Below are 57,671 nucleotides of genomic sequence, written 5' to 3' on the forward strand. Positions count from 1 at the left end.
CCGGCCGAGCTCCAGTTGCTCTTCGCCCGCGATAACCACCTGAATAGTCTGCCCGAGACACTCCCGCCCGAGCTCCAGAGACTCCACGTCAGCGGCAACAGGCTGACGAGCCTGCCCGAGACCCTCCCGGCCGAGCTCCAGGTGCTCGAGGCACGCGACAACCGGTTGATCGGCTTGCCGGAGACCCTGCTAACCCAGCTAGGTTCTGGGTGCATGGTCTATGTGGATGACAATCCGCTGCCCGAGCAGGTGCGGACGAATTTGGCGGGAGCTCTGAATGCCCCGAACTATGCTGGCCCGCGGGTCTTCTTCTCGATGGGCGGGGGAACGGCGGTGGATCAGGAACGGCCACTAGCCGAGGCGGTAGCGGACTGGTTGAAGGGCGAGCCGGAGGCGATCGCCGCCTGGCAGAACTTTGCCGACGAGGCGGGTGCCCCGGCATACGCGCTCTTCCTCGACAAGCTGCAGAAGACTGTGAATTATGACAATCCCGAGTTCCGACAGGCGGTGGCCGAGGATCTGCGGCAGGCAGCGATCAGGCCGCCATTGCGCGAGCAGTTTTTTCAGCTGGCTTTCGGGGCGAGCGAGACCTGCCAGGATCGCATCACCCTGACCTGGAACGGCATGCAGACCGCACGTCTGAAGGCTGATGTCGAGGATGGCACCTATGACGATCGGCTCGGTGAACTCATCCAGCAAGCGCGGGTCCTGTTCCGCCTGAATGCGCTCGATTCGATCGCCCGTCAGAAGGTCAACTCGCTCCGGTTCGTCGACGAGATCGAGGTCTATCTCGCCTATCAGGTCAAGCTACGTGATCGGCTGGACCTGCAGCTCATCGCGCCGGACATGCGGTTCTATGAAGTCTCCTACGTCACTGAGCACGATCTCACCGCAGCCGAGACGCAGGTGCGGAATCAAGAGGAGGCGGGGTTCGCCGACTATCTGGCGACTCACTGGCAACCTTGGGAGACGGTGGTGAGCCGGATCGCCCCCGAAGCCCATGCACAGATGCAGGTCCGGCTCAGGGAGGCGATGGACGAGGAGTTTCCGAGACGCCTTGAGCAACGGCTCGCAGATCATCACCTAACCGGAGACAGCGAGGCCGAGGTGCAGCTCGGAGCCCAGATCCGCGAGGAGATCGCCCGCGAGATTAAGGGCGCACTGATGCGCCAGGTGCTTGGGGACCGCGGGCTTGAACTGTGAAGCGGCCATGCAATTGCGAGGGGCGTCGATCTTGTTTCCACCCGCCCCTCGCTACGTCATGTTGTTAGCTGTCCCAAATATCAAAGGCGGTGTCCCAAGCGCCGCCGCCAGGCACTTGCTGGCTCAAGCTCGAGGTCAAACTCTTGATGGAGCTGAGCGGCTTTCCGACGTTGAAAGTCTCGTGCGGATAGCTCTTGATGCCAGGAGTGTTAGGCTTGTTCGACCACACGTCCCACTGAGTGGCGGCTGGGCCGGGGCATCCAAAATGCTCGCATGAAGATCGGCACAGAGGTTAGCTATCGCGGGCGTATTTGTTTTGGAACAGAATGTATTTTTCGAAGCTCTTGAAGATTGCTGATTTTTCTTTTGCAACGCGACTGAAATCAGCTTTGATCGCGCCGCTACCCCGCTCCTGGTCGGTCAATTTTTCCGAGACAATCAAATGAACTTCTCGAAGATGTCCGCAAATGTAAACGTCTGCATTCTCCGCCTTCAGCTGAAAATCCCAGTGCATGATGTATCGCTGTCATCTTTGCGTCGCAAGTTCTGAAAGCCATTCGGTTGACCAAACCGGGGTCTCAAATAGGCGGAAAAATCAACGGGCTTCAATTTGGCGCGGACTGCGAGGGTTTCGCGTATGCGTTCATTGGAACTTCTTGCTAGCGGACAAGAGCTCGGCCATCTCAGCTCGGGTGCTGGCGCGCCACGTTTCCGCTTTTCAGGCCGCCATGAATATCCTCTTAGGTCGCTGATGTGTTCAGGCTTCGTCAATCAATGAATAGCTCGTACTACGCCCGCCGGCCGCGTCTTTCGCCAAAACGCCCCTGGCGACGAGATCATCGATGTCCCGCAGGGCCGTATCCTGCGATGATTTGGTAAGCTGTGCCCATTTCGAAGATGTGAGCTTGCCTTCAAAGCCCTCGAACAAACGCTCAATCATCGCCCGCTGTCGGTCGTTAAATTTCTGGTTCGCTTGCTTCTTCCAGAAGTGGGCTTTCCGTAGAACCGAGGCGAGGATGGTGTCGGCGCGATCAAAGGCCCGGTCAAGGCAGTCCAGAAACCACTCCAGCCAAACCGTGATGTCGAGATCGCCTTTCTGCGTGGCGTCGAGGATATCGTAATAGGCGTTCCGCTCCTGCCGGATCTGCGCTGACATGCTGTAGAAGCGCTGTGAACTGTTCTCTGACCGCGCCAGCGCCATGTCGGAAATCGCGCGGGCGATACGACCATTGCCGTCTTCGAACGGATGGATGGTAACGAACCACAGATGCGCCATGGCAGCCTTGATAACTGGATCGATGTCCTGGGTACCGTTGAACCAGCCGATGAAGGCTTTCATCTCGTCAGGAAGCAAACCAGCTTTGGGAGCTTCATAGTGAACGCGCTCGAGTCCGATTGGCCCCGAGACAACCTGCATCGGCCCCGTATCCTCCGTGCGCCAGTTCCCGACGGCGATCTTCGTCATGCCGCTGCGGCCCGTCGGAAACAAGGCGGCATGCCAGCCAAAGAGACGGTCAGAGGTGAGGGGAGCGTCATATCTGCCGGTGGCGTCCAGCATCATCTCAACGATGCCCTCGACGGGCGTCAAGGCGCCGATATCGACACCCAGGCGGCGCGCAAGCGATGATCGCACCTGATCGCGGCTCAGAACCTCGCCCTCGATCTCGCTCGACTTGGTGACCTCCTCGGTAAGGGCCTCAAGATTGGCTTCGGCTCGCAGCCGAACGCCGAGCTCTTCCATGCAACCGGTGAGACGACCCTGCCGGTTACGGACAGCTCCCAGCTTCTGGGCCAGCTTTGAGCTATTCCAGGTAAATTTCGGCCAGTCTTTCAGCTCGTGGATATAAGTCGCCATTCACCGCACTCATGCGGAGAATATGCGCCTTATTCCTGGCAATCGTAATAATATTCTACGCACAAGGTGCGGAGAATAAGGATAATATTCTCAGCAATATCAATAAAATTAATGGCTTGCGCGTGAACCTGTAAGATGATCCCTGGCAAGCAAACGCTGAAATGGAACGATTTTATTCCACATTAGTGGATGGAGGTCTTATCAGGCAGTCTTAGGTTGAGTCGGTCATTGCCGTCGTCACCGAGGCGCCGCAATAAAATCCACGGGATTTTCATGAACGATGAAACCTCGCGAGCGGGTTCGGGCTGTCCTGGACAAGCGTAATGCCACCAAGCTTCGGCGTGGTCCAAGAGACTTTCCCTTCTCAGGGCTTATGAATTGCGGACACTGCGGCTGTGCCTTCGTCGGTGAGCTCCACAAGGGGGCGCCCGCGAAATTCCCCGAACTGATGGGCCGGCCGCATTTTTCGGAGAAGGTCCATCAGTGAATCGTTGCGGGGCTTCATCAGCAGTCCGGCCTTGTCTTGAAGGGTAGGGGTGGGCCAAGCGTATGCGCCTTCTTAACTAAGCTCTCGCTCAATTGACGTTGCCTGAGGGCTGAGCGGGTATCGGAGAGTCTTGGGCATCAAAGTATTCTTCGATCTCACTAACCGCTCTCTGCTCCCATTCGTCGGCCTGCGTCAGCAATGAGACTCGCTGGAGTGGGCGAAATGCTGCGGCTTGACGGCACAGCGAAGCTATTGCGCGGTAGCGACGCACGTTTTCCAGAATTGCCGATCCTGTCATGTTTGATTTGCCCATTCAGCTTACAGCGCGAACATGAGGCGGATCGATTTTCGATTGGTTAGCGGCCGGCCCTGAAAGCATCCATGGTTGGCAAATCCTTGCGATTTCTGACCCCTCAACGCAGGACGTCAGATTTCCTAGCCGTTCAAGACAATCCACGTGAGATAAAAGCGCGGTTTTCCTTGGCGGGAGTTCAGATGAAGCTCTCCGTGATGAAAAATGCGGGCAGGGGGCGGCGGACTGAGTTTGCCCATCGGCGACAAGCAAGGTCAGTACATCGGAAAATTCCCTTCGCCCCATCTTGTCGGATTGTCGGAAAACGAGTTCGCCGTTCTGGCGCTGTCCGAAATCTTTGGAATGGACGTGCCGGAACGCGAGCTTGTCGAAAAATCCGATTTCGAAGGAATTCCCGAAGAATTCAACACATTGTCGACCGGCAAGGTCTTGCTGGTGAAGTGTTTCGACCGTGGACCCAAAGGTACCCGAATTCACATTCGAAGATTTCGCTCAGGATCTTTGGCCGGCAGCCACTCGCGGCGACAATTAGGACCCTGAGCTTAGGTCAGGTGTTTCCGCATGACTGACGCGGAAGCCGAGACGGCCTTCGCTATCCGTGGGCCGATATCGGGCGGCGAAGGTAAGGTTGCTGAGGTGGGCGGCGGCGGCTGAAATACTCCTCAGCCTGATTGTGCAAGCGCTGTCGAGGCTGTACGCCTCCTGATGATTGATCCGGCGCATGTCGGAGCGTTCATGCAGGCCATCCCAATAGGTGGCTCGCTATTTCGGCGACGTGAAGCCCGCCAACCTCAAGAGGATCGCGTTGACCGCCGCTTTAACCGTAACCAGAACGGCAAGGGCGAGGTCGCCATCCGCGAGCGCGGCGGCAATTCGGTCCCGTCCGTGTTCGGTTCCGAGAGGCGGGCCGCCGCTTTCATCAAGGCCGGGATCGCCAAAAGCACGGTCGTCAACGCCGACGAAGGGCGCCGGGCTGAGATCAATAGGCGTCGCGATGGTCCTCGATAAAGCAGAAGCTCACGTCCGGCTTCCGGCAAAAATCGCAATCAACCTCTTATGTCTCGCTCCATGCGCGGCCGTTCGTTCTCCTGGCGCAGCAGAGCGCCATTTCTGCCGTCACTTTCGGAATGAAAGCAGGTGGTCGGGGGATGTTGGTCGTGGAGACGATTGCGTCGAGAGGGACTGCCTGCGCAGCCGGGATGCCTGCCGAGGGCAGTCGCAGACCTCATCGTGACTGCGTGACCAGCTCGAGCTGGAGCGCGGCCAGAACGCTGATGTCGTGGCGGTGTTCGACGGCCTCGCCCGCAGCCTGCGCGGCCTGTACCAAGGTTGTCTCTTTGCGTTCGGTCATCAGTTTGTCGGCTTCGATTTGGGCCAGCTGCTTTTCACGCTCATCCGCGGGGAGCGCGGCGGCATCGTCGCTGTTCGTCTCGATCAGTTCGTTCACCTTTTCGGTCAGAGTGTCACGAAGGGCCCAACAAAGCAGCCCAATCACATCGGGAACCTGCCCAGATGCGGTGCCCACAACCCGCGTGTTCGCATCCGGGACGACAGCAATCAGATTGTGTTCTTGGAGGGTGTAAGGCCATGCGATCTCGCTCGCGTTGTCATCAATCATGGCCGATATAGATGGCGCCCCACGATCCGCCAGTCGTGCGATCAGCGCCGCGGCGTCTCGCTTCTTCGCCTCACTGGGAAATGGCGCACTGCGGATCTGGTGGGCGTGGGCTTCGAGCTCGCGGATGCGCAGGCGCAGACGCTCGAGCGCGTCAATGATCCGCTCGCCTCGCTCTAGAATATCCGACAGCGCGATTGGAGAGACGGAGGCAAGGCGCGCGGGCGACGGCAGGCCACCGGGAGACAGAAAGGCCCGGCAGCGGGATGCCAGGACCCCGCAGTTCCGCATGCGGGCAGCAGCGGTCGCCTCTCGAGCGATGAGGCGGCGCAACTTTTCGGTCAGCTCGCTGGCTTGCTTGTCGAGGTCACGGACTTGCTTGTCCTCCTTGTCCGCGCCGGGACGATGGGCGCTGCGAGTCAATATCAGCTGTTGGCGGTGGCTCTCGACGCGATGAAGCTCGGCACGAGTTGCGCGCATCTGCTCCTCAACCGGCAACCACGTTGAACGCGCATCCGCTGCACGATCCACGATCGCCTCAAAACGATGCCGAGCGCCCTCATCGGGCAGCAGGTCGGCGGCATCATTATGCAAGAAACTCTGGAAACCTACGTGATCATTCACTTATCGTCTCTCGCCGTTCCTTATCAGATGTCCCATTTTCGGGGCAATGACTCGCCGTGCATATTTCTATCCCACTTTCCTCCTCCCGATTGTCATCGCTGTGACGTCGATTTACAGATCGAACCAACGTCAAGGAATTTGCGCTCGTTGAACACGATGACGTAATTGCGGTCGGCTCTCGGGAGGAGGGTGCTCTCGCTATTGTCAAGCTCTGTCAATCAAACGACGCCAATTGACCGCCGCCGCCGACGAAACGTGCTGCTGCCCGGCTTGGCAAGAAACACCTTGCGCTGGGGCCTGAAGCGAGTTGATCTCCGATGGATGTACAATCGGCTTGATCTCGGCGAGGGCCCGATCTGGCGGCGGGCTCGGCAACGATGGGGCCATGTTGCTATGGTCTAGGTGGAGGAGGCAGCCCCGGTTAGGAATCGGTTGGTCGTCACCTCCCGATGGCATCATTCCACACCAGTCGTTCAGCAAGCTCTTTGACCGACGAGGATAAGCGCAGCCTCGGGCTTGGCTGTCCTGCGGAGGTAACGGGATTAAGTCCAGGGGCAGGTTCATCGCGAATCCTCACCGATGTTTGAACAATGCAAGGCAAGCCAGCCACGGCTCGGTGACCAAGTTCTGGCCGCTGCTCAATGTGATGCATAGCAATGACAGCCTGCGCCTAGGGCGGAGGTGGTCGGCTTCACCAGCGGGCACCATAAACCTTCGTATCGTTCCATGCCCCCTTTAGATGCCCGGCGTTTCCCTACGTTCAATTGAGCCGCCGATACGATGGTCTTATTTTCAGGATGCGCGGTAGCGCCCCGCTATCGCTGCCCTCCTTGGGCGTTCCTCCCTAGACTTGGGTCGCTTGCGGCAACGTGGGCGGCCCTTCTTTTGTAAGCGGTAAGAAGACGCCATCAGGCGGTTGGTTCCACCGCATGAGCGCGTCCCGCTGCTCTGCGAGTCATAAGCGATACGCTGAAGCGTTGCAGCTAACCAAGCGAAGGATCGACATTCTTCATCTTCATTGTCCGCAGCAGTGTTGTGGGCTCGCCCTGGCTCGTCGCCGCCGAAGTCTATGTCGGATTTTTTTGGCTACGGCATTGAAGCCTGGCCCCAATGTCGTGCCGCTGGTGCTGCTCTTGGTGCGGCTGTTGGGGCAGAAGCCAGTTGACCGATGTGGCAACTGTGCCAGAGCTTGTCCGTTCTGGCATCTCTGGTGGATGTGTCACTGGAGTCGGACCTTTCAAAAGTAAGCGGCAAGCTGAGCCCGTCAGTCGGCGCGGCTCAATGGCATGACTGCAGGCCAGCTCACAGCTCGTGGGCATTCACTTCGAGGTCACCGCCCAGTTGTTGAAATTGAAGTTCATTCCTCCTGGTGAAGAAGTAATCTCGACACCGTATTGGACACTACCAACCTTTATGTCGCCAAAGTAGCCCTTCGACTTGATCCACTCTAGGACGCTTTTGATGTCCACCGTGCCGTTGTTGGTCTTCGAGGTGCGGAGCAATGAGATGACCTTGTGACCGTTGAAGCCTTCAAACACGTTCCAGGTCGCTCCACCTATGTTGACATTGCTGTAGACCGGGATCGCGGCCCCCGAAGGGGCGTAATGATACGAGATTGGCTTAACGTTGCCGCCACCGTCGGGATTTCCGGTGTAGTTTGTCCAGAGCATGATTTCGTGCTCGTTTGAGGTGTCCCAAATATCGTAGGCGGTGTCCCAAGCGCCGCCGGCAGGCACTTGCTGGTTGAAGCTCGAGGTCAAACTCTTGATAGAGCTGAGCGGCTTTCCGACGTTGAAAGTCTCGTGCGGATAGCTCTTGATGCCAGGAGTGTTAGGCTGGTTCGACCACACGTCCCACTGATTGGCGGCGCTCACTGAAATCGTTTGAGGCCCAGCGCCCGCCCCCCATACGTCGTTGTTCCAAGAGTGGATACCGAGTGAAAAGCTTCCGTATGGAGCGCTCGACCTCCAAATCGGAGCTTTCGCCGACCCTGGCGCGGCAACTGATGATGGCCTGGCTTCATTCATGACCTGCGTAAATCGGTCCTGATCCGCCTGTATTTGGATCTTTCCCGTTGGGGACCCTGGCGAACCTGCACCACTTATCCGATTGATCTCCAAAGCGTCTCCTATCTGTTTTGAGAACAAAGTCTGCTGCAGGCCCGCCGAGCACGTACCCCCAAGGGTTCGTGGCCGGTTCAGTCGCAGGCGGCGTCGGTAGCTAGAGACTGGGCTCGAATGCTAGGACGGTTGGCTTTCGAGAAGCTGACGAGCTCGAGACGAAAAAGTGAACTCCGCCCCGGTTTTCCGTCTCGGATGAGAACGCTCCATTTGGATGGCCAGCCTCGTTCGAACATACTCGGAGCGAACGTCCGACAAGGAGTGGGAGCACGCATTTCATGTGCCGAAGCCTGCAAATTTGGTGGCTGCTTCCAATTTCAATAACCGGCGACACCCTTATCGTTCATCGGTCTTCATTCGGCTGAAAAGGACCAATCGAGGTGGGGTAGCTACCGGCGCAGATGTAGCGGTCAGCCGAAGGTGGAAAGAGCGCGATGCAGAAGCAACGTTCGAATCGGAATGCGATGAGAAGTCGTCGGGCCGCACGGGAAAGTCTTGAGTTAGCTGCTCCTTTTCGGCAATCAGCCGAACTCGTTCGGAGAAAAGAGCGAAGAACGGCTAACCCTCGGCATGCCTCCCAGAAGCGCAATCTATCCGCTCCACTCTCGTAGCCGAGCTGGCTAATCATGATTGGCTCGCCGCCGACGATCAGGCTGAGATAGCCGCTTCGCCGAACGAAATGAACCCGCGGGGGGGCAAACAGATTGAACATATCGTCTATAGAAGCGAGTGTTCGGCCGTGAACCTACGATACGTGACGCCGCAATTGTGGTGGGGCCAGATCACACATAAAAGCAGAAGCCCTCGCTCCGTTCACGCGCTCGATGATCTGGCTAAAATCTGGTGCCTCGAACAGGTTATCGGTGTCGCTCCGACGAAGGCCGCCATGCAGGCTGTAATGGAGAGTGAAGACATAGGCGTATGCCGTGCACGCGCTTTCGTTGAAGTGCTTTGCATTGCCACCGCCACCCTCGTCCGCTACCAATGCGTTCGTGATCACATTTACAGTGAGGGTGCAGAGCGCAGTCCAGATCAAGCCCGCTGGCGTGCCGCTCCCGCGGTTCCGCCATGGCGCAAGCTGCGGTCAGTTTGCACGATTCGCCCTTCGCGTTCCCGACACCACGAAATTCCGCACGGCCTGAAGGGGATGGCGATCAAGTACAACAACGAAAGAGATCCAGCCCTGCGCAGCGGCTTTGCTGAGCGGCAGACCTGACGCCCGCCGCGAGCGCCAACTTGGGTCAGCCGTTCGCATGGCGACGAGATGTCGCTTGGTTCCAGCACCTCTGCATTGATCCGGTGCAGGAACGCCATCGGCGGCCTCGGTGTCTACCAGGCTACATGCTAATTTGCGGAAACATGGCGATCTGCCCGGATCGCCATGTTTCTGCTCATTGGGAAAATGTTTGACCGTCGGCCGAGGGCGATGGCCGTTGCCCGCCGGCAGGATGGCGTGCCAACGCGGATCGCCGTGCCCCTGCGTCATGTTCGGCCGACAAGGACAACCGCGAGGATCAGGTGGGCTGATCGGTGATATGCATGATTGAGAAATAATTGTCCGGGTGATGCAGAACATCGTCGGCATTCACATGTGAGAGCGTGATCGAATTGCCCTCTCCGAGATCAACGACCGTGGTATCAGGGCCAGCCGCCTTGATGTGACTGGCAAGATCGGCAAGCGTATGAATGCCGGTGTGATTGATCCCGTCCTCAATATTCAGTTTATCTCCCGCCGTGAAGTCCATCACGAAATCCTTGCCGTTCCCACTCGTGAACATGAAGTTGTCGTTGCCCTGATTGCCGAACAGAACATCGTTGCCCTGACCGCCGTACAGAAAATCGTCGCCTGCACCACCATGGATTGTGTCGGCTCCCTGATTGCCTTCCAGCTCATCATCGCCCCCACCGCCGGAGATCAAATCGTTCCCGCCTAGACCCTGAATAAAGTCGCTATCAGCAGTCCCAACGATGTGATCGTTGGTGTTCGTACCGCGGAATGCCATGTCATATTCCTTCGTCGTGTTTGCCAGGGGAGCCGTCGCGGAATGATCAGGCTCGCGCTGATGGACATACACGTCGGATCTGACGGAAACCTGACTTGGCTATGCCGTTGCAACACGTCATGCAATGGCGAGCTATTGTGCAAGTGGTTTCGATAGCCTAGCGGCTCACACTTCTAATGCCGCATGATCAAATTTGTACGCGAAGTAGCGAGGTCGGTCCAGGCAGGTGTACAGGACAATACCGGTCGTATCTGGGTACGCGGCGAAGGCTTGATCACGTAGACCGGCACTATTGGCAAACAGGCAAGTTCGTGCTTGGGCGCTGTTCTCTCCACGTGGCAGACTGGACTTTTGCGAGGATGGCTTCTGTTGGCGGTCCAGCGTACCAATGCATTCTAGCGGCGGCACCGGAAGTGCTGCAATTCCAGACCATCAAAGATCGAGAAGTTCTGGTGCTTTGATTGTTTGTTTTTGTAATGCCGTTCGCCATGCGGCGCACGCTTCCATGAGTCGCACCTGGCAGTGAGGGGGCGCGTCAGCTTCTCGACAGCTAAATCGGCTAGACTGGAAACGTAGAAGTATTTTGTCCCTGCAAAGCGACGTCAAACTGACGGATTGGGATGGTCCGACCTGAAGACAAAACCGTTGGATGGTCCGAACGTCTCGCGGACGCACTACGCTACGGATCGCTAGCGAACCGAATCCCATACAGGAAGCCGGCGGAAGGATGAGTGGGGAGGATCCGGAAGGAACATTTGTCCTGCCGATCTCGAAAGAGATGATGTCGGCCCGGCCCTTGGCGCGCGGGGGGCGCGTCTGCACGGTGTAATAGTCGGCCTGGCCCGAGCTCGTGGTGAACGACTTCTCGGCGTTGACGCGATAGTACGTCGCCGTCGCGTGCGGCTTTGGGCACATTGTACCACCAGTGCCCGCCGGTGGCGCATTCGCTGGTGGAGTAAAGTCCCGAGGAGGCCGCCACTGCTCTCGGCGGATAGCGGTTCGGCGATCCGGCTCGGCCCCGGCATCACATCTACACCTGTGGGCCATCCAGTTCGAGGCAAGAGACACAGAACACGTACCCTCTTGTTATGGCTCCGATCGGCCGGATGCACTAGTTCCAGCCCGAAGTTGGTGAGAAAAAGAGTGAATTCGCGACCACACCTAAGGCCGCCAGTACTAGCGAACTCAACAGTGGTTTGGACGCGGCGGCGGCCTGCTGTATTCGCTCCTGGCGATCGATCAACCTTTTTATCCTTCGCCCACGCACCGAGGCCCGGCGGGGCGATAGGCCTCCGCGACGAGCCAATCGATTAATGAGCCGTCGATCATCTCGTTGATGCGCGATGTTGTCGCCGCTGTTCCTTTCTCTGGCGCGCGCTCTGGGAGCGAAGGGGCTAAGGCTTACACGAGTAACTGTCTCGACTGGATCAAGCGGTTCTCGCTCATCGTCCCGGCGTTTGACGTTCCCGGCCAGGCCATCGTTGACGGCGAAGTAGCGGTCGTCCATGAGGGGCGGACTAATTTCAGCGAATTGCAGGCCGAGCTCGGCCGGGGCAGCCAGGATCGTTTGCTCGGCTACGCCTTCGACCTCCTGTGGCTGAACGCCTAGGACTTGCGGACGACGCCGCAGATCGAGCGCAAGGCCATGTTGCAGGGGCTATTCGACACCTGCCAGCTCGAACCGCCGGTTTCTTTTCAGTGAGATGTCGAGGGTGATGGACAGAAGCTGTTCGAACACGCGGCGAAGCTTAATACGCGGGCATTATCTCGAAGAAGATGGACGCGCCGTACCGCTCCGACCGCAACGAAGCCTGGCTGAAGGTGAAGACCGCCCGGGGAGTTTCCGGTTATCGGATTTATCAAAGACCCCACGAGCGTCGCCGCGCCGAATCTCGGAAAACAGGAGGGCAAAGAACTGGTCCACGTGGGCAAAGTCGGGACCGGTTGAAATCGGACAACGTCGAGCAAGATCCGCAAGGCGCTGGACAGTGTAATTAGTCCAAAAAGTAAATTGAGTAAGCCGCTCAAGAACCCAAAGCCACCTGGGGTGAGCCTGTTGTTACAGGCGGAAATCGAATGCCGCAGAATGACCTCCAAAGTCTTCTTCGCGCGAGTTCGCTCAAAGGATTATCGCGGTCGTAACCTAGGTTGTGGAAACGATCATTATAACTTCATACGCTCATCGCAAAGGTGAGCCTCAACGCTCCCGAGAAAATACGGAGCGCGTTATGAAGAAAACCAGAAATAGAGCGAAGCAAACCACATCGCTGCAGGACCGGCTCAATGCGTTTGCCGACGATATCTTCCACAAGGCAGCGCGGCTTCCGCCAGGCGTCGAGCGCGACCAGCTGCTGAAGCGTGCGCGCACGGCGGAGATCGCAGCTGACATCGATCAATGGGTATCGTCTTCGGGTTTGCAGTCGCCAACATAGGGCTTGGAGACTTCTCCTCCTCCAAGTTCTGTAAGGGCCCTCGTATCCGGCGGGGGCCCTTCGTTTTGGGAACGATCTGCAGTGTTTTAGGACCATGGCACACGCCCTTGTAGAAAATGCAGGCGGTTGGGCACTTCGCACTGGCCGGCGTCGACATCTGTCTGCCTCCCATGTGTATCAGATGGCAGATCTGAAAATCGACCCGATCGACCGGAGGATCAACAAAAGCGCAGATGTGCTGTTGGACAAGCTCCATGCGAAGCTGAGCGGGGGCCTTGTCAGCGAACCAGGTTGAGCGTGTCGCATATCGCGCGTGACCTCACGTATATCTCGAAGGCGTACGTCAATGATGAAGGCCCTGCGTAGGGGGGCCTTCGAATTTAGGCGTATACCCGCCAGTCCGTATTGAGCCATCAGGGCGTCAATTGGAATGTTCCACTCCTTGCTAAGGGTGCGGATTATTTCCAGCATTAGAGGTCGAATTCGGTTCAGTATATTAGACGCGCGATTGCGCCCGGCAGGATTGCCGAGTGCGGCTTGAGATTTGCCCATAGAATCGCAAAATGGAGGAGGTCCACCGGATCGCCGTGTGCGGTGGAGAAATGCCCGTCCTCCGATTCCTCAATGAGCGAGGAAAGCACTTTGAAATGATGGCCGTCGGGGCGTGCCAGGAGTGGGCACTGCCTCGAAAGAATGGGTTACTCTGCCTGAAGATGCTGGGGTATCTGCGGCATCCTCCGGCAGAGCGAACCGGGAGAAAGCATGCCCCTCGCGCAACACGAGGCCTCGGTCGCATGTCCCCCCGAAGTGAAACCGAGATCTGACGGCCCGCTCGTCGCAACGACGCCGATTCAAACGGCGTCGATGACGCCGGCACGGAGCCTTCATCCGGGTCTGAACTTGCTGAAAAACGCTTGCGCAATCGATGACCTCTCGGCGGCACCTGATGTTGCCACGGATGGTCCATGAGTGGAAAGAAACAAGACGGGCCCAAGTCGCAAAGCAAACAAAGCGGACCCAACGAATACGAATCGCGGACTGTTACTGTGGCACGAAGAATGCAGGGCCTCGCAATGCACAGGGCGCCCTCACGTGGGCACGGCCACGATCGCAAGTTGAGGCCATGGCTGGCCACTGAAGTTGGTGATCCCTGGGACTTAGGCGGGAGAGGGCGCCTATTGGTGTAGATCCCGGCGGCCTGTATCACGCCGCCGAAGAGCCAATAGCGGGGCGCGCTAGGAGGGACATGAAGGGCCCTAGGCAAATGAACGCAGAGAATAACTTCGCGGCGCGGCTCATTGACGCCGGACGCCTCGCAGCAATAGCACGTACATGCGGCCTGAAAGCTGACGTCTCATATTATGTCAATGAGGCGCTCAAGGAGCTTTGGCGAAGCAGGTCTCCTGAAGAGGCAAAAAAGATTGCAGCGCGGTGGGTCTTGTGGGACGCAGATGGAAGGCCATGGCCGCGCATGCCCCCGCTGGAAAACGTGGTCTCGTTCCACCGCACCGCTGCGACGCCGGTCGTGAAGCCGCCGGCGACGCCATTACAGGTAATCCGGGATTGGTTCGAAAAGCAGGATGAAGAGATACGACGCGAAATCGCTGGCATGGCGATGCTTTTGATCTTGGAATTTCGCGGTCCTCCCGAAAATGGCCGCCAAGAGCGGTGTGGATATCTCCGGCGGTGGCTGAGCCAAGCGGAACTACCAAACCATACGGTCATTGGCCGCGCTTTGACGTTCCGCACGTGTTTTGAGTATTTCGCGGAGAGCAGGTTCACCGAGTCGGGTTGGACGCGGTCCGAAAGAGCCGCTTTTAAAATTCTTGAAGATGCCAAGCGCGACCCGAACTCCGAAACTGCGCACCTGGCTCCGATTGCCAAAAAAATGCTTGATGCTTTGCCCGCTCGAAAAAGCCGCTGGATCGAGGTGAGGAAGTCCTGGAAACAACTTGCCGGTGCCAGCCTCACACCGCGAGCCCTCAGGGTTTGGAGCGCCTTGCACATGGAGTGGGGGAGGCGGGACTCCAGTCGGGAAGTGTAGCGGTACAGCCGAACGACTTTAGCGAGGCTCCAATGGCGGTCCGTGGGTCGGCGGAAGTTTATCAATCGAGAAGTACGATGTCGGTACTACTACTGCGGTCAATCTCGGGCGTGGCGCGTTCCGGTCGGATTCACCCAAGATGAAATCGGGCGTATCTCTATGCGTTGCACGCGACGCTAAGGGATCGGCTATCTCAGCAGCGGGCTGCATCGTGGCGGGGGAAGGCTCGTTGGACGACCTTGATTGGACGAAAAGGTCTTGGGATTCGGCCAGAGCCTACGCCGAGAGCAAGCTGCACGTCGTCGCGCTTGCGTCCGCGCTGGCGCGACGCTGGCCAAGCGTCCTAAGCAACGCGGTCGATCCAGGCTGGGCGCGCACGAAGATGGGTGGCGCGGGCGCCCCGGTAGATGTCGAACGGGTCAGAAGACGCAAGCCTGGCTGGCCGTGAGCGACGATCCAGCCGCGCTAGTTAGCGGTCCGGCAGCAGGAGCCGGCCAATGAGGCGACTGATCCGAGCTTCCAGGACGAACTCATCGATGGGTTGGTCAAGCTGACCGGAGTAAAACTACCGGCGTAGGTAACCAGCGTGGATCTGCTCTGGGGCAAAACCGCCCGCGGCGGCGGCGTATTGCCTGCACTGAAAAAAATATGAAAAAATTCCTTGATTTTGGCGTGTCGCCGGCGCCGTCGGGGGACTTTGCTCTACAGCCGTTTGGCTGGGCGGCGGGAGCCGTGGAAGTCCACGCGGACGCTGGTCGCAGGTTGCTTTAGGTATTGAGGAACCAAGCTTGGCCTTGAAGATATGTTTGAGGATCATTTTCTTGTTAAATGATATGTAAACAGATCAAAGTATTGACAACGGAGGCGACAAATGATACCTTCTCGTATCTTATAAAAGAAAAAGACACGTAAACGGATCATGCAGCGGAACTCGGAAGCAACCCAACAACTAGGACGCCTCCTCCGGGATGCAAGAAAGCAAGCGGGCCTGACTCAAGAGCAGGTGGCCGAACGCGCAGGCATTTCCCGGCCACGTTACCGCGATATTGAGCAGGGCAACGCCGCTGCGCGGGCGACCACGCTGATTAACGTGGCGCGCGCTCTTGGCATGGAGCTAATGCTGATCCCACAAGCCATGGTACCCGGCGTCAACGCACTCCTTCGGCCGTCCGAAGACGAGGACCGACCAGCGTTCACCACCGATATGGATGATGATGATGAGCACCCGGGTCCGCGCCGCTAATACCGTCCAGTCGCTGGACGTGTTCCTTCAAGACCTCAAGGTCGGAACGGTCGTGCGTACACCAGGCGATTTCAACGCCTTCAGTCTTGACCCGGCCTATCGAGCAATGGCGCGGCCTCCGATATTGAGCCTTTCGCTCCGCTCCGCCGATGGTGGCCTTCGCAAGGATCCGAAGCCGGCAGCCCATATGCTGCCCGCGTTCTTCGCGAACATGTTGCCCGAAGACAAGCTTCGCGAGGCGATGGAAAAGCACCACGCGGGAGCAGTGAGGCAAGGAAACGATTTCGACCTCCTGGCGGCGCTTGGCGAAGACCTGCCAGGTGCAGTGCGCGTCGTGCCGAGCGACGGCAGCACCACGATGGCCGCTCAAGACAATCCAAGTGAGATCAAAGCGCGGTTTTCCTTGGCGGGAGTTCAGATGAAGCTCTCCGTGATGAAAAACACGGGCAAGGGCGGCGGACTGACTTTGCCTATCGGCGACGAGCAAGGTCAGTACATCGCAAAATTCCCCTCGACCAATCTTGTCGGATTGTCGGAAAACGAATTCGCCATTTTGGCGCTGTCCGAAATCCTCGGAATGGATGTACCGGAATGCGAGCTTGTCGAAAAATCCGATTTCGAGGGAATTCCCGAAGAATTCAACACATTGTCGACCGGCAAGGTCTTGCTGGTGAAGCGTTTCGACCGTGGACCCAAAGGTACCCGAATTCACATCGAAGACTTCGCTCAGATCTTTGGTCGGCAGCCATCCAAGAAATACGATGACGCATCATACCACGACATCGCCTCCGCGCTGAACGTGGCGGTTTCGACCGACGCCGCGCTCGAATTCGTTCGCCGACTGGCACTTGCCGCGCTCGTCGGCAACGGCGACATGCACTTGAAGAACTGGTCCACAATATATCCAGGTGATGGTTGCACTCCTGCCATCGCCCCCGTGTACGACGTCCTATCAACCACCGCTTATTTTCCGAAGGACGATATGGCGCTCTCTTTGGGAGGAGAGAAATCCTTCAAAGCGCTTACTCCGGACCGCTGGCGAAAGTTCGCCAATCGCGCGCGGCTACCCGAACCGGCGGTCATCTCGGCTGTCGAGGAGATCGTATCGTTGGTGAACGACCATTGGTGGCAGCTCCCAGAGCGGGAAGTCGTTCCGGCCGCTGTTCTTAGTAAGATCGATGCCAAAATCGAGGAGATGAGCCCGGTTCTAGATCCCGGCCACGTTCCGAGGCCTTCCCTGGCTAACCCCTGAGCATGGTGCTGCCCATCTAGATCCGGGGTCGCGCTGATTGCGCTTCTGAACGCTCCACGTACTTTGCGTAGGCCCGGCGGATTCGGTTGTCGTCGTCTTCGCCGGTGTGGATCTTTTGACTTCGTTCCCCAAAGGCGGCGACTGCGATCGCCGTATCGAAGACGCTTTCCAGGGTGTCGCCATCACAAAAGGGAATAGCGACTGCCCCGAGATACTCGTCCCGCTTCCGCTTCTCGAGCCCCCACATCTCGTATTTCAGCGAAACCAGCACATGGATGACGTCGTCTTCGACTGCAGTCGGCTCAATCGCATAGAAGCGGTGGTCGCTTCCACAAACAAGATCAAACTGAATTGGCTTGGCGATCTTCTTCACAAAGTAGGCTGCGATATCGGTGGCTCTCATCGTCGGCACTCCTGCTGCCGAAGAGTCTATGACCGCATCCTGCAAGACGCGAGCGAGGAAAATACGTCGGCGACAAGAAACGTGGTCAAAACTAAGGCCCTGAAAAGGTGGGCGCGGAGACCGGTGGCGCCTCGCGCGATCGTTAAAATTGAAGGTGTCGCGGTGAGAATTGACGCCGGTACATCTCGTCGAAGATAATCCGTCGCTTTTCGAGACGATTGATGCCTGAAGCTTTCAAGGATTCGTTGACGAAGAATCGACGGTTGCCCCGTCGGGATCGCCGTCGGCGGCCCCGGCTTAATCTTCTGGAAGCCTAAGCAAGAGCAGAAACGGCACAAAGCGAGGGGGGCGACGGATGCCGAGATTGGCTGATCAAAAGTTTGCGGCGCTGGTCAGGCAGGTGATGCCATCCAGGGTCGGAGAGCGGAACGTGCAGGTCGTCGACGATCACAAAGAAGCTTGTGTAATGTTCAACCGTAACGTTCCGCGCGTTCATCGAGACTGGCTAAGCGCCGTCTACGACACCGGATTGCATTTCTGTTCTTGAATATCATCCGCTGAGCTTGAAGAGGGTGCCGTGCCAAATTCTTTGAGGACCGGCCTCGCTTACCGTCGCAGATGTTTGGCAGGCTTTCACGGTCAAAAAAGGCTACAAAGGCCGCCTATCCGAGAAACAAGGCTTTCTGGCGCGAACCGCTAAGGGCGGCGGGTTGGCGTTCGCCAGCAATGCCGCCGCGGCGGAGATGGACGTTCTTCGCGCAGCCAGACGCGGTTTACGAACGGGCCCGTCAGGCGCGGGCTCGAGCTCAACGGGACGAGGACTATCAAGGTCTGCTGAGCAACCGCCTTGCTCTCTGGAAGTACGACGGCGCATTCCGTGTCCGTTGCGGGACTACGAACGGTGGCTGCCGAAGCAGACGCAAGCTTTACGGTGAAGACGGTGTCCCGCTTTTGGTGATCGAGCATGAGGCCTTTGATCTCGTTCCCTCATTGAACGACCGGGATCTTGCGGATCTGGTCTACCAATTGGACCGCGACGTCTCGCGCGCGCAGACCGAGGCAGACGACCGGTCAATAGACCAGGCATTGGAGCGGCTGGCCGAGTTGGATGCAGCTCGAGAGTAGGCGCCGGAAATGCCAGCGACGCGACGATGATCATCATCGTTGGCATGTACGAATGGGACCAACCGCTGAGCCGGCGCCGATCATCGGCGCCGCATGATCAGCATGGTGCTGCTGCTGGTCGGCATGTCGATGATGATCGCCCCGGCATCGGCTTCGGCATCGTCACTGGCACCATCATCTCCAGCGCTACCAGCAGCAGCACCACCAGCGGCAATACCATCCTCGCATCCCGATCGGCGCCGTCGGATTAGCCGACGGGCCCAGCGGCCGCTGACCATAGTTGCTATCACAACGAAATCGCGCACCGTACTCACGGTGAAAGCAGCGCAGCGTTAATGTTTGGATTCGAGATTTTCTGCCGATTTGAGGCGATCTGGCAATGACTTACAAAATCGAGTCGTTTTTAGGGCCCGGAATCGAGGCGCTCTTATAGCCCAAGCGAGTCGTTCTTAAAGTGGATTTCTTGCCCTGTCGGAACGTCAGTCATACGCCTATATCTTTAATCTCAATCACTCCGCGCAAGGCGGCATTCGTCGGAGCGACACTCGTATTCGCTCATCTTTAGAGAAAAAATCGGGCACGCAAATAGGCGCTCGCAGGTCTTGGCGGCCGGTTTGAGGCGTGGCGCGAGATCGCTCCACTCACTGCGAAGGTGATCTAGGACTTCCTGGCCGCCCCCGCTTAGACTCTCGAGCGCCGCGATCAGGCGCAAGCGGACTGTCGCCGCAAAAGGATTCTCCGTCTGGATCTCAGCAAATGTCTCGGGGTTGCCGCTCAACATGCGCCCGACTCCCGCCAGGAGAAGGTGATAGGGAGGCGGACCGACCTCAAGCGGAAATTCAGTGTTCTCGTCGCGAAGGATGCTTGCAAGCGAAAGGAGCAGCGCATGCGCAGCCAGCTGACGCTGCGCAAGAAGTCGGTCGTGAGCTTCAGCATCGAGCGCGACAAGGCTCGCATTCGTGCGTCGTAAAAGCTCCAGAAAGGCTTCGAGCCTCGGACCTGATCGATACGTGACCACCGCGACCGGACGATTTGCCCAACCGAGCTCCGGGCTGAACAGTGGATTGAGGCCAAGATACTCTACCTCGCGAGGTAAGTTGACCGCCCAGGAGGCAGGCCTCGTCTTGACCGAGAGCGTCTCGATCAACAATGCGTCGCCTTTGAGCCGCCGACAGGCGGATCTGAACGCGCCTCCTGCTACCGTGAACGGCAAGGCAAGAACGACAATATCGGACTTCGCAAGAGCGGATTCAGCCTCCAGCGTCAGGTGGATCGCATCGCTCACGATCAGGTTTTCATCTATTCTAGCCACCGGCCCATGGTCCACAAAGCGTATTGTTCCGCCGGACGTTACGAGAAGTTCGGCTAGCTTCAGCCCGACGCGTCCGGCGCCAATGATCGTCACTTGTGAACCTTGTGTCATCTGTTCCCGCCTGATCGTTATTTAAGTATTTGCGTTGCGTCACCGTTCTCGCGCGCTCAGCCATCAATTGTGGACCGCTCACTCGCAAGATCAATCACAATGCATGCCACGCCTGAACTTTCGCGGCCGTTCTGGCGAACAGTCCTCCTAGAGGGAACAGAAAACAATAAATCCGGAATCGGCATGAATTATATCAGAGCCGCTCGCTACGCCGTCGGTGCGCGGGTCGTGCAAGGGTGGACCGCCTCGAACGGAGTTTCGCACGCGAATCGAAGACGCCCCCTCGCAGCATAAGTTGCATCTGTCGCTCAAGTGACAGTGGGAGGATGCGATGGCACGTCAACCACGGCGCGAATCGAACGAAGAACAATGCGATCCAGAATGTTTCACGACGCACGCTGGTTCAGGGACTGGCGGTTTCCGCCGCCAGCCGTCATAAGCGTGATCTCTTGCGGAACGCTCATTCTTCATTGCGTGAACTTGCAAGAGCTCGGCCTTTTTTGGGTCTTATAAATGTCATCTTGCGTTGGCCTGTGAGGCGAGCTGCGGCTGTTGGTCAGCGCTCAGCTCAGGACAACGAAGCGGCGACGATGCTCGCCGCAAAGAGACCGAGGTTAATGACAAAGCATTTTCGTGAATGGACGTTGATATCCATCGTTGCCACCATGGTTGTCTGCCCCAGCGCAAAAGCGCAAGATCGCCGCATTGTCGCCGAACCCGCTGCACCTCATACGGTCTGCGACCGCCCGGTGCCGTCTGGCAGCAATGATACGGCCAGGCTACAGGATGCCATCGACCATTGCCCCGCCGGTGCTGCGGTTTATCTCGGGCGTGGCGAGTTCAGGTCGGATCCACTCGAGATGAAATCAGGTGTAACCTTGTGGATTGGACGCGGTGCAACGCTTTTGGCTATCCCGGAACCAGCTGCGTACGACAAGGGCCGCGGACAGTGCGGCCGCATCGCAGGTAAGGGCGACGGTTGCCGGCCGTTCATCAGCTTCTCCAAAACGCGCGGCGGCGGCATTTATGGCGACGGCATCATCGATGGCCAGGGCGGTGCGCCGATGGTCGGCAGCGCCGAAACCTGGTGGCAGCTGGCCCGCCGCGCGCAGGCCGAGGGCGGTAGTCAGAACGCTCCGCGTTTGATCCAGATCGATCATGCGCAGGACATCACGCTTTCTGGTGTCACCTTGCGCAATGCACCCAATTTCCATGTCGCGATGAACCGGGTCGAAGGTGCCACGGTCTGGGGTCTGACGATCGATACACCGGCCGATGCCCGCAATACCGACGGCATCGACCCAGGCGCCAGCCAGGATGTGACCATCACCCACAGCTTCATCCGCACTGGAGATGATAACGTAGCGATCAAAGCCGGCGATAATGGTTCAACTCGCCATATTTCCATCACCGATAATTATTTCGGGTGGGGACATGGGATGTCGATCGGCAGCGAGGTGAACTCCGGCGCCAGCGACATACTCGTGAGCAACCTGACCTTGGACGGCACGACGTCTGGCCTGCGCATCAAGAGCGATGTCAGCCGAGGCGGCCTGGTCGAACGCGTGACTTATGAGAATGTGTGTCTGCGTGGCAACCGATGGCCGGTCGCATTCGATACAAAGTACGATCCCCATGCCCAAGGCAGTAGGATTCCAGTCTATCGCCAGATCGTTCTACGCCATGTGCGCGGCGACAATGGTGCGCTACTGATGCGCGGGGTTGACGAGGCCCATGCGCTTGACGTGACGCTAGAGGATGTTCGATTTGCCGATTCCGCGACTTGGCAGCTCGAACATGCGAATGTGACAGCCGATCATTCTGACGTGTCTCCGCCGCTGCCCGGGCAAGTGAGGAAACCGGTGTCGCGCGATTGGGAGGGATGCGCCAGGGCAGTCCGCGACGGTAACCAGTAAGCACAACAACTCGGTGCCGAACCTTCAGACCGGTCGCGTCTGCCTGATACGGTTTTGATTCGCTGGCCTTGCGAATGGGGACCGGCGTTACCGCGATCGGACGTTTCGCCTATGGGTGCGTAAGTTCCGGTTCGGCAGGAAACGTTGTTTGACACTAGGCTGCCAGGTCGCGGGGGCACATTCCACCGATTGCATCAAGCGTGCAGCGAATCCGATAACAGGTGAGATCACATGCGGATTTTCGCGGTATTTGCTGCGGTTCTGGCCGGATGTTTCGGCATCTCGGCAGCCCGTGCTCAACCCCTTTTGGTCTCGCATGCCGAGAGGGCAGCTTATCACTCCGTGCAGGCCGCCATCGACGCATTACCGGCCCAAGGTGGGGATATTCAGATCGCGCCGGGCATCTATCGCGAGAAGATCAAAGTCTTCAAATCCGGTGTTCATATCAAAGGCTCCGGCAGGATGCCGGGTGATACGGTCATTGTGTACGGCGACGGCGCGATCAACGTCGGAGGAACCATCCGTTCTGCGACGCTGGACGCCTCAGGCGATGACTTCCGGCTCGACAACCTGACGATCCAAAACGATTACGCGCTCAATTCGGCCAATCCAGCTTCGCAGGCCGTCGCACTGTCCGTTACTGGAGACAGGGACATCATCAGCCGCGTCCGCCTGCTCGGCGCCCAGGACACATTGTTCGCCGGTAAGGGGCAGAACGGTCGAATGTCGCGACAATACTTCTCGGATTGCTATATCGAGGGACACGTCGATTTCATATTCGGCAATGCCAAGGCTTATTTCCGACACTGTGAGTTGCACGGTATCGCCAATCAGGCGGTCGTCTATACCGCGCAGAGCAAGGCAGCGCCGGACGAGGACAGTGCCTATGTGTTCGATCATTGCAGACTGACTGCCGACTCCGCCGCGCGGGATGTTGCGCTTGGCCGGCCCTGGCGCCCCTATGCAACGGTGGTGTTCCTATCGACGAAGTTGGATGCACCGGTGGTCGCGGAAGGCTGGCGCGAATGGACTCCGGGCACGACCAATACGCTGAGGACGGCCTACTATGCTGAATACAAATCCACCGGTGTCGGGGCCAATCCCGCAGGCCGCGAGCCTTATTCGCACCAATTGACCGATCGCGAAGCCGCGAAATGGTCGCTGAAAGCGTTCTTCGCAGGTGCCACAGATTGGCTATCCGCCGGACCTTCCAGATCGGAATAGAGGAAGGCTTACGGGCTGTCTTCTCATTTTTAAGCGGCTCTCGGGCCAATAGGGGGACGAGATCGTTCTTGCGCTGGGGCGTCCCGTCGACAGCAACTGAAATTGGGGGAGGGCCCGGCCGTCGCGCCACACCGGCTTCTTGCTGCCCCTTCAGAGGAGATCATCGCAAGCGGCGTTGCCCGCTGTGAATTCTTGTTCTTTGTCCGCTTTTCGAAAGCTAGGTCCCATAAAACCCCTGAATCTGACCTCGCTTCACAGCTGCGGCTTAGCGGCCGTGCAAGCGTGTGGATTGCGCAGGGCCTATACATCACAAGGAGAGCAGGATGGATCCAGTCGACCCATTCTTCGATTCAGGCGCTTGGATGGAGGCCTACGCCGCCCGACAGGGGCGAGCGGGGCAGCAAGGGGGCAGCGCAAGCCAGCAAGGCGATTTTGAGCGGCGGATGGAAGATTTGCAGCTCGATTCGCCTGATGAGAGTTCCGCAAAGTCGAGTTCGCCGGACCAGACTCCCGCAGGAGCGGGACGGGCAGTTCGACGGGACGAGCTCGGCGGTTCGATGCGGGTGCCGCCACGCTCAGATTTCAGGGACAGCGCGCGGGGCGATGCGCGGCGGAGCTTAGACATTCCCCGCTTTCAGCTTGATGCTCCGGCCCAAGTGCCGCGGTCCGGTTTGCGCGATGATCTGTTCAGCAGCGCGCGCTACAGCTTGCCGGACGCGGAGCCTGGGGTTCAGGTCAGGGGCGCTAAAAGCCGCGGACTGTGGTCGCGCTTCAAGTCGCGGGTCGGCAAAGCCTTTGGAGGGAGTAGCAAGTCCTCGCGGGAGACCGCGCAGCCGGATGCTTCCTCGACGAGTTTTCGCGTCGATTACGCCAGACAGCCGGGCCGGACGCGCGGGGTCGATCAGGAGGACGAGGCGCTCATCAAAGAGTTTAGACAAAGAGCAGTCCGCAACCGCACCGACGGCACCCCAGCCCGCAATCTCACCGACGGCACCATCAGAAATGCGGCAGCCGACCTGCGCATTTTGAGCGCGCGCCTCAATGACAACGATAGGCCCTCAATTGCGGATCGCATTCGCCTCGAGATGGAAAATGCGCAACTGGAAGATCCAGAGGTGGAAAACCGCCAACTGGAAGCTGAGCTCGACCAAGATGTCGACACTTATGCAGCGGACCGCGCAAGGCGTATCAAAGCAGCCTTGAAAAAGCTCCGTGAGGTCTGGGCCGGAAACACCTTGTCAGCCGATCTCCGTCGCCTGGCTCCCCATTCCGCGGACGCGACCCTCATCGGCATGTGGGCCGCGGCGGAAAAGGCGACACGCAGGGTTGAGCCGGAGACGATCGACAGGCAGGCTCGCCGGATGTCGAGGCTCAGTGAATGGCTGCGAACGCACGATAAGCCAGCCATCGCCGGCCGGCTCTTCACCTCCGGGCTGGATCAGGATGTCGCGGAGTATAGGCAAGAAACCGAAGGCAGCAAAATCAAAGCTGATTTGCTAAGGCTTGGCCGCTACCAGCAAATCCTCGAGGCGAACAGGGCTCTCGGCTTGCACCCTGCCGAGGATGCGGGGCAGCCTGTCGCCGAAGGCGTCCGACGGGCGCACTCGCCGCAGAAGGTCCCGGCAACGCCAGCCACGCCGAGTGCGGGAGCGTGGGGTTGGCTTGGTGAGCAGGTCCACGGACCCAGCTCGTCACTGCCAGTGCCGCATCACGGTTGGCAGGCCACCTCGTCGCAGCAACTGCCTACAACGTCGGCCAGCCCGAGCGCCGGGACTTGGGATCGGTCCAGCGAGCAGATCCTCCCACCCGCCGCACCTGTGCAAGCGCCCTATTGGATCCCGCAGCCCGATCTGCCGCACGGGCTTCCTGCGACTCCAGCCAGCCTAAGCCAAGGAGCCTGGGATTGGTTCGGGCAACAGATGCAAGAACCCGCCTCACCATCGTCGGTGAGGCCTCCCTCATCAAACATCTACAGCGGTCTGGATCCCTTGGTTGATTTGGAGCCGTCCACTTTGCACGACTTGCACGACGAAGCACGCGCCGCGCCGGTACCTGAATTTCGCAGAGCGCCGTCATTCGCTGGACCGTCCGGGGCCGCCCAGGAACTGCGGGATATTGGGGCCGTCGTTGGCTCTGACTGGCGCCACGGCTCTCAAGCGGCCTCGGACGTGTTGGTCGATGTCCTCGGCAACATCGATCTGCTGCCAAACCAGTTCGGGCCAAGCCAGTTTATGATCAATGGCGAGCGCTACTCGGCCACATTGGGACCGGGAGGACGCACGGATGTCCGCCTGATCCATCATCCGCGCCCGAGCTACCTTGATGAAGCTGCGCCATCCCGGCCGATTCATCTTCCACCGCAGATCGTCCAAGCCGAGCAACCCCGTGAGGGCCTACGGGACCTTGGGTATCTGATCCGCGGCGGATGGGAGCACCGCGAGCGGTTCCTTCCGCCTTACCTCGTCCGCGTCCTGCAGGGGGAACGCATCATGCCGGAGGCTGGGCGTCCAACCTATTTCCAGATCCGCGGCGTGCCCTACAGGGGCGAGTTGGATGAAAGGGAGGGGCGCCAGCGCGTTCGCATCTATCCTGAACGTGGCTGAAGAGCGCAGGCGGACGGCAATCTCAGGCGCTCGGCGGGGCAGCTCGCGAGGCGTTCTACAGCCCGGCCCTTGACAGCCGATGTATCCATTCGAAGTAGTGACACGGGCACCGCCTGAGCCGCCCAGCCTCCGTCGATCATCATGCCTTAGAAGCCGTTGTTCAGTAAGCGCAACTGTTCGAACCACTTCGGCCGCCCACAGTCCGGAGTGCGGACGACGCAGGCGTCTGGTGGAAGTGGGAACGCCCGCCAATAGCGTCGGTTTACTGACGCTGGCTACTCGTGATGGCAAGGTCGAATACTTTCGGAAGGAGGCCCAGCTGCGCACTTAGGCCTTCATGCTCGAGTTGGGTATTGCCGCTATTCAAAATTCTCGTAGTGCGTTGCAAACACTTTTTCCGGACGGGACACCCAGCAAGGTGACTGCTCGATCTGGCAGCCGATCGAAGTGAGGTAGCAGCACTTCAAATCGGTAAACCGTCGTATAGCTCGTTCCCCCTTTCTTTATAACGATCGCCCACATCCATATAATTGAATATTGGCGCCCAGCCAGCTATCGGAGCGTAGAGTTGCGATGGCAATTGCCTCCACGATCGACGGTCGGATCGATTTCCATGGAGCAAAAGCTGCAGCAGTTGCCTTTCATACTAAGTGGTTGGCGGCCGGATCCCGATGTTCGGCTGCTCAGCCTATCTCTCTCTTGGACCGGGCATCCCGTGCTCCGGTATAACGCGGCATCTCATGAAACTTGACCCAAAGAACAGTCGTCATGATGTGGTGTCTTCTCGGACGCCGCCAGGCCGCGGCCGACCTTCGCACGCCTGGTTCGCCAGCACCCGATATTCCAGCTGACCTGAACGGCTAGCTTCAAAGCGGCGTTCCGGAGAGTGGACCTACGACATCCGGCAGGGCTGTCTTTGATGCCGGCTCGAAACTCCAAATTGAAGAGCATGATGGACCGACGACCTGATGATGCAGCTTCCGGCCAGTACTTGGTCGCGGCAGCTACCCAACGTCAGACGGATCTCCAGCCCGTTGGATGAAGGGATGTCGAGATGATTGATACATTGCAAAATGTAACTGGGTCGACTCTGCCTGGTACGCCAGAGGAAAACGATCGCGATCTAGCTTTGGATTTCGACAAAGGAGTACTCATCATTTTGGTGATCGTCGGTCACCTGATCCAATATATCCTCTACCGAGATGAAGGATACTGGGATTCGCCATTCTTCAAATGGATCTACATGTTTCACATGCCTCTCTTCATGGCAATAAGCGGATATCTTTCTTGCCGAGCGCTGTTGCGAAAGTCGTTGATGCAAGCCGTCGGTGATCGGGCGATGCAGCTCTTGGTGCCCATGCTGTTTTGGTGCGCTCTCCTGGAGACAGCAAAGTTAGCCGTGCTTCCCCGCGCCCCTGACGCATCAGGCAACATTTTACAGCTTCTAAACGATGTCGCCGGCACATACTGGTTCATCTGGGCCGCGTTCGTTTGTTTTCTTTTCGTCAAAATTCTTTCGATCTTCGATCGTTGGTCGCCTTGGATCCTATTCTTATCGGTCATCCTGGTCGCACTTGCACCTCTGACATTCTCCATATTTCCTCTCATAAAGTACACTTACCCGTTTTTCTGCTTGGGATTCTCATTTGCGCAGTCAAGAGACTGGTGGACGAGCATAACGCGCGCTTACAAGCCGCTCTTGATCATGTCTGCCTCAATAGCCGCACTGGTGTGCTTTCTGGCCTGGCGCAAAGACACTTACGTCTACAAAAATCTCGTCCTGGTCAAAGATATGCAGTCGGCAAAAGACGTGCTTCTGATGCTTTTTGGCTCAGCAGCGGCCTCAGCGATCATGAGTGAGCTCTTCCGGCAATGCTGGAGAGTTGGCCGCTCAAATCGAGTGGTCCGCTTTATCGCCGTGGAAATAGGACAGAGCACGCTGGTGCTGTACCTGATTCAGGGCATGGCATTTCGTTTCATGGATTCGATACAGTACGCAGAGCCTTCGGATCTCACATCCAAGTTGGCTGTGGCGGGAATTCTAGGGGCTGCGATTGTTCTGGTCGCGCTAATGGTGCGCCGAACCGTGCGCGACATTCCCTATCTGTCTCAGCTCATTCTTGGTACTTCACCCCCGCGCCCTCTGTCCAGCGGGGCAGCCTGCGGATAAGTAGCTGTACCCGAAATCCGGTCAGGAGGCTCTTAGATCATGGGATAGCAGGCCTCCTGGTTCGTCTCCTCACAGCGTCTCGCCGGCGCGCTGGCCGAACTTTGCGCGCAATGTTTTCGAACCGAGAGTTTGGTAGCAGAATTGGTGGCATCCTTACTGATCTAGAAAAATATCAGCGTAGACACCAACAGATTGAGGGCGTGCTCCGTTCGGGGCATGTGTGTGATGCTTGTCGGGTTATGAATGTAGGACAGTCCGAGGCTTCCATATATCCCCGGAGCGATATGCGCGGTATATGTTCCCGTGATTGCTGTGGTATCGTGATGCGCAAGCTGCCCTTTGGCCAAAGCAGCATCCACTGCAAACCTGCTCCAGGTCGTGTTGTTGGCAACCAGAGCAATCAAATCACTGGGCCGGCTGTCAAATAGTCCCTTTGCATAAAGACGAAGCTCGTAATACTGGCTGATCCTGTTTAGGTCAGGCGGAGCTCCCATGATGGAGAACCCGCCATAGATGCCGCGAGATGGTATCCCCTCAACATCACTCTGCCAGAGCTGCCTGTCAGCAGCGATGTAATGAAAGTTATTCCCGCTCTCCCTTTGTAGATCCGGATCTGCCAAATTCTTGTAGCGGCTGCTGTTCAAGCCGATGCCGGCCCGCAGCCAGGTGTCGGGTACGCCGGGAGCGGCCTTGCTTTTGTAGCCAAGTTCGTCAATGAACAGAATGCCGGCATTGGCTGTGCTCCAATTCAAACCGGAGGGATTTTCGGTTATCTGCGCATAGGGACCATCTGGACTGATTGACCGCTGCACGGAGACTTTGTTGTACAAGTGATCATCGAAATTGTACTTCAGGTTGGCGGCCGGCGTTGGCGCGGCGTTGGTGCTCATCCCTGCTTGGAAAAGAGCAAACATGTTTGATCCTGAAATTCCTCCAAACAATGTGCCGGTGAACTCATTCGCATTTCTGAGATAGCCAAATTTGAGTTCGAATTTCCTGTCGAGGAAAGTTTGATAGTAGGCGAATGTATTTAATCCTACTCGATCTGGTCCAGGTCGCTTCCATGTCCAGTATTGCTGCTCGGCTCCAACGACAATCTGTCCATCGGGAATGCCAAACCGGCTGAGATCATAGGTGACGATCACGAAGTTCGCCGTAGCAAATGTCGGATTCTGCCCCATATAGAGCTGGTTAGCGATGCTGCTTCTGGCCGCATTCGGCAGCTGGTTGTTTGCAAAGGTATTGTGCGTCCAGCCGATATAGCCAATGCCGACGTCTGCCAGCGCGGATCTAACTCCATTCTTGTTTTGATCAATCGTATCAGCAGGACCGGGTATGTTGAGCCAGATCCCTTTTTCTCGGAAAGCATCAAAGCGTGCGAAGGGGGCGATCGTATTTCGCGCTTTGGTCTGGGCAATCCGACCGGCGCTGCCGCGCTTTATGAGAGGCAGGTTAAGAGCTGATGCCAGCGCCGAGGCATGAAGTCGAATTGGTTGATTGACCACGCCGATCCGGAGCGTTTTAGCCATATCGGGCAGCGTTGCCGCTCTTCTCTTGGTGGCTTGGTCCGCAACATTGCTCTTGGGGACAGGATCGTCAGCTGTTTGTGCCGAAACGGGGGGGCCGACCAAACAAGTCGCGAGCGAAAGTGCGACGGCAAGTCGCCGTTGCGGCTCGCTTGATCGCAAACTGCAGGCAAATGCTGCGATAGCCGAAGATGTCCGAGGCGTCGTCGCTGCAACAAAGCAATCACGCACAGTCTACTTCGCATCCTTGTTTTGCGAGCCATGAATGGATTGAAAGTCGGCCTCTCTGGTCCAGAACGGACCTTCCGAGCCGTGGTGTCTGAGGACAAGAGGGACGACGCCTCATGGGCAGGAAGTCTATCCCAGCCAGATTCACTAGACCTGGCGACTTGGTCGCCCGTAAGTGCGAGCACGATCTGGTCTGCGCCTTGCGTATGCATCAGGCCGGACTTGCCGAGAGTGAGCCGCGCTTGCTGGCTGAGCGAGAGCCGTTGGCCGCGAGCGCGCGGCGCCGCAGCTGTCCTCGCCACCAAAACAATTCGAACTTCGACTTTGATCCACTATGGGGTGGAGGATTGCAGCCTTGCCGAGCATCTTGCTCGAAGTGCCTTTCTCGACGAAGCGGCAGCCACCGGAATGCAATGCCAGCCAAAGCGGAACCGTGGCTTCGTGAGGCTGTCTTGGTATCGTGGTCCGCCAAGGACGAAGCGATCGTTGACGGTCGCGATTTCCACAGAGCTTTGGAATTTGTTCGTGCAGCGATCGCGTCTCAACGTCCACGATGGTGGCCCAGAACAGCGGGGGAAGCAGGTTTCGAGCTGCTTTAGCGGCTGTGGGCGAGCAGTTGCTAATTCCGCCCGCTGCATTGGCACGGACAAATCTGCGGTGCATTCCGAGTGCCTAGCTATGATCCTGTAACGTTCGTGGGCCACGCTTGCCATGTGTCCGTCGTCTCGATCAACCTGCCAGGATTGGTAGTTGGCCATGCTAAACACTTGCCGCTCCAATGGCATGGTGGCTCGAGCGTCAGCTGTGGCGCCTTTTTCGTAGCGCCTGGCCGCGAAGTTGCCAGCCTCGGCAGCACGGAAAGCCGAGAGTCCGACTTTGAAGGAAATAGCGGCCGGTTCGCATCGGGCGTCGGCAGGGTACAAAATCTGCAACGTTACCCTGAATGATGCGAAAATGCTGCACCATGGCCGAGGAAGATGAGAACTAGTGCTACCGCCAGCCTCCCTATAATGCAGGAGTTCCCCGTAGGGTGTTCGCTTTGCCTTGGTCAAGACGGGCCGCTTCATTGGAGCCAAGGGAGCAAATGGTCGGCGAGTTGAAGAATGTTGTTGGGGCGGCCGCAGCTCGCTGGGATGCGTGAGCATCGCGAGCTCTCACGTCAACCAAGAAGTCTATCGAAACGGGGAAGTCGGGCAAGGAACGATGGAGATGGTTGATCAGGCGGCCGCTTCAGACTTGCGGCCGCTCTTATACGGTTCGTCAGGGCGAATTCGCTGCGGTTTGGCGTTTCTCGTCCTCGTCAGCTTGTGTGCGGCAGCAGCTCATTTTGGCGGCAGCCTCGCAGGGTTTGTCGAGACGCCGGCAGCCGGGCCCGCAGATGCGGCGGTGGGCCTGTCAGCGCAGGACAGGATATCCCTAACCGAGATACGTTGGGCGCAGGAGAAGATGAGCGAGGATATCGCAGAGCTCAACCGGTACGTCGATGCTCAGCGGAAGGACCTCAAAGGGATCTTAGATCAGATCACAGTGCTGGCTTCGCGGATTGATTCCTTGCAGAATCCAGCAGCTGTCCCTTCTGCTACCTCCGCTATTTCTTCGTCGCCCCCACAAGCTGCTTCGAGCCCGGCCAAGAAGCGCGCCGAGAAGCGCGTAGAGCGGTCCAAACCACAAGGCTCCGTTTCCGTCGCAGGTGCGCCAGTGATCGCAGGACAGAAGAGGGGCAGGCCTTGACATGTTAAGGCTGTTACAGGCGTGGCCGAGTCCTTTAGCCGCACTCACCGAGGTCGGCCGTAGGTTTCGCAAAGTGGCTTGTTGCGATACATAGCCGAAGCCTACGAATACAGCGTCGTCACCAAGGTCACGCTCGCCGAGGTGATCCGCATCAATGCGGCCGACAGCATTCCGGCGCTTGTTTCGATCATTCGTCCGCAAGCAGCGTTAATGCATCGAAACCGTGCTCGGATCCGTGGCTTAGTAGGGTGTGCGGTCGAGATGAGCGTCGAATGCGGCAGCGACGGCGCGCACGACAAAACGGTGCTCGTGCTTGACGCGGACGAAGCCGTCCTGGATCTCCACTATGCCGTCCTCGGTGAGCATTTCCAAGCGGTCGGCTGAATCGAGAAACCCAATCGGATCAACTCCATGGGCAGCACAGAGTGCCGGCACGTCGGCCTGCAGATCGCACATCAGGCGCTCGATAATTGCAGCCCGCAGCCGATCTTCCTTAGTGAGACAGCAGCCTTTCGATGTTGCCAGACGGCCAGCTCTGATATGCCGGCTATAAGTAGCGGTTTCGGCCGCGTTCTGGACGTACCCGTCACCGAGACGGCCGATGGCTGACGGACCAAGGCCGATCACGGTCTTGCAGGTATCAGCCGAATAACCCAGCGAGTTGCGGCGCAGCCGTCCAGCTTCTTGTGCCAGCGTGAGCTCGTCGTCCGGCAAGGCGAAATGGTCGAGCCCGATTTGCCGGTAGCCGGCAGACACCAGCGTGTCCGCCATGGCCGCAGCTTGCTCGACGCGGGCAACATTGTCCGGCAGTGCCGTCTCATCGATCTGGCGCTGACGTTTCATATAGGAGGGCACATGGGCATAACCGAAAACCGCAAGCCGGTCGGGTCGCATGGCCACTGCCGTCCTTGCCGAGTTCACACAGGACTGCACCGTCTGGTGCGGCAGTCCAAAGAGCAGGTCAAAGTTGATGCGGCTTATTCCCTGCTGGCGAAGACTTTCGACAGCAGAAGCCGTCTGCGTTTCGCTCTGAAGGCGGTTGACCGCCCTTTGAACCTTGGGATCGAAGCTTTGCACACCAATGCTCGCGCGGCTGACCCCGGCTGCCCTTAAGCTTTGCGCCATCTCGGTCGTGAACGCGCGCGGGTCGATCTCGATGGCGACGCTAGCGGACGTGCTGAAGGCAAAATAGCGGCGTAATAGCTCCATCAGAGCTAGGAAATCGACCGCCGCAATGCTGGTCGGCGTTCCGCCGCCGAAATGCACATCGTCGACGGGCAAGGCGCGCGGCAGTTGCTCTGCAACTAAACGAATCTCCTCCCGCAGCGACGTCAAGTAATTGCGAATCGGCCGTTCGCTGCGAGTGAGGCTTGTGGGAAAGCCGCAGTACCAGCAGATCGACCGGCAGAACGGAATGTGGAGATAGAGCGATACGGGTTCGTCGGGCGGCAGCCGGTTCAACCAAGTCTGACAAGCCCTGGCGCCGATTGTCGTGGAGAAATCCGGTACAGTTGGGTAGATGGTGTACCAAGGCAGGCGAGCATCGCAATATTTTTTCAGGAGTGCGGTCTGCAAGGCTTGGCTTCCCATGCTCATACAGCCGCGAAGCTGGCCGATGCGCCCTTCTGTGTCTTTGAGTTATGTCAACTGGTCCGAACTCAGTCGAAATCGGAATTCCGTTCTCGGATGTGATCCACCATCTCGACCCATAACCGCAAGGCAAGCGACATCCCATGCAGGTCCGGGTGGAGTGGCTTCTCGTCGCTCACCTTCCTTCGCTATAGGCGGCATCTCTCGGATACATGCCATGAGCAGGACGCGTCCGGCTGGAGATACCATGGATAAGAAGTTGCTCATTAGATGAGGCGCGACAAGCGCGAGATCATACAACCTGACACTACGTGAGATTCAAGGCCCTTGGAGCTGCGCAGAAGGCATTTTAGACGCCACGCCTAAAAAAATGGACGGGCCTCATTTCCGCCACGCTGCTTGTCTCATTGCCGCAAGCATCGTCACGGATGTACTGATGATGTTGGGGCGGACCCGGCGCACTTCCAACCCCGGCAAAGTGCGTCGGGGCGCCTTGGCTCGGCGACGTCCCATCGCCGAATACAAGCAGCTCACCATTCACAACCAAGTGTCCGGTTTTGCTAATCCCGGATGCGAGGCCGACCAGCTTCTCACACGCAGTGACTATGTGAGGAGGCGCTTCTGTTCCGCTTTAGCGTTTCATGTCGTTTGTTTTGCGCTTGCCTTTGCAGTTATCAATCTTCGCGGGGATTGTGCAGTTCAGGTCTTCATTGGTCGCGCTTCAGCTGCACAATCATGCGCAAACCAATTGGATGCCGGCAACGAATAGAACCGCCACGAGAATGAACCTGACAGTTGTCTGGCTCATCCATTTCAGGCCGATCATCGTGCCTGCAACGGCACCACCCAGCGCGGCGACCGCGTAAAGCCAGAAATACGAAGACGGAAATTGGCCAGCGAGAAGAGCTCCAATGAAGCCAATTGTGGAATTAGCCAGAATAAAAGGGGGAGATAGCGCGGCGGTCTGCTTCGGCGACGCCCAATTCAGGGCGATGAGCGTCGGGGCGAGGAACACTCCGCCGCCGACGCCGGTCAGGCCGGAAACCAGGCCAATGGCCGCTCCAATGCTCACCGTTCCCCAAAGCGGATTTTCGTGAATGCGATCGGCGGCGCCTCCGCGCCGCACGATTATCACGGCGCCTGCCAATAAAAGGACGACCCCGGTCAGTGTCTTATAAATGTCTTCTCCGAGCACCATAAGGCCGCCGGCAAACGCCGCCGGCATCGATGAAAGCAGAAGCGGACGCAGCATTATCCAGTCAACGGCTTTGTTGCGGTTGAAGACCCATGTAGAGTAAGTCGCGACAACAATGTTGAGACCAAGCGCCGTCGGACGCATCTCTGTCGATGGCAGAGCAGCAAAAGCCATTAGCGCCAGAAATGCAGTACCACCCGCCTGGCCAACGCTCGTATAGAGCAGTGAGATGATCGCCAGGACCAGAGAAAACATACTTCACCGGTTTGGGCGATGATCTTCGCCTTGGTTGCGAGCCGCATCAAGGATGCCCTCCCGAGGCAGGTGCAATTGTCTTTCCCGCGGGGTTGTTGCTTTGAATTCCGAGTTTAGTCAGAATGTGCGGCCGGACCGATAGTCAATCGAAATCGCACGACGATTGCCATGTGTCGATCGTCTCCATCAACTGTCAAGGTGGGTAGTTGACTGGACTGCAAGACTCTTGCAGGTGGATGGACAACGCATGTCGGGTAGGCAGTACTCCCGACCTCGCCTGACGTAAACGGTTGCATTCCGAGCCGTTACACATGCAAGGTCGGTTGCCGGTGATCGGACCCGCGTTTGTCGTCAATCTTTGATCGGCCAGCCTCCGTGCTTTCAGGCCAGAAGTTCGCTGCGCCTGGGACATCGACGCGTTGGAGGAGCGCCGTCGCGAGAACCGCATTCTTTTTTTGATCTGGATCAATCGGTGCCGCGGCTCGCGCAAATGGTGCTGTCGCGTTTCCTCCCGATGTCACGGTTGCTTCAATACGCCATGTACTGGAACCGCCTGTTTGCCAAGCCCTTGCTTCCACGAGTGATTGTGCAAACACAAAAACTGGTATGACACTTGCTGGTCCGATCCAAGTCCTCTCCCTTCTGGAGATGCCCATGCAACGTGTCCTCTGCGTCAAGGAGCTCTCGCGACATCGCGTGTCTTTCGCTGCATCGTTGACGCCACTTCAATTCGCCCCTTCGATTTATTCGCGTCGAACCTGCACGCCCCTCAGAGACCACGCATTAATGCTAGGTCGTTACCTCTTGGGGTTTCTGCTGCATGTTGCTTATCGATCGCGTCCTCGACGCCGCGGAGGGGCTCAGGATCGGCTAAGGGCTGGCGATGCGAATTCGCAAGAGGGGGAAGAAAAATGACACCCCTAACACCTTCGCCGGCAAGCAGAGCATCAATGGTGACATCACGCAGTTGGAAGCCGGCGCCCGCGAGCGGGTCGGCGTGCCCTAGCTCATCTCGTTCGGGAAGCTCAATGCCTATAGTCTGCTCCTGCTCGGCCTTGACATGCAGCGAAGCCTCATTCGCGCCGGACCTGGGTTTCGCACGATCCAATCTGACCTATGCTGACGCCGCAACCGGTCGTGCTTGGTTCGTATCGCCGGCTGAACCGTTAGGACAGTCGGATTTCATCAATTCCGCGAGCCCCGCATGTGCGTCAGAGATCGAGAGCGCGGACCAATCAAAGTGGCCGCCCCTGCGGCGACTCCTAGATTGCCAGCACGTCACTGGCGAGCCGGGTAGATCACATTGAATGAGCATCGGCGCTACGGTTGCGGCGCGTTGTTCGGCTTCAGACACAGGATAGCAGCGGCGCCTCGGCTGTTTGACGGAGACGATCACGCCGCCGCAGTGGGCGGCAGGGCCCCGAATTCGGAAATGGCGTCTGGGCAGCATGCGGGCGCTCCAGACTTCTCGTAGAGCAAACCCGGGAGGTTCAGGCCATGGAATCCAACTTGGCTCCGCCTGAAACAAGCGCAATCGAACGCAGCGACACCGACCATGATCGGCGTCCTCAGCCGCCGATCATAGATCGCTTTAGTTTCACAGAATGCGCAAAACATACGCATTCGCTCAGAGCGCTGTTCGAGCTCCTTGTAAACTGCGCCACCGAAGAGGGGTTCGGTGAAGTTGCGTATGGCGCCCTCAACTTCGTTGAGCCACTTCGCCTGGCGGAATATCCACCCCCAACTGTGGCCGTGAAGTGGCCACCAGATTGGTGCGAGCGATACTTCAAACGCAAGTATCACACCATCGATCCGGTGGTTCGGCGGACGCCGATGCTGTTGCGGCCGTTTTTGTGGGATCAACTCGCCAACCACTATCCACTTCAACCAGACGAGAGACGCGTACTGGACGAGGCCAGGGAGGCCGGCTTGAAGCATGGTATGAGCGTGCCGTTGTTTGGGCCGCTGGGCCGAGTATCGGTGGTGTCGTTTGCATCTCCATCCGACGATGTTGATCCTCAGGACCGCATCGGCCATCTCAACGCATTGGCTTCGCTCTTTCATACCGCCCATGGCGAGATCGCACGTCCCGGCAATAATCGCGGAGAGAAGAAGGTGGCCCTGTCGCAACGGGAGATCACTTGCATGCGGTGGGTGGCGGAGGGAAAATCGTCATGGGAAATTGGGGTGATCTTGGAAATCAGCTTGAATACCGTCAATTTTCATATCAAAAACGCGATGCGAAAGTTGGGTGCGACCACCAGGATCCAGGCAGTCGCTATTGCGATTCGCCTCAATGTTTTTTGAATTGCTCACTCGAATGAGGAGCAGGCGCCAACGGTTTATTGTTGCTGGCGCTTCCGTTGAGGCAAGCGATCGCGACCCCTCGTCGCGTCGGGTCGGACCTCCTCAACGAGTGTTGGAGCACGGCGATGCGTTTCATCCAGCCTATGAGCCAGCTTGGACGACTGGTGTTTCGAAAAGGCCGGCAGGGGTGCTTGTTGGTCAAAGGAACTTGAAGAAAGAACCCCGACCGACGGTCGGGGATCTCGATTCGACGCCGCTGCCGTGTGGATATCACTATCTGCCAAACGCCGGGCTGAACTTGTAATTGAGCCGTGCCGAGATGAGATCGACGTCCTGGTGGACGCGATCGCCGCCGGATGTTGGGAAGAGCACGCTGCTGCCTTGCATGAAGAAGTGGTCATACTCAACGCCAGCCGACCAGCTCGGCGTGAGGCTGACTTCGACCCCTGCGCCCAGCGCACCACCCCAACGCACATCGTCGTTCCTGGAAATCCCGGCTCCGGTAGTCACTGAATTGATGTGATAGGTGTTGCTGGTCACCGCAGCACCGCCCTTAGCGTACAACAGAACGGCATTGAACGCGTAGCCGATGTGACCGGTGAGCAAGCCGAACGCATCCGTCTTGGTGCCAATGACGTCTGCCGGGAAGGCGGTGCTGACATTGGAGCCGTTGAAATCGGCCCAGTTGCCCTGACCTTCGATGCCATAGACTGTATTGAAGATCTGCCAACGATAGCCAATCTGACCACCGACGGTGGCTCCAGCCGAATTATGGCAGCCCTCGGGAGTGACGCTATTGAAATCCCAGCAATTGTGGCTCGATCCCCAGCCCCCATTGATACCGATATAGTAGCCGGTCCAGTCGGTAACTGGGGGGGCAACCGGCAGCGGAGGCGCTTTGACGTTGAGGGGCTGCGCGGCGAAGTCCGCGCCAAATGCGGGAGCGGCCGCACCGAGTGCGCCGATGCATGCAGTCAGAATCAGCAAATTCTTCATTAGAGTGTTGTTCCTTTCGATGCCCCCCGGCGCTGTGCGTCTTAACAACATCGCCGCGAATTGCTGTAACTGCAGCACAACATTGTTTTGCAAGAAACGGGTCGAATCGAACGCTGCGTCAGATTGTCAGGCGTGCATTCATCGCCATGCACAGCCCGACCAAGGTGCTCTTAGCCGATAGGCACGCACCGTGAACGAAGGTCAATACCGCCGATCGTAACTCTTGCACGATTCTCAACGGTCTCTGCGCGCCCGCGGAGGAGCCAAAAAGGTCGATGCGGCTGGCCTGCTTCTAGTAGCTAAATTTGCTTCGCCCTTGCGGATGCGACAGCGCCTAACGAGGCATTACGCTGAAGTTGTACAAGCGCGTCCCGAGTTTAGGGCATGAGTAGAATCTTCGTATGCACAGTGTCACGTTAAGGGATAACGAGCTTGTCCTGCCTCGTCGTCGCTTACGCTGACCCTTGGCTGACTTTGGCGCTTTGTATCCGCTGCATTAGTTGAGAAGCGGTTCGGGCAGAATAGTCGTGGAAAAATATTGCGACAACCATATATCGAGAATGCTGTCAGTAGCTCGTGATCTGTCGCCTGTTTGTAGCTCGTGAAGTGTCGTGTTTTCGGTGCCCCGGAACAAAGGGGGCACGATGGGCACGGCATCCATTCACGAGGGAGTACGACGGATGCGGTTTTCAAGTTTGTTGGAGCGGACGGAGGCCAAGGAGCTGACGCAGGAGGCGGCTGCAGAGGTTCTGGGGATCAGCGTGCGGACATTTCAACGTTGGGCAGAACGCTACGAGGCAGAGGGCGATGACGGGCTTGTCGACCGGCGGATGGGTCGGCGCTCGCCACGGCGAGCGCCGCAGGAAGAACTTGAGCGGATGCTGGGGCTGTTCCGGGACAAGTACGCGGACTTCACGGTGAAGCATTTCCACGAGCAGCTGCAAAAGCGGCATGGCTATATGCTGGGCTATACGGTGACCAAGCTAGCCTTGCACGCGGCGGGGTTGGTGCGGAAGGCGCCGAAGCGTTCGGCGCACCGCAAGAAGCGCCCACGCCGGCCGCTTCGGGGCATGCTGCTGCACCAGGACGGATCGCGCCACGTCTGGATCGAAGGTCTTCCCGCGAGGGACCTGATCGTCACGATGGACGATGCGACCAGCGAGGTCTACTCGATGGTCCTGGTCGAGGAAGAAGGAACGGCCTCGACCTTCCAGGCCTTGCGCGAAGTGATTGGCGAACATGGCCTGTTCTGCGCGCTCTACACCGACCGCGGCAGCCATTATTTCCTTACCCCAAAAGCTGGCGAGAAGCTCTCGAAGACGCAACAAACCCAGGTGGGACGGGCTTTGTCGCATCTTGGGATCGAGCATATCGCAGCCTATTCGCCGCAGGCGCGCGGGCGCTCCGAGCGGCTGTTCGGCACGTTGCAGGATCGGCTGCCGAAGGAGCTGCGGCTGGCCGGGATCACGACGCTCGAAGCTGCCAACGCGTGGCTGAAGGCGCATTACATCGCCGGGCACAACGCCGCGTTTGCGATCAAGCCCGAACAGGAAGGCACGGCATTCGTGGCCGACCGGCATGAGGCCTGGCGCGAGGCGCTGTGCGTGATCGAGGAGCGAACCGTCGCCAACGATAATACCGTTGCATGGAACGGTCGGCGGCTGCAGCTGCCGCAGAGCCGGCTCAGGCCTCACTTCGTCAAGGCTGTGGTGCGGGTACATGAGTATCCCGATGGCACCGTCAGCGTGTTCCTCGGACCGCATCGGTTGGCAATGTTTAGCGCCAACGGACAGCAGATCAGCCCCGACGCGCCCCAGCCTGGCAGCGTGCTCGGAGCCGTCAAGGACAAGCCCTTGCGGGCGCGCAAGCGCGCGTCCTTGACCGCTCCTGCGCGCGCCGCCGGCAAGATCGCGCGGGTCGGGGCGGAGAAACGGGCTTCAAGTCGAACAAAGAAACACACCCGCAGGGCTAAAACCGCCGCAACAGCCGTGGCATGATCAATCAGGGAAAGCCGTCCCCGCCTTCCGGCTCCCCTGCAAATCTGAAACGAAGGCGACAGATCACGAGCTACAAAAACACGACATCTTCACCCGCTACGGACACCATATATCGAGAATGCTAATCTGCGACTTAAGATTGCGGTGAGCCGTGACATAGCTGATCGCTATTGCCGCGGAAGTGTGAGCAATCTTGCTGCCTTGGTCGAGGCTGTCAATTCTGCGCGTAATTTTCGTATCGCCTCGTTCGCCAGATACAAGGTATTCCGTTCGCCGTTCCTTATCGAGCATTCCAGGGAAGCTCGCAATCGGCTATGAAGTACTGTCCTGTGATTATGCGCCAGCAGCGGATCCTTCTCGACAAAGCGCCACGCCTTGTCAAATGCGACGCTCAGGAGAACCTCTGGCGCCTGCATCTGCTCGGATGAGATCTGATCCATCTCAAACTCCAATCGATATCTTGAATACGAGAAGTCGCGTTGTCGAAGCATCGAGTGCCGGTGGCCTATCGAGCAAGCAAGAGATCGGGTCCGTAGGCGTGCTCACGCATCGAGCCACTGTCGACGCTACAATCAGATTTATACAGGCACTCATTGAAGCGCGGATGACCGAACGTCGTAGTACCAAATTCAGTTCGAATGATTCTGTATCACTCGAAGGCGGGCGTGCGTTATCGCGCGCTTTCATGCCGAATTGCCCAAATTGCTTGCGGTCGGTGGTGGTGGCTAATCCAAGAAACTAGAAGAGCGGGCCAGATTGGGTCGACGCTACGGCGGTAGCGGACGAACTGACCTTTCGCCACATTCGTAACCTCGAAATACGAAGCGTTTGAACCCCAGTATCGTCCGTTTTGTACGATTCACCGCCTAAGCGCGTGACGCAGTCTGGACAGTGTTTGTCGGCGTTCTAACATGATCGACGGCGCGCCCGTCTTTCTGTTGTTTGACCCGTTCGCACGGCCGCGTGGTGTGACGTTTTGCGTCAAGTGGGAGTGCAGTAGAGAAGGCGGTGACGAGATGCGGGGTAATTGCGATAATCTGGTTGGTGTTATCCTGCAAGGAGCTGTGGAATGTAGTGCGTTGCGGGATGTAAGAGGTGCTGCCGCGACACAAGCGCCGAACCATCGAGGAAAACGTACCGAACGAGACAACCATGCCTGTGCGTCGCCACATACGTTGCTTCGCATTCATTCACTTAGCTGCGGAATATAAGACACTATAGATACGAAGTACTTGATACAAGAAAGTCCAGCTGAGATGAGAGTCGATGATGACCTCCCCGGCCCGATGGCTCCTTTCGGGCCCCGCTGTGATGCCGGACGGTTGCGATATGACAGGGCAACTGATACGCGGCTCGTTCGCGAGACATAACCCATTGAATTTTGAGCCTTGCTGCGGTACTGGGCGCGCAAACCGCAGCGCGGCGTCGGCCCAGCTATGAATGGCGTGTCATCGCGTCCTCAACGGCCGGAGTACGTCGAATCGAACGTCACTCCGCTGCACGCGACAGAATCAGTTTGGCGATCTTAATTCGGTTGGCAGGCGTACGCAGAGCCTCAGGTAAAGCTGCCACTGTTTGATCGAAAAGCCGGCCCAAGACCTGAAGGTCTTCTGGATGATAGATGCCGCGGTCCGCCGACATTCGCGCTGTTTGCCCGTCGCCAGTATGGCCATTGGTCCTCGCATCGCCGAGCTGACCGAGCGCAAGCTCCGCATTTATCATTTCGTTTGTGAGTGCGTTAAGCAGCCGGACCGCTTCGAGTTCGTTGCCTTCTTCGCCGATGAGGGCGGCAACGATGCCCAGTTGCAGGTCGATGCGGTGCTTCAGGTCCTGTATACGCGAATTGGAAGGATCGAGTTCCACGATGTTTCTCCAGAGTAATTAGAAGCAGGGCTGGGCTAAGTAAAGAGGTGCGTCGTTTGTTGCGTTCGTGGGGCTGCAGGCGCGTGACAAGAACGAGTTGCCGCTGCAGAAGGCTGTGCACGCGCGCAGTCAGTCGCGAACAGCGCATAGAATGAGATGATCGCGGTGCAAGTTTGCAGAAAGCAGGTGAAGGCGGCCAGCGCCGAGTAGCACTGAGGGCGTAAGCGGAGTGAGAATCGCCGACCACGATGATGTAGGGGTCCGGTTCGCCTTGGCCGAGAGCCCAGTTCGCTTGTCAGAGGTCTAGCCGGCGCACGCATGGACCCCAGCCGATAAGAGTTCGTGAGAGCCAATCTCCTGGAGCGCCTTTAGCATGACGACAATTCGGTCGGCGACTACGCGGTAGATTGCGCGTGGGACGTTGCGATGCGCCATCCGACTATGGGTGCGCAGCACGTGCCGCGATTTGCAGGATGGGGTAGTCTCATTGGTGATGCAGGCACGCGCGGCTGGAGATGCCCGGCGACGATGCTCAAAGCAAACTGGGTTCATTGTCACACGTGGTTCGTGAAGGGCTGCTTTCCGAAAATCGGCGATTGACTATGGGTATTTGGTTAAGAACGGTAAAATCGAAAGTTTTGATGGGATGCATCCAGCTCGCGGATAGCGCGCGCGATCGGGGGGATCCGCTCTGGAAGTCGCATGAGGCCAGCAGCATATGAATAACGTTGGCTTGACATGCCGTCGCTCTCCAAATCAGTTCACGTCACCGCCGACGACATCGGCCGAGAGGCCCGCACGATGGTCATCGAGGCGATTCAGTTCTCATCGGTCTTTGGACCTCCTGCTGAATAAGGCAGGAGGTCCTAGATAAGCGACTTCGGGACATCCAATCATAGGAGGTCGCGACGCGCTGCCTCTCTGAGGTACCAAAATCGGATAGTCATTGTCTGGCGATGATCTCGGATCTGATTGTGGTTGCGGTGTATAGAGAAGTTTCCAGCGGGAGGTTCCCGAATGCAAGCTGGCAAAGTAGGTAGTTGGCGCCTGCTTCCTCCATCTGGTTAAGAAGGAGCTGTCGGGCGGAAGCTGGCGTTCCGACGACGCACAATTCGTTATCGAGCGCTGCATCGAAGGTCAGCGGAAGGGTAGGTGGTGTCGGAATGGCGTTCAGCTCGTATACGAATCTAAAGCTCTCGAGCCATCGCTGATAAGCGGTTTCCGCTGCTAGATGGGCGTCTCGGTCAGACTGCGCAATCACGACCATGCGGAGCAGACCAAGAAACGGCGCCCGATCGTCCGCGTCTGTCATGCGCGCCCGATGCGAGCGGAACGCATTCGTAATGTTTCGAACAGCAGAGGAGCGGCCCTGGCACGCCAGATTGGCGCCATTAGCGGCGGCCCACTCCACCGACTCGGCCCGATTGCTCGTGATCCAGGTCGGCGGATACGGACGCTGATGAGGTCTCATGGTCAACGGTATCTCACTCAACTCAAAAAATCGTCCCTGATAGGATAGCGTATGTCCCTTCAACGCGGCATTCAGGATTTCGCTGGCTTCCTCATAACGCTCTGGCGCCGCGTCCGCGCTGATGCCGAAATAGCCCCATTCGGTCGGCAGAGAGCCACGTCCGATACCGAGCTCGAGCCTGCCGCCGCTCAATTGGTCAAGCATGCAGATCTCTTCGAACGCGCGCAAAGGATGATAGAGGTTGAGCAACAGTACCAGCGGACCAACGCGTAGTCTCTGGGTGCGCTGGGCGACGCTCGATAAGAACAGATTAGGCGACGGCCCTCTGCCATGTGGGGTGCAGTGATGCTCGGCTAGGTGATAAGCGTAAAACCCCAGAGAATCACATACCTCCGCCAACTTGAGGCGGTCTTCGTATTGTCGTGCGACATCGCGGCCATCGTCGTCCAAATGGTCGAAAATGCCGCAGGTTAACCTTGGAGGCGGGCTGTTTTTCACTTGATCATCTCCGTTTGTGGAACAGAAGTCCCGGTTGCCTGATGCCGTCGGTCTCAAAGACGGCTCGTTCGTTATTTGACCGCTTGTGACTCTTCTCGTTGGGTACAGGCCCTGGGCTTGCACGATGCGATTGGGTCATGAATCTGCAAATGGCGGTCTAACCACTACTTTGACAGGAGTTCGCGAAGCGCCGCCACACCGAGCATGTGCTCCACCAGAAGCATCTTTAGCTTCACGTTCTCCTCTTCCAGGGCCCTCAATCGCTTGGCCGCAGGAACGTCCATGCCGCCATACTTGGCTTTCCAATTGTAGATCGCCGTTTCAGAGGTCCTGTGCCTACGAGCTAGATCGGCCGCTTTCGCGCCAGCCTCATGCTCCCTCAATATCGCGATAATGTGCTCTTCCGTGAATCTCGATCGCTTCATCTGTCCGCCCTTCTTGGGGCAAGACTTGCACTCGAGCTGGAGCAAATTGCCAATAAGGGGTCGTCTGCCGCGCGCCAGCACGAAGCATGGGTCGGAGGGGGCTCCAGAAGGTTCAAGTTCAGCGAAGTCTGCTGCAACTTCCTGCCTTTCAAGCCCGATAGGCCGAAGGTTGTCCGCGAAGGCATAACGGCGCCCAAAGATGCGCACGCCGATGACATGGCCGATCACATCGATGTCGAGAATGTTCTGGTTCGCGTGAAGCCAGCCGATTGGCATGTCGCGGCGGCCGGCCTGACGGCTCGCCCAAAGGTGGAGCTATTCCTTGCATATCGGCATTGCTGTGCGAGGACAGTAACGAGCCTTCCATTAAGACGGCGGGCAGCGGGAATGGGGGTCCTTCGATAGCAACGCAAGTCACGTGGAGAGCGATTCGGCCGCATCGCCAATTGGTCGTTTTGCCGCGTGCTGTTCGCAGGACTTCGCACGGTGCGGGACCGCTCGTAGAGTGCAGTGCGCATGTGCATCTGTCAGCATGGCGGCTCGATAGTGCAAATTGCCGTTGCAAATTGAGTTCCATGGCTACGTTGTGGGAAAGAACCGCAGGGCACTTCGTGATGTCGCCGAACGCTGTAGGCGGCATAGAGACCTACTTGAGAAGAGCCGGTGAGCTAAAGCGAGCAACCATCGGACTGATCAAGACGTGCCTGCCAAGGTGCTTGTGCAACACTGAGGGTTTTCATAAGCACTATTTTTTTATCATCGGACGCAACTCATCCCCCAGTGGATCGACGTCAGGCAGCTCTGCGAGCGCCGCAGCGAACGCCAGAAATGCTCCAAAAACCGCGAGTATAAGGGTGCACGCGAGTAGGGTTGCACCAAGGTCGGGAGAGCGTTTCATCATCTGTGTCACTGGTTGATTTGTGAAAGGTTACGCGTCGGTCCGATCAGTTCTGCTCGACGGCTTCAACATGCCCGTCGCGCCAACGGTAAACGAGAAATTCAGGAGCCGCGTTGTCACCCTTGGAATCAAACAGGACTGGGCCGATCACGGTATCGATCGACCGCGAACGAAGTGCGTCGGCCACCCGTCGAGCATCGGAAGAGTTGGCCCGCTTGACCGCCTCTGCCCATGCTTGGACTGCTGCATAGGCGTAAAGCGTGTAGCCCTCGGCTGACAGGTTGGCAGCGTTCAGTCTGGCCGCGATGCCGACCGCGTTGGCATTCTTGACGGGGTCGGGCATGAAGGTGAACAATGTGCCATTTCCCGCATTGCTGGTAATGGCCCAGAATTCAGAGGTCATCAGCGGATCGTTTGCCATGACGATGAGGCCAGCACCGGCCTCTGACGCTTGGCGTACGATCAGTCCAACTTCGGTATGATAGCCGCCGATATAGGCGACCCGCACTCCATCCTTCTTCATTCTTGAGACCAGCGCCGCATAGTCCTTTTCGCCGGCTACATAGCTATTTCGAATGACGTGTTCACCGGATCTTTGAAGCCGTGCCGCAACCACGTCGGCAATGCCCTTCCCCGCCGTGCTCTTGTCATCGAGCACCGCAATCGTCTCGTTATGGTGATTTGCGTGAATGTACTTAGCTGCAACGAGACCCTGTTGGTCGTCACGACCGCAGACCCGAAACACCGTCTTAAGGCCACGTTCTGTCAGCTGAGGATTGGTCGAGCCAGGTGACATTTGAATGATGCCTGCTTCGTCGTAGACGTCGGAGGCCGGGATCGACGAAGAAGAACAAAAATGACCGACGACCAGTCGGACGCGCTCGGTTGCAAGCTTATTCGCAACTGCGACGGCTTGCTTGGGGTCGCAGGCGTCATCGACGACGGTCAATATCAGCTTGGTATCGGGAAGCACGCCCGAGGCGTTCAAGGCCTCGACGGCGGCCGCCGTTCCATCGCGCATTTGCGCGCCAAACGCTGCGCTGCTTCCGCTCATGGGACCAGCCACGGCAATATTGACGTCGGAGGCATGCGTAGTCGAGCCGACGGCGCAAAAGAGTAGAGCTGCACTGGCAGCTAAAGCGTAACACCGACCCAACATTGTAGAGCTCCAATGCTCAGCTGAAGTGAACCGTCAGCGCCTGCGGCTCGACTTGCTTCCGGGCATCGATGTGGTTTCTTCTGCCAAGCGAAGTCATTAATCTGGCCACACCGCGACCACGGTGGAGCCTACAATTTGACGTTACGTGCGGTTCAAGCCCCTTTGTGAGAAACTATCCAACCATGGCCTCGGCGGAAAGATCGGCGAGACGCTGCGCGCGCCCCTGCGCTCAAGCCGTCAGTACGGCTGATCCTCCAGCCCGGCAAGGGCCAGGTCGAGATACTGCATGAGAGTAGGATCCCAACCAGCCAGACTGCGGGGGGCGCTCAACCGCGCAAGGACCTTCAGGATCGTCGAAACGCGTGAATCGGCTCCGGCGATTTCTCTGATCAGCAATCGCGCTGCAACCGCGACAGCTTTTGCTCGCTCACCGCAAGGGTGTTCGCCCCGATCCAAGCAATCACGCAGTTCGTCGCGGATCCGCCGCCACCGCTCCTCGCGCTCCGCAGCCAATTTGCACGTACATCGGGACGTCTGACTACGTGTCTCGACCCGAGACATTGCATCCAAGGTGGCAGGTAGTTCATCTACACTTACCTGGATCTCACTGCCCGTCGTCATGTCGCGTAAACGATCCCGCAACAGGGTCGCTCGAGCGACTTGAAGTTCGATCCGCTCCAAATGTTTGCGCAGCAGATCAATGAGTGAAGTCGTGCCCTCCATAGCCTTGCGGATCTCGTGAAGGGAGAAGCCAAGCTCACGTAGCGCGCGAATCTGATGAACCCGTTGAACGCTTTCACGATCGTACATCCGGTGACCGCCGTCTGTACGCTCTGATGCGGCTAAGAGCCCCGTATGTTCATAATGATGCAGCGTGCGTACCGTCACTCCGGTCGCCTCTGCAAGTTCGCCAATGCGCCATCGACGCCTTCGTGGTGTAGCTTTGCTCATGTTGTTCAATTTCAAAGCCTACAACCTGACGTCACGTATGATTCAAGCTATTTCAAAGCTCTAGCTGGATCGTCTTCCATTCCAGCGTAAGAGATGGTGACTATCCTTAGAATGGTTGGCGATCAACCCTTAGGTGAAATGGTGATCAACAAGTTAATCAGGCATGCCAGCCTGGACGCGCCGATCTCAGTACTATCCAAGATGAGTTTGGCGACAGCCGTTCGATTTTCAGGCGTTCGCATCGACGGCGGTAACGCGTTGATTGCGCCATCAAAGAGGCTTCCTAAGACAGAGAGTTCTTCCGGATCGAATACGCCGCCGTATTGTTCCAACGTTCGGCTCCTTGTTTGTCATTGCGTCAAGGCAGCGCACGTCGTCAAGGCGTTTGGCCGCGGTAGGGCTAAAAGAAGTCAGATCGGCGGCGCAGAGCGATGAAGGTGCAGTGCCCTTTAGAGTGATGCGACAAGGCAACACAGGTGTGCGGTGTTTTGTACAATCGCACGAGCGGTTTTCGTCATCTGTACATCGGTAGGCACGCCGGCTGCGTGTCATGTGCGGCTCGCCGAAAACGAATCGGCTCCGTGCATTAGCAGCACTAATGATTCTGAGCGCGGACGGCGCGCCGCGAGCTGATCTTGGTCATGCATACGACGCTGCTGCGGGAGGCCGCGCTACAAAGATGAGAGCTTGGCCTGAGCGAGGCCTCGAGCACGTGGTGCTCGGTTTTTGATGTATGGCCCCATAAAACAAGCAATAGGCGACTTGAGCCGCCGCCCGCACGGCATCGTCCTCCAGACATCCGCTGTCTCATGCTAAGAGAGTTAGCTTTCGAGAAGCTGACGAGCGTCAAAAGGATTCGAAATGCGCCAATGGAGAAGGCATTGACCTCCGCCGAAAGCTGCTGCGCATTCTCGATTCATCTATGCTTGGCGCAGGCTCGCGCACGATGCCGTCCTGGCGCGGCGCGTCGGAAGATAGGGAGCTTCCGGCCGTCCATCGCGAACGACATTGGTTGAGGAGCCACGAGATAACTTCAGGACCGACTCTCGCGGCTGCTTTTCGACGGCCGCGTGCGGCCGCGTCTGCGCCTCCTCTACAAGGCCGTTGAGCGTCTGGTCCAAGAGCGCGATGAACGACGGGGGGTGATACCAATGTTTGCGTCTCGCAACAACGTCGTGATAGCGGCTTGGGTAGCGAAGGCCGCCGGACGTTCCTGAACCAAGAATGAGTTAGAGCAGGAGAAATTTAAAGTGCGGCTGTCCAGACATGCAGCTGCATACAAGGGTCGCACACGTTTTCAAGAGTCCTCACGATAGCCGCGAGGCAACTCTCGTCAAGCTTCCGTCAGTATCCGCTTGTTCTGAAGCGCAGATCATGGAGCAATCAGCACTCGTAGATGTCATGCGAGCTGCCTCCTGCAACAATATCTCTCGTATCCAGTTGCTTTCCGGATCGTTGTTGTGAAGGGCAGGCCATTGGACCGCTTCGGTAAAGCCGGGGAACGGCTGCGGAAGCTCGGCAATCCGAAGGGGCATCGTCCTTTCGAAATGCTGAACGAGCCTTGACGGCATGGTCCCTATCCGGCGCGTACCCATCAGCATGGGCGGGATCATGCCGTAGCTCTGCACGAGAATATCGATGCGTCGGTTGAGGCCACGATCGAGCAGAAACGACTCCTCGATGGGAGGCTTGCGCGCAACTCCGAGCTTAACCGCGACATGGCCCATTGACATGTATCGATCAAATGTAAGCCGCCGCCGTAGCTCGGCGTTCGTGCTGCAACCGACGCACACAAGCCTCTCCTCGAACAGGGCTATCCGCGGGTGCGCGCTGGACATGAATAGTTCCGGGAGGATAACAAAATCAAGCTCGCCGCGCCGGAGAAGCTCATCGTGCTCATCGGCGAGCGCCACCAGTTCGAAACTGACGCCGGGGGCTTCTCGCGCGACACGCTCGGCGACATGTCGGAAGAATACGACCGTGACAAAATCGGAAAGGCCGATCCTGAACCGCCGATTCGATCGAGCCGGGTCGAATGCGTCCCGCGCGATAATGGAGAGCTCGATGTGCATCAGAGCCTCACGAACGGGTGCCGCCAGCCCCTCTGCGCGTGACGTCGGGACAAGTTCCCGGCCTCTCATCGCAAACAGCTCATCATGGAAATAGGAACGCAGCCGGGCAACGGCTGCGCTCATGGCTGGCTGACTGAGGTTAATCCTGCGTGCAGCTGCGGTAAGGCTGCGCTCGGTCATTAGAGCATCAAGGGCGACGAGAAGATTCAGATCAAGGCCGTTGAAACGCATATCTTATTATCCGACGCGCTCGTCTTTTACAGTGCATACCATGAGCGACAACGGCCGCATCTGAAGCGGTGTCATTGGCTCGCGCGAATCAACTCAGTTCCTCTCGTGCGATTGCAGAGAAGCTCGCCGAGCATCGCAGAATGGCGCGCAATGCGCTCGGGGACGACGACCTGCGGCTCGAGCCCGTCGGGAGCGCCAACCTGAGATCTCGTCGATTCCCGGCACTCTCGCAACTCGACTTAGTCGAATCGCCATTGGCAAACTAGCCTTAGTGCCTATCCCGCCATAGCCAGGAGTTCACGCGATGTGACCCGTCGACGTCCGCCTGCGCAGCGTTGGTCAGAAGGCAAATTACAACCTGACGCAGTGTCAGGTTCAAGCGATTTAATTGGTTTCGCCAAATACCATCGTACTCGAAAGCTCGCGTCCTTCGGCGATGGCGTTGGACCTTGCTTGCAGTACATGCGCACCACCCGCTTTGCGGGATCGTTAGCGCACGGACCGGCAATTTTTCACAATCCCAGGGCCGGCTCACGCGTGCGTTTGCAGCATGGCCGTCCGGGAAGTTAAAATGACAAGGCAGACACGTCGAACGATGAGTGGGATATTTGCCTCTGCCGTGGGCGGCTTGTGGTGAACCTAGCAGCGCCTGCGCGTTGGGAGCTCCGGATGTGCAGGTCCCATGTTGGATGCCTCCTCCAACAATATCCGCCGCATCCAAATGCTCGCCGGATCGGTATTGTGGAACGCAGGCCACTGCACGGCCTCGGTGAATGTAGGCAGTGGGAGTGGTGGCTCGACGATCCGCAGGGGCATCCGCTTTTCGAAGTGTCTGGCGAGACGTAAGGGCATTGTTCCTATGCGGCCCGTGTCCAACAATATGGGCGGAATCAGGCTAAAGCCCTGCACAACGATCTCGATGCGCCTTTTCAAGCCGTGCTCGAGCAAGAACCACTCCTCGAGGTTGGGCCTCAGCGCCCGTCCGAACTTGGCGGTGACGTGCCCCATCGAATTGTATTTCTCGAATGTAAGTGGTCGCAATAGCTGCTTGTTCGTTCGGCATCCCACGCATACGAGGGTCTCATCGAATAGCGTCGCCTTAGGATGCGCGCTCGACATGAACAATTCCGGCAAGATGAGAAAATCCACTTCGCCGCGGCGAAGCAGCTCACCGGGTTCATCGGAAAATGGCAGCAATTCGAAGCGCACCGCAGGCGCCTCCTGTGCGATACGATCGACAATTCTCCGAAAAAACACGATTGTCATGAAATCGGAGAGAATGACCCTGAAGCGTCGGCTCGACAGGGTCGGATCGAACGCATCCCGAGAGATGATCGAGAGTTGGATGTGCAGCAGGGCCTCGCGAACCGGACCCGCAAGCGCCTCCGCGCCGGGTGTCGGGACGAGCTCGCGACCTCTCATCGTAAACAATTCATCGCGAAAGTAGCTGCGCAGCCGCGAGATCGCTGCGCTCATGGCGGGCTGGCTCAGGTTAATTTTGCGCGCCGCCACCGTGAGGTTGCGCTCCGTCATCAGAGCATCGAGCGCAACGAGAAGGTTTAGATCAAGTCCCTTGAACCGCATGTCGTGAGTCTATCCATCGTGTGGATGTGTTCTATCGAAACAATCGATTTTACCAAACTGCGGAAGGTTGGATAGCAAACATCAGTTTGGAAGATGAATTAGGTATGCCACAATGGCTATTGGTCGTACGCGGGCTCCGAGAAGAAATCCTGGACGTGCGAGCACCTGCCGATTCCGTGTGCGAAGTGGCTATCTCTGCCGCACGCGAGTTGCGCCTCTTGTAGGTGCGACTCTCACGCGATGCGACGCTAGGCAGGCGCCGATAAACCTTCGTATGCGTGTTCCATCCCTTTCCATATCGGCGGTTTACCCGCGTACACTTGAGGGCGTGCTCAGCCTCACCTTAGTGTTGCGACCAAGCGGCGTGCGCAGATCGCAGATGCCGAATATTTCCGGCGACTGGCCAAATGGCGCGCCTGTCCATCGCAATACAAGGCGGGTCGAAGATGCATAGGACCGAAGTTGATCTGGTGCTCGCCGCGTGTGCCCTCGATGAGCTTTCATGCATCGATGGCCAGCCGTCAGAGACGGTCATGCCGATCGTGACCTTGGGCGCGGCGGAACTTCCCCAGGATGCCGATAGAGTCTGGACAACTCAATCGCCTCATTGGGATGTCCGGGCATATGTCGACCATGGCATTGCTGGAACGACACGCGCGAGCTGCGCGATCGTCTCGCCGCCAACGATGACGCCATTCCGAGTCGGTCTGCTCTCGCGCGGCCTGGCGAGCAAAGTCGAGCGCGGATGCCGCATGCCAACACATTCCAGATTGATCAACGGTTCGGCGAATAGCGAGTGTCTTACGTGACCATATCCGCTCTCATCCCCACTGGCGCAGGGAAGGCCGACATGAATATCGCCGTGCCCCCGTCTGCGGAAGATCCTTCCGCGCGCACTCAGGTCCAGTGGAGTCTTCGCTGGGAAAACGAGCTGCAGCTCGCCGATCATGCCGAGCTTGCCGACTTCTTCCGTAAGAGCTATGGGCCGACTGGTGCATTCAATGCACAGCCATTCGAGGGTATTCGAAGTTGGGCAGGCGCAAGGCCTGAAATGCGCGTAATCGGTTACGACGCGCACGGCGTCGCTGCTCATATTGGCTTACTACGCCGCTTCATCAAGATCGGTGGCGTTGATCTTCTCGTGGCCGAACTGGGATTGTATGCCGTCCGTCCAGATCTTGAGGGGCTTGGAATCAGCCACTCAATGCGCGTGATGTATCCTGCGCTGCAGGAGCTTGGGGTGCCGTTCGGCTTTGGTACGGTCCGGCCTGCGCTTGAGAAGCATCTGACCAGACTGGTCGGAAGGCGAGGGTTGGCAACCCTCCTGCCAGGCATTCGCGTCCGCTCCACCCAGGCAGATGTCTACCCCAATTTGTCGCCGATCCGCATCGAAGACGTGCTTGTGGTGGTGTTCCCGGTTGGACGCTCAATGGGCGAGTGGCCGGTGGGAACGATTATCGATCGGAACGGGCCCGAGCTGTGAACGAACTTATCCCCCTATCTGCGGTGCGGTGCAACTACGGCGACGTTAACGGAAGTCGTTCGGTCTACTTGACCTTCGATGATGGGCCCAATCCATTTTGCACGCCGCTCGTCCTCGATGTCCTGACGCAACATCGGGTCCCCGCGACTTTCTTCGTTATCGGCACGTACGCCGCCGACCAACCTGAACTCATTCGACGAATGATCGCCGAAGGGCACGAGGTTGCGAACCACACGATGACGCATCCCGATCTGTCCAGATGCGAAGCAGCGGAGATACATGATGAGGTGCTAACGGCGAGTAGGGCAATCCGATTGGCATGCCCACAAGCGTTGCCCCGGCACATGCGGGCACCCTACGGCATATGGACCGAAGACGTGCTTGCTACGTCGGCCAAGGCTGGCCTCGCTGCTGTGCACTGGTCGGTCGATCCGAGAGATTGGTCGCGTCCTGGGGTTGATAGCATCGTGAAGTCAGTGCTGGCGGCTGTTCGCCCAGGCGCGATTGTGCTCCTGCACGACGGATATCCGCCCGGCGAGGAGGCGTCGTGCATCGACAGCACCTCGCGTGAACAGACGGTGAGGGCGCTGGCATATCTGATTCCGGCACTGCAACTGCGCGGGTTCGAAATCCATCCGCTTCCTCAACTTCACTGAACAAAACTGGCACCCCATGGATCTGCTCGCTACAACCAGCGCTGTCGCCGTTTCGTCTTATGCGCTGCTCTCGACCATCTACAAGAGCGCGCAGGCGCTTTACGCTCAGCCGACCATTCCCTCATCGCTGCAGAACGATCTCGAACAAGCCGGGGTGGTTCTGCCTAGCGTGGATGTCATCGTGCCCTGTTTCAATGAGGACCCAAACACACTCTCCGAATGCCTCGCGTCGATTGCCAGTCAAGACTACGCCGGAAAACTGCGAGTCATTGTGGTCGACGATGGATCCGCAAATCGCGATCTTGTGGGACCCGTACACAAAATCTATGCGAGCGATCCGAGGTTTCGCATCATCTTTATGGCCAAGAACGTCGGAAAGCGCAAGGCGCAGATTGCTGCGATACGCAGCTCTTCCGGCGATCTGGTCCTAAACGTCGACTCGGATACGATCCTTGCCGTCGACGTGGTCACAAAGCTTGTATCGAAGATGCAGGACCCCGACGTCGGCGCGGCCATGGGGCAGTTGATAGCGAGCAATCGCAACGAGACCTGGCTGACCATGCTGATCGATATGGAATACTGGTTGGCCTGCAACGAAGAGCGCGCGGCACAGGCACGCTTCGGCGCGGTGATGTGTTGCTGCGGGCCATGTGCCATGTATCGTCGCTCTGCGCTCGCGTTGTTGCTTGATCAATACGAAACGCAATTCTTCCGTGGAAAGCCAAGTGATTTCGGCGAGGATCGTCATCTAACGATCCTCATGCTCAAGGCGGGGTTTCGAACCGAGTATGTTCCCGACGCGATCGCAGCAACAGTGGTGCCGGACAGCCTTGGACCATATCTGCGACAGCAACTTCGCTGGGCGCGCAGTACCTTTCGGGACACGTTTCTCGCGTTGCGCTTGCTGCCCGAGCTGGATCGCTATCTGACGCTCGACGTTGTCGGACAAAATCTCGGCCCCTTGCTTCTCGCCCTGTCATCACTGGCTGCGCTCGCACAGTTCGTCATCGGCGGGTCGGTGGCCTGGTGGACGGTGCTGACGATTGCGGCCATGACGATGGTCCGGTGCAGTGTGGCGGCGTTCCGTGCTCGCGATTTGCGGTTTCTCGGCTTCTCGCTTCACACACCCATCAATATCTTTCTCTTGCTGCCGTTGAAAGCCTACGCGCTTTGTACATTGAGCAATAGCGATTGGCTGTCGCGTAAAGTCATGGTGTCAAGCGATGGAGAAAGTAAAGCTGTCATCCCGCGTAGGGCCGCCGGAATAAGCTCCGCAAAAAGTAGTGTGAGCTCTGCCGCAATTCGTAAGCCTGGGCTTTCGCACCGTGCATCGAGCGTGGCGGGGACCGAGAGTGTTTGCGGCCGCGATCGATCGAGCGCCTACAAATAGGTTGAATGACCCGTGACATCGGACAAGAACTATCTGCTATTGGAGCGCGAATTGGCTGTCGATGATCCATGGCGGCTCGACAGCAATTCGTTCGAGCAGGAACGATACGTGCAGATGCTGCGGATGTCGCGTTGCAACGGTGACGTTGTGCATGCCCTCGAAGTCGGATGTGCAGCCGGCGCATTCACCGAAATGCTGGCGCCGCACTGCCAAAGGCTCACCGTGGTCGATGTCATGCCGCAGGCGATCGAGCGTGCTCGCCAGCGGACCAAGAGGTGGTCACATATCACGTGGATAACCTGTGACATTCAGCGGTTCTCGACGGCTGAGCAGTTCGATCTGATCGTCGTGGCCGAGGTTCTTTACTTCCTCAAGGGCATCGCCGAAATGCACGCAGCCATCCTCAACCTGGTGGGTATGCTTGCACCAAATGGCGCTCTGGTGTTCGGATCTGCGCGTGATGCCCCGTGTCGACGCTGGGGGCACGCTGCCGGTGCTGAAACAGTGATTTCTCTCTTCAATGAAAGCCTATCCGAGATCGAGCGTCTTCATTGCCATACAGAGTCGGTCAACGAAGACTGTTTGCTCGTGCTGTTCCGGAAACCGACTAACTCGTCAGAACAATCAAATTACGGTCATTAGGGCCAGGGGGTCATATGCGCATCTGTGGCATCAAGTTAACACATGACGGAGCAATCGCTGTCGTCGAGGACGGGCAGCTTGTCTTTTGCACGGAGCAAGAGAAGCGCGGCAACAATCCACGGTATCAATCCGTCGATAACCTTGATGCAGTCGTGCTCGCATTGGCTGAGCATGGCCTAGATCCACGAGATATTGATCAGTTCGTCATCGACGGCTGGGATGGAGAGATCGAGTCGCAGTTCCAGGTTCTCAGTGGTGCGGTTCCGATCGCGTTGAAGGGGGCGCCATATGTCGAGCGCCATGCCGAGGGCCTTCTAGATTCGGTCGATGGCTATGGCCTGATCCTCGGCGGCAAGGTATTTCCCTATAAGAGTTACCCGCACGTCACGGGCCACGTCGCCTCGGCATACAGCACCAGCCCGTTTGCCAGCGCCGGAAAACCCGCGTTCTGTCTGGTATGGGATGGCTGCATCTTTCCACGTCTCTACTATGTCGAACCTCGAGGCGCGCGGCTCATTGCCAGTCTGTTTCCAATGATCGGTCATGCCTATGCTGCCGCGGGTCTTCATTTCGGGCCTTACAGGCAGCCGAATCGCACCAATTGGGACTTGGGCATCGCCGGCAAGCTGATGGCTTATATCGCCCTTGGCTCTGTCGACGAAACCATCGTGGCAGTATTTCAGGAGCTTTACGAAAAGCGCTTCGCTGCCGATACGGAGCAGGCCCGTCGCTACCGCGCCGACATCAACAATGCGGAGGCGTCGCTTGCCGCTGTGCACGACTTTTTTGAGGCGAGCGCGCTGCGCTTGACAGCCAAGCGAGCCGAAGACGTCCTTGCGTCGTTTCATGTGTTCTTGGAACGTCTTCTTGTCCGGGAAATCGCGATGGTTCTGCTGCGGCACTCGTCGCTTCCGGGCGCGAGGAACCTATGCGTAGCCGGGGGGTGCGGGCTCAATATCAAGTGGAACAGTGCGCTTCGGGCGACGGGATTGTTCGATGAGGTCTGGGTGCCGCCGTTTCCAAATGACAGCGGCTCGGCAATTGGCGCTGCATGCAGCGCGATGGCGGCACAAAAGGGATTCGGGCCACTAAAATGGTCGGTCTACAGCGGTCCGGCGCTGCAGGCCAACGAAAGTCCGTCAGAATGGGAGGCTGCGCCATGCACTCTCCGCGAGCTTGCGGCTATTCTTGCCGACAACACGCCGGTAATCTTCCTTTCGGGACGCGCCGAGCTTGGGCCGCGGGCGTTGGGTGGCAGAAGCATTCTTGCAGCAGCAACCTCGCCGGCAATGAAAGATCACCTCAACGATATCAAGCGCCGCGAGCAGTTCCGGCCAGTAGCGCCGATTTGCCTGGAGGACCGGGCGCCGGAGATCTTCAGCCCCGGGACGCCAGATCCCTATATGCTGTTCGATCACCAGACTCGCGCGGAGTGGCGCGATAAGGTCCCTGCTATCGTCCATCTGGACGGCTCTGCACGATTGCAGACAGTCGCCCGCAACTCTCCCCACAAAATCGCCGAGCTTCTCGTCGAGTTCGAACAGCTCACAGGCATTCCGCTGCTTTGCAACACGAGTGCGAACCTCCACGGACGAGGATTCTTCCCGGATGCGGCCGCCGCCTGCCACTGGGGACGCGTAGAGCATGTGTGGTGCGACGGTATGCTCTGGACCAAAACGGTCGTAAGCAAATCCACGTCGGCTGAACGACTTTTGTCCGCTTAGGATGAACATGTCCAGCGCAGCAATCGAGCTTGCCGGCGTAAGAAAATCATTTGGCGACAAGATCATCGTCGATGAGCTGTCGTTCTCGGTTGCGCGCGGAGAATGCTTCGGCCTGCTCGGGCCGAATGGAGCCGGCAAGAGCACGATTGCGCGCATGCTGCTCGGGATGATCTCGCCGGACGCGGGCAAGATTACAGTCCTCAATGAGCCTGTGCCTGCACGCGCTCGTGTAGCACGTGTGCGGATTGGCGTTGTCCCGCAGTTCGATAATCTCGAACTCGAGTTCACCGTACGCGAGAACCTGCTGGTATTTGGTCGTTACTTCGGCATGAGTGCTCGCAAGGTTGAGACGATCGTACCCTCGTTGCTCGCGTTTGCGCGGCTCGAAAGCAAGGCGGACGTGCGCGTCGCGCATCTGTCGGGCGGCATGAAGCGTCGGCTGACACTGGCGCGTGCCCTGATCAATGATCCGCATCTTCTCGTGATGGACGAGCCCACGACCGGCCTGGATCCGCACGCGCGCCACCTGATCTGGGAACGTTTGCGCGTTCTGCTTGCGCGTGGAAAAACAATTCTGCTCACCACGCACTTCATGGAAGAAGCCGAACGCCTATGCGATCGGCTTTGCGTGCTCGAGAGTGGACGCAAGATCGCCGAAGGAAAGCCGGACGCCTTGATCGACGAGCATATCGGATGCGACGTGATCGAGATCTATGGCGGTGATCCACATGAGTTCGTTGAACC

Annotated in this window: 44 protein-coding genes and 3 pseudogenes (2 of these 47 cut by a window edge); 25 read left to right on the forward strand and 22 right to left on the reverse strand. The window is 58.0% G+C overall.

Annotated features, from left to right (window positions below):
* Positions 1-1,203 carry the final stretch of an NEL-type E3 ubiquitin ligase domain-containing protein gene (locus tag CO675_RS27585; protein ID WP_245452944.1) on the forward strand. 1,269 nt of this gene lie to the left of the window's left edge, so only the last 1,203 of its 2,472 coding nucleotides appear in the window; the start codon falls outside the window, past its left edge; it ends in the stop codon at positions 1,201-1,203.
* A gap of 292 nt (positions 1,204-1,495) precedes the next feature.
* On the opposite strand, the gene CO675_RS27595 is transcribed toward CO675_RS27585, so the two are convergent.
* From CO675_RS27595 to CO675_RS41585, 3 genes are all read right to left on the reverse strand, one after another.
* Entirely contained in the window at positions 1,496-1,717 is a 222-nt protein-coding gene (locus tag CO675_RS27595; RefSeq protein ID WP_097674979.1) for a hypothetical protein, read from the reverse strand.
* A gap of 243 nt (positions 1,718-1,960) precedes the next feature.
* Complete coding sequence (locus CO675_RS27600) at positions 1,961-3,058, reverse strand: Fic family protein (RefSeq protein ID WP_097674980.1); 1,098 nt, start codon at positions 3,056-3,058, stop codon at positions 1,961-1,963.
* 575 nt (positions 3,059-3,633) lie between these two features.
* A complete protein-coding gene (locus CO675_RS41585; RefSeq protein ID WP_075969274.1) occupies positions 3,634-3,843 on the reverse strand; it encodes a hypothetical protein in 210 nt (69 codons plus the stop codon).
* Positions 3,844-4,010: 167 nt separating this feature from the next.
* Here CO675_RS41585 and CO675_RS27610 point away from each other — a divergent pair.
* Both CO675_RS27610 and CO675_RS27615 read left to right on the forward strand, forming a co-directional pair.
* Positions 4,011-4,347 (forward strand): annotated as a pseudogene (locus tag CO675_RS27610) (HipA domain-containing protein); the annotation flags it as partial.
* A gap of 216 nt (positions 4,348-4,563) precedes the next feature.
* On the forward strand, positions 4,564-4,866 hold the full coding sequence (locus CO675_RS27615; protein ID WP_097674981.1) for a hypothetical protein: 303 nt from the start codon (positions 4,564-4,566) through the stop codon (positions 4,864-4,866).
* Between the two features lie 217 nt (positions 4,867-5,083).
* Here the strand turns inward: CO675_RS27615 and CO675_RS27620 are convergent, their stop codons facing one another.
* Entirely contained in the window at positions 5,084-6,097 is a 1,014-nt protein-coding gene (locus tag CO675_RS27620; RefSeq protein WP_097674982.1) for a hypothetical protein, read from the reverse strand.
* A gap of 1,319 nt (positions 6,098-7,416) precedes the next feature.
* A complete protein-coding gene (locus tag CO675_RS27625) occupies positions 7,417-8,124 on the reverse strand; it encodes a glycoside hydrolase family 12 protein (RefSeq protein WP_245452945.1) in 708 nt (235 codons plus the stop codon).
* A gap of 832 nt (positions 8,125-8,956) precedes the next feature.
* Between CO675_RS27625 and CO675_RS40180 the strand changes: the two genes are divergently transcribed.
* Positions 8,957-9,433, forward strand: coding sequence for a hypothetical protein (locus CO675_RS40180; protein WP_143279151.1), 477 nt, complete (start codon positions 8,957-8,959; stop codon positions 9,431-9,433).
* A gap of 298 nt (positions 9,434-9,731) precedes the next feature.
* On the opposite strand, the gene CO675_RS41810 is transcribed toward CO675_RS40180, so the two are convergent.
* Positions 9,732-10,220 carry a calcium-binding protein gene (locus tag CO675_RS41810; RefSeq protein WP_143279152.1) on the reverse strand — a complete coding sequence of 163 codons (489 nt, stop codon included), beginning with the start codon at positions 10,218-10,220 and terminating at the stop codon, positions 9,732-9,734.
* A 1,336-nt stretch (positions 10,221-11,556) separates the two neighbouring features.
* Between CO675_RS41810 and CO675_RS41600 the strand changes: the two genes are divergently transcribed.
* The gene (locus CO675_RS41600; RefSeq protein ID WP_245452946.1) at positions 11,557-11,829 is read left to right on the forward strand and encodes a DNA ligase-like domain-containing protein; all 273 of its coding nucleotides are present in this window, start codon (positions 11,557-11,559) and stop codon (positions 11,827-11,829) included.
* A gap of 562 nt (positions 11,830-12,391) precedes the next feature.
* On the opposite strand, the gene CO675_RS40690 is transcribed toward CO675_RS41600, so the two are convergent.
* Positions 12,392-12,616 (reverse strand): hypothetical protein, encoded by a 225-nt coding sequence (locus tag CO675_RS40690; RefSeq protein ID WP_158231315.1) that lies wholly within the window; start codon positions 12,614-12,616, stop codon positions 12,392-12,394.
* A gap of 1,300 nt (positions 12,617-13,916) precedes the next feature.
* Here CO675_RS40690 and CO675_RS27655 point away from each other — a divergent pair.
* The 4 genes and pseudogenes from CO675_RS27655 (at position 13,917) to CO675_RS27670 (ending at position 17,191) form a co-directional block, all read left to right on the forward strand.
* Positions 13,917-14,696 carry a hypothetical protein gene (locus CO675_RS27655; RefSeq protein ID WP_245452947.1) on the forward strand — a complete coding sequence of 260 codons (780 nt, stop codon included), beginning with the start codon at positions 13,917-13,919 and terminating at the stop codon, positions 14,694-14,696.
* 189 nt (positions 14,697-14,885) lie between these two features.
* A pseudogene (locus CO675_RS41605) lies at positions 14,886-15,273 on the forward strand (Rossmann-fold NAD(P)-binding domain-containing protein); the annotation flags it as partial.
* A gap of 342 nt (positions 15,274-15,615) precedes the next feature.
* On the forward strand, positions 15,616-15,939 hold the full coding sequence (locus tag CO675_RS27665; protein ID WP_097674988.1) for a helix-turn-helix domain-containing protein: 324 nt from the start codon (positions 15,616-15,618) through the stop codon (positions 15,937-15,939).
* Complete coding sequence (locus CO675_RS27670; RefSeq protein ID WP_097675048.1) at positions 15,914-17,191, forward strand: type II toxin-antitoxin system HipA family toxin; 1,278 nt, start codon at positions 15,914-15,916, stop codon at positions 17,189-17,191. The genes CO675_RS27665 and CO675_RS27670 overlap by 26 nt, the downstream gene beginning before the upstream one ends.
* A gap of 16 nt (positions 17,192-17,207) precedes the next feature.
* Here the strand turns inward: CO675_RS27670 and CO675_RS27675 are convergent, their stop codons facing one another.
* Complete coding sequence (locus CO675_RS27675) at positions 17,208-17,594, reverse strand: hypothetical protein (RefSeq protein ID WP_143279153.1); 387 nt, start codon at positions 17,592-17,594, stop codon at positions 17,208-17,210.
* 951 nt (positions 17,595-18,545) lie between these two features.
* Here CO675_RS27675 and CO675_RS40695 point away from each other — a divergent pair.
* On the forward strand, positions 18,546-18,719 hold the full coding sequence (locus tag CO675_RS40695) for a hypothetical protein (protein ID WP_158231316.1): 174 nt from the start codon (positions 18,546-18,548) through the stop codon (positions 18,717-18,719).
* A 26-nt stretch (positions 18,720-18,745) separates the two neighbouring features.
* The gene (locus CO675_RS27685) at positions 18,746-18,970 is read left to right on the forward strand and encodes a hypothetical protein (protein ID WP_097674991.1); all 225 of its coding nucleotides are present in this window, start codon (positions 18,746-18,748) and stop codon (positions 18,968-18,970) included.
* Positions 18,971-19,224: 254 nt separating this feature from the next.
* Here CO675_RS27685 and CO675_RS27690 read toward each other — a convergent pair whose 3' ends face one another.
* Complete coding sequence (locus tag CO675_RS27690) at positions 19,225-20,142, reverse strand: NAD(P)-binding domain-containing protein (protein ID WP_097674992.1); 918 nt, start codon at positions 20,140-20,142, stop codon at positions 19,225-19,227.
* Positions 20,143-20,759: 617 nt separating this feature from the next.
* On the opposite strand from CO675_RS27690, the gene CO675_RS27695 reads away from it, so the two are divergent.
* The 4 genes from CO675_RS27695 (at position 20,760) to nolL (ending at position 28,055) form a co-directional block, all read left to right on the forward strand.
* Complete coding sequence (locus CO675_RS27695) at positions 20,760-22,058, forward strand: glycoside hydrolase family 28 protein (protein WP_198964765.1); 1,299 nt, start codon at positions 20,760-20,762, stop codon at positions 22,056-22,058.
* 231 nt (positions 22,059-22,289) lie between these two features.
* Positions 22,290-23,282, forward strand: coding sequence for a pectinesterase family protein (locus CO675_RS27700; protein ID WP_097674994.1), 993 nt, complete (start codon positions 22,290-22,292; stop codon positions 23,280-23,282).
* Positions 23,283-23,605: 323 nt separating this feature from the next.
* On the forward strand, positions 23,606-25,885 hold the full coding sequence (locus CO675_RS27705) for a hypothetical protein (RefSeq protein ID WP_097674995.1): 2,280 nt from the start codon (positions 23,606-23,608) through the stop codon (positions 25,883-25,885).
* A gap of 1,054 nt (positions 25,886-26,939) precedes the next feature.
* Complete coding sequence (gene nolL / locus CO675_RS27710) at positions 26,940-28,055, forward strand: nodulation factor fucose acetyltransferase NolL (protein ID WP_198964766.1); 1,116 nt, start codon at positions 26,940-26,942, stop codon at positions 28,053-28,055.
* Between the two features lie 161 nt (positions 28,056-28,216).
* On the opposite strand, the gene CO675_RS27715 is transcribed toward nolL, so the two are convergent.
* The gene (locus tag CO675_RS27715; RefSeq protein WP_097674997.1) at positions 28,217-29,584 is read right to left on the reverse strand and encodes a carbohydrate porin; all 1,368 of its coding nucleotides are present in this window, start codon (positions 29,582-29,584) and stop codon (positions 28,217-28,219) included.
* A gap of 1,428 nt (positions 29,585-31,012) precedes the next feature.
* On the opposite strand from CO675_RS27715, the gene CO675_RS27720 reads away from it, so the two are divergent.
* Positions 31,013-31,540, forward strand: a complete 528-nt coding sequence (locus tag CO675_RS27720) for a hypothetical protein (RefSeq protein ID WP_245452948.1) — start codon at positions 31,013-31,015, stop codon at positions 31,538-31,540.
* A gap of 240 nt (positions 31,541-31,780) precedes the next feature.
* On the opposite strand, the gene hemN is transcribed toward CO675_RS27720, so the two are convergent.
* Positions 31,781-33,115 (reverse strand): oxygen-independent coproporphyrinogen III oxidase, encoded by a 1,335-nt coding sequence (gene hemN, locus CO675_RS27725; protein ID WP_097675050.1) that lies wholly within the window; start codon positions 33,113-33,115, stop codon positions 31,781-31,783.
* Between the two features lie 748 nt (positions 33,116-33,863).
* The gene (locus CO675_RS27730; RefSeq protein WP_097674998.1) at positions 33,864-34,580 is read right to left on the reverse strand and encodes a sulfite exporter TauE/SafE family protein; all 717 of its coding nucleotides are present in this window, start codon (positions 34,578-34,580) and stop codon (positions 33,864-33,866) included.
* 883 nt (positions 34,581-35,463) lie between these two features.
* On the opposite strand from CO675_RS27730, the gene CO675_RS41815 reads away from it, so the two are divergent.
* A complete protein-coding gene (locus tag CO675_RS41815; protein ID WP_283808128.1) occupies positions 35,464-35,586 on the forward strand; it encodes a hypothetical protein in 123 nt (40 codons plus the stop codon).
* Positions 35,587-36,161: 575 nt separating this feature from the next.
* Positions 36,162-36,887, forward strand: a complete 726-nt coding sequence (locus CO675_RS27740; RefSeq protein WP_097675051.1) for a LuxR family transcriptional regulator — start codon at positions 36,162-36,164, stop codon at positions 36,885-36,887.
* Positions 36,888-37,160: 273 nt separating this feature from the next.
* Here CO675_RS27740 and CO675_RS27745 read toward each other — a convergent pair whose 3' ends face one another.
* Positions 37,161-37,883, reverse strand: coding sequence for an outer membrane protein (locus tag CO675_RS27745; RefSeq protein ID WP_097674999.1), 723 nt, complete (start codon positions 37,881-37,883; stop codon positions 37,161-37,163).
* 680 nt (positions 37,884-38,563) lie between these two features.
* Between CO675_RS27745 and CO675_RS27750 the strand changes: the two genes are divergently transcribed.
* Positions 38,564-39,880, forward strand: a complete 1,317-nt coding sequence (locus CO675_RS27750; protein WP_158231317.1) for an ISNCY family transposase — start codon at positions 38,564-38,566, stop codon at positions 39,878-39,880.
* Positions 39,881-40,047: 167 nt separating this feature from the next.
* Here the strand turns inward: CO675_RS27750 and CO675_RS27755 are convergent, their stop codons facing one another.
* The 9 genes and pseudogenes from CO675_RS27755 to nodD1 form a co-directional block, all read right to left on the reverse strand.
* Positions 40,048-40,320, reverse strand: coding sequence for a hypothetical protein (locus CO675_RS27755; protein ID WP_097675001.1), 273 nt, complete (start codon positions 40,318-40,320; stop codon positions 40,048-40,050).
* A 1,048-nt stretch (positions 40,321-41,368) separates the two neighbouring features.
* On the reverse strand, positions 41,369-41,743 hold the full coding sequence (locus tag CO675_RS27760; protein ID WP_097675002.1) for a NolY: 375 nt from the start codon (positions 41,741-41,743) through the stop codon (positions 41,369-41,371).
* Positions 41,744-42,686: 943 nt separating this feature from the next.
* Entirely contained in the window at positions 42,687-43,712 is a 1,026-nt protein-coding gene (locus tag CO675_RS27765; protein ID WP_097675003.1) for an LLM class flavin-dependent oxidoreductase, read from the reverse strand.
* 167 nt (positions 43,713-43,879) lie between these two features.
* Positions 43,880-44,137 (reverse strand): annotated as a pseudogene (locus CO675_RS27770) (transposase); the annotation flags it as partial.
* A gap of 944 nt (positions 44,138-45,081) precedes the next feature.
* Positions 45,082-46,089: a branched-chain amino acid ABC transporter substrate-binding protein gene (locus tag CO675_RS27780; RefSeq protein ID WP_245452949.1), complete on the reverse strand. Its 1,008-nt coding sequence runs from the start codon at positions 46,087-46,089 to the stop codon at positions 45,082-45,084.
* Between the two features lie 342 nt (positions 46,090-46,431).
* Complete coding sequence (locus CO675_RS27785; RefSeq protein ID WP_198964767.1) at positions 46,432-47,145, reverse strand: MerR family transcriptional regulator; 714 nt, start codon at positions 47,143-47,145, stop codon at positions 46,432-46,434.
* Between the two features lie 122 nt (positions 47,146-47,267).
* Entirely contained in the window at positions 47,268-47,477 is a 210-nt protein-coding gene (locus tag CO675_RS27790) for a hypothetical protein (protein WP_097675005.1), read from the reverse strand.
* Positions 47,478-48,452: 975 nt separating this feature from the next.
* Complete coding sequence (nodD2, locus tag CO675_RS27800) at positions 48,453-49,448, reverse strand: transcriptional regulator NodD2 (protein WP_097675007.1); 996 nt, start codon at positions 49,446-49,448, stop codon at positions 48,453-48,455.
* Positions 49,449-50,087: 639 nt separating this feature from the next.
* Positions 50,088-51,032: a transcriptional regulator NodD1 gene (nodD1, locus tag CO675_RS27805; protein ID WP_097675008.1), complete on the reverse strand. Its 945-nt coding sequence runs from the start codon at positions 51,030-51,032 to the stop codon at positions 50,088-50,090.
* Positions 51,033-51,882: 850 nt separating this feature from the next.
* Here nodD1 and CO675_RS27815 point away from each other — a divergent pair.
* The 6 genes in view from CO675_RS27815 to nodI are tightly spaced (at most 16 nt apart) and all read left to right on the forward strand, a layout consistent with a single transcriptional unit that may run on beyond the window.
* On the forward strand, positions 51,883-52,515 hold the full coding sequence (locus CO675_RS27815) for a NodA family N-acyltransferase (RefSeq protein WP_097675053.1): 633 nt from the start codon (positions 51,883-51,885) through the stop codon (positions 52,513-52,515).
* On the forward strand, positions 52,512-53,171 hold the full coding sequence (gene nodB, locus CO675_RS27820; protein ID WP_097675010.1) for a chitooligosaccharide deacetylase NodB: 660 nt from the start codon (positions 52,512-52,514) through the stop codon (positions 53,169-53,171). The genes CO675_RS27815 and nodB overlap by 4 nt, the downstream gene beginning before the upstream one ends.
* Positions 53,172-53,187: 16 nt before the next feature.
* Positions 53,188-54,561, forward strand: a complete 1,374-nt coding sequence (gene nodC / locus CO675_RS27825; RefSeq protein ID WP_143279154.1) for a chitooligosaccharide synthase NodC — start codon at positions 53,188-53,190, stop codon at positions 54,559-54,561.
* A gap of 12 nt (positions 54,562-54,573) precedes the next feature.
* Positions 54,574-55,203: a nodulation methyltransferase NodS gene (gene nodS, locus CO675_RS27830; RefSeq protein ID WP_097675011.1), complete on the forward strand. Its 630-nt coding sequence runs from the start codon at positions 54,574-54,576 to the stop codon at positions 55,201-55,203.
* A 14-nt stretch (positions 55,204-55,217) separates the two neighbouring features.
* Positions 55,218-56,927: a nodulation protein NodU gene (gene nodU, locus CO675_RS27835; protein ID WP_097675012.1), complete on the forward strand. Its 1,710-nt coding sequence runs from the start codon at positions 55,218-55,220 to the stop codon at positions 56,925-56,927.
* Between the two features lies 1 nt (position 56,928).
* Positions 56,929-57,671: the 5' portion of a nodulation factor ABC transporter ATP-binding protein NodI gene (gene nodI / locus CO675_RS27840; RefSeq protein WP_097675013.1), read on the forward strand. The gene runs 178 nt beyond the window's last position; only the first 743 of its 921 coding nucleotides appear in the window; its start codon is at positions 56,929-56,931; the stop codon falls past the right edge of the window.

Origin of the sequence: Bradyrhizobium sp. C9 (genome assembly GCF_002532045.1) — a bacterium.
Classification (GTDB): Bacteria; Pseudomonadota; Alphaproteobacteria; order Rhizobiales; family Xanthobacteraceae; genus Bradyrhizobium.

Bases quoted from the DNA above. Each gene is read 5' to 3' on its own strand.
- CO675_RS41585 (WP_075969274.1), bottom strand. From the start codon at position 3,843: ATGACAGGATCGGCAATTCTGGAAAACGTGCGTCGCTACCGCGCAATA.
- CO675_RS27655 (WP_245452947.1), top strand. From the start codon at position 13,917: ATGAACGCAGAGAATAACTTCGCGGCGCGGCTCATTGACGCCGGACGC.
- CO675_RS41600 (WP_245452946.1), top strand. From the start codon at position 11,557: ATGCGCGATGTTGTCGCCGCTGTTCCTTTCTCTGGCGCGCGCTCTGGG.
- CO675_RS27745 (WP_097674999.1), bottom strand. From the start codon at position 37,883: ATGAAGAATTTGCTGATTCTGACTGCATGCATCGGCGCACTCGGTGCG.
- CO675_RS27625 (WP_245452945.1), bottom strand. From the start codon at position 8,124: ATGAATGAAGCCAGGCCATCATCAGTTGCCGCGCCAGGGTCGGCGAAA.
- nodD1 (WP_097675008.1), bottom strand. From the start codon at position 51,032: ATGCGGTTCAAGGGACTTGATCTAAACCTTCTCGTTGCGCTCGATGCT.
- CO675_RS27695 (WP_198964765.1), top strand. From the start codon at position 20,760: ATGACAAAGCATTTTCGTGAATGGACGTTGATATCCATCGTTGCCACC.
- CO675_RS27690 (WP_097674992.1), bottom strand. From the start codon at position 20,142: ATGACACAAGGTTCACAAGTGACGATCATTGGCGCCGGACGCGTCGGG.
- CO675_RS27705 (WP_097674995.1), top strand. From the start codon at position 23,606: ATGGATCCAGTCGACCCATTCTTCGATTCAGGCGCTTGGATGGAGGCC.
- nolL (WP_198964766.1), top strand. From the start codon at position 26,940: ATGATTGATACATTGCAAAATGTAACTGGGTCGACTCTGCCTGGTACG.
- CO675_RS27615 (WP_097674981.1), top strand. From the start codon at position 4,564: ATGATTGATCCGGCGCATGTCGGAGCGTTCATGCAGGCCATCCCAATA.
- nodD2 (WP_097675007.1), bottom strand. From the start codon at position 49,448: ATGCGTTTCAACGGCCTTGATCTGAATCTTCTCGTCGCCCTTGATGCT.
- CO675_RS41815 (WP_283808128.1), top strand. From the start codon at position 35,464: ATGCGAATTCGCAAGAGGGGGAAGAAAAATGACACCCCTAACACCTTC.
- CO675_RS27670 (WP_097675048.1), top strand. From the start codon at position 15,914: ATGAGCACCCGGGTCCGCGCCGCTAATACCGTCCAGTCGCTGGACGTG.
- CO675_RS27715 (WP_097674997.1), bottom strand. From the start codon at position 29,584: ATGGCTAAAACGCTCCGGATCGGCGTGGTCAATCAACCAATTCGACTT.
- CO675_RS27700 (WP_097674994.1), top strand. From the start codon at position 22,290: ATGCGGATTTTCGCGGTATTTGCTGCGGTTCTGGCCGGATGTTTCGGC.
- CO675_RS27675 (WP_143279153.1), bottom strand. From the start codon at position 17,594: ATGAGAGCCACCGATATCGCAGCCTACTTTGTGAAGAAGATCGCCAAG.
- CO675_RS41810 (WP_143279152.1), bottom strand. From the start codon at position 10,220: ATGGCATTCCGCGGTACGAACACCAACGATCACATCGTTGGGACTGCT.
- CO675_RS27785 (WP_198964767.1), bottom strand. From the start codon at position 47,145: ATGAGCAAAGCTACACCACGAAGGCGTCGATGGCGCATTGGCGAACTT.
- CO675_RS27755 (WP_097675001.1), bottom strand. From the start codon at position 40,320: ATGGATCAGATCTCATCCGAGCAGATGCAGGCGCCAGAGGTTCTCCTG.
- CO675_RS27720 (WP_245452948.1), top strand. From the start codon at position 31,013: ATGGAGATGGTTGATCAGGCGGCCGCTTCAGACTTGCGGCCGCTCTTA.
- CO675_RS27595 (WP_097674979.1), bottom strand. From the start codon at position 1,717: ATGCACTGGGATTTTCAGCTGAAGGCGGAGAATGCAGACGTTTACATT.
- CO675_RS27600 (WP_097674980.1), bottom strand. From the start codon at position 3,058: ATGGCGACTTATATCCACGAGCTGAAAGACTGGCCGAAATTTACCTGG.
- CO675_RS27665 (WP_097674988.1), top strand. From the start codon at position 15,616: ATGCAGCGGAACTCGGAAGCAACCCAACAACTAGGACGCCTCCTCCGG.
- nodU (WP_097675012.1), top strand. From the start codon at position 55,218: ATGCGCATCTGTGGCATCAAGTTAACACATGACGGAGCAATCGCTGTC.
- CO675_RS27685 (WP_097674991.1), top strand. From the start codon at position 18,746: ATGATCATCATCGTTGGCATGTACGAATGGGACCAACCGCTGAGCCGG.
- nodC (WP_143279154.1), top strand. From the start codon at position 53,188: ATGGATCTGCTCGCTACAACCAGCGCTGTCGCCGTTTCGTCTTATGCG.
- CO675_RS27730 (WP_097674998.1), bottom strand. From the start codon at position 34,580: ATGTTTTCTCTGGTCCTGGCGATCATCTCACTGCTCTATACGAGCGTT.
- CO675_RS27780 (WP_245452949.1), bottom strand. From the start codon at position 46,089: ATGAGCGGAAGCAGCGCAGCGTTTGGCGCGCAAATGCGCGATGGAACG.
- CO675_RS27750 (WP_158231317.1), top strand. From the start codon at position 38,564: ATGCGGTTTTCAAGTTTGTTGGAGCGGACGGAGGCCAAGGAGCTGACG.
- CO675_RS27815 (WP_097675053.1), top strand. From the start codon at position 51,883: ATGAATATCGCCGTGCCCCCGTCTGCGGAAGATCCTTCCGCGCGCACT.